Raw genomic sequence first — 57,671 nt, 5'->3', positions numbered from 1 at the left:
GACATGATAGCGGAAGCTGTTGTTGCCCGTAAATTGGAAACTACAGGTCATGAAATCCTAAAAGCGGTACATCCTCATCCTACTATGAGTGAAGCAGTAATGGAGGCGGTTGCTGATGCATATGATGAAGTAATTCACCTATAGTACATGCTAAACGCTTTTAGACTTACCGCCATATTGGAAGGCATCTCTTATCTATTGCTTTTTGGAATAACCATGCCACTAAAGTATTGGGCTCAAATTTTTGAACCCAATCAATACGTCGGTTATGCACATGGAGGCTTATTCATACTTTATATGGTATTGGCCTTGGTGATTTGTTGGGAAAAGAAATGGGGCATCAAGCGATTTATCATTCTTTTTGTTGCCTCTCTCCTACCCTTCGGCACTTTTTATGCGGATAAGAAGTATTTAAAGGGTAATGCGTAGTTTTTTATTTAAAGCTTAGCCTATAAAAAACTTTGGATGGCTAAATCATAACTCTGCAACCCAAAACCTAAGATAACACCTTTTGCTCCTGAGGAGATATAGGAAACATGTCTAAAATCCTCCCTTTGGTGCGTATTGGAAATGTGTACTTCAACAACTGGGGTGGTAACAGCTTTTACAGCATCCCCAATTCCTACAGAAGTATGGGTATATGATGCAGCATTCAAAACAATTCCATCGTAACTAAAGCCCACTTCTTGGATTTTACTAATCAATTCGCCTTCAATATTCGATTGGAAATAATCAAATTCAATATCGGGAAATCGTTTTTTTAGTTCAGAGAAATAGGTCTCGAAGGTCGTGTTTCCATAAACTTCCGGTTCTCTTTTACCAAGCAGATTTAAATTGGGCCCGTTGATGATCATTAGTTTCATGCCCCTAAAAGTACAATATCTCTTCAAAAGAAAAAGCAGGGAAATCCCTGCTTTCTATATCTAAACATAATTGGAATTAGGTCATAAGGTAAATTGAAGGCCAAATCCGAAGGCAGCAGCTTCCCCATCTCCGCTTTCGCTCAACACCAATGCGGGTCGCCAATCAAAATTTACGACAAATGGAACACCGCCAGGTTTAAAATCCAATCCTAAATGTGGACGTAAGGCAAAGACATTGTCTGTTCCATCAACCAAAACTATACTTGGGCCAGCACCAGCATACCATCGGAATTGGTTCCTGCTACCTACAATAGCTTTGTGATAAGAATATAAAACAGTAATAATAGTACCACCATCTTCAAACCCTAGATCGGCCTGTCCAACATGATGATCGGAAAAGAAATATTTACCTGTTGCACCAAAGAAGGTGGCTTGACCAAAGGCATCAACACCTAAACCTAAGGCTGCACGATAGTTAGTCTGGGCTAAAGCTACGGTTGCGAATAGAAAGCTTAAGGTGAAAACAAAACATACTTTTTTCATTTTGAATGTATTTACGGTTATTATTTATGGTTCTAATAAACCATTAGGTACGTTCAAACCGGATTTCCCGGAATCACCTACCCTAACCGCTTTCACCTAAGGTTGAAGGTTCCTGTCGCTATTAAAACAAGAACAAAATGCCAACGGTTGCAATGGAAAAAGTTCCATCATTGCTTACCGCGGTATACGAAACATTGAGCTCAGTATTCCCTGTAATATTGTAGCCAACAACAGGTCTGTAGAAAAGGCCTCCTTCATTACCATCATTGACACCAATGGCATACCCTACATCACCTCCAAATTTGAAATGATACGTTGGATAAATGCGCAATGAGCCAGCAACAGGAATAAACTGAACATCTTCAAACTCTGTTTGATCTGGCATTGTATCCCCAAACGCATTAATGAATCCAGTAACTACACCAACATCCAATAGCTCAGATACGCCCCAGTGATAGTTGACATCAAAACCGATACTAAAACTTGAAATATCGGCGGCATCACCAACCGGGATTCCTGCGCTAAAACCGGCTTTGAAATTACTTCGGTCTTGAGCATTCGCAGTAAACATCAATGTAAAAAAGGCAATTGCAACTAGTATTGTACTTCTCATGTTTGTTAAAGCTATGTGAATAGCTAAAACGCCGTTGAAACAATTCTAGTATGGGATTTCATAAAAAACAATACTAGAAACCAATTATAAATGCCAACTTTACTTTACAAGAACTTGACCACAAAATATCTCGAAAGCCCGTCTTTTGACCGACACAATTGACCAATGTACCTTTTGAGTTGACGAATAGAGGAAGTGCATCTATGGATTAGTCTTTATCTTTAATCCATGAATTGGAAACAGGCCATCAAAGATTACCAACACTATATGAAAATTGAGCGTGGTCTTTCAGACAATTCCATATTTGCCTACAGCAAGGATTTGACCAAATTGGCCGATTATCTTTCAGAGTTTGATAGTGCTATAACACCAATGTCAATTCAAAAGGAAAACTTGCAGCAGTTTATTTATGAACTAGCCAAAGTAGTGAATCCACGGTCCCAAGCACGGATTATTTCTGGATTGAAGGGTTTTTTTAACTACTTGATATTTGAAGATTACCGTAAGGACAACCCCATGGATTTGATTGAATCCCCTAAAATTGGCAGAAAACTACCAGACACACTTTCGTTTGATGAAATAGACAACCTTATTTCCAAAATCGATTTAAGCAAAGCTGAGGGAGAAAGAAATAGGGCTATTCTTGAGACACTTTACGGTTGCGGTTTACGCGTTTCAGAATTAATCAATCTCAAATTGTCCAATCTATACTTTGACGAAGGATTTATCCAAGTAACCGGAAAAGGAAACAAACAAAGATTTGTACCTATCGGCCCCATGACCATCAAATATGTGAACATTTATAAAAACCAGATGCGAACACATATGCCAATTGCTATTGGCCACGAAGATTTTCTTTTTTTAAATCGAAGAGGAAAGCAACTGACTCGAGCCATGATTTTCACCATTATCAAACGATTGGCCGAAAAAGCTGGACTCCAAAAAAACATTAGTCCGCATACCTTTCGACATTCATTTGCTACACATTTATTGGAGGGCGGAGCTGATTTAAGGGCCATACAACAAATGTTGGGTCACGAAAGCATTACAACAACGGAAGTCTATATGCATGTGAATAGGAAGTACCTCTCTGATGTTTTGGTTATGCATCATCCTAGGCAAAAAATCAATGACTGAAAACTAATCTGCGGCAATCGAATCTGCCACCTTGTTTTTGACACTTTGATACTGTTTCTTGAAAGGCCTTATAATCAGCCTGGCTTCACGGTCAAATCGGACATAATTATATACCCAATTGATAAAAACAACTACCCTATTACGAAATCCTATCAAGAAAAATAGGTGCACGAACATCCAGACAAACCATGCAAAAACTCCTTGAAATTTTATTCTTTTCAAGTCCGCCACGGCTTTGTTTCTACCAACGGTAGCCATACTTCCTTTATCCTTATAAGTAAAAGGCCTTAATGGCTTTCCATCTAGTAATCGAACTAAATTTTGCCCCAGATTCTGACCTTGCTGGATTGCTGGTTGGGCCATCATGGGATGTCCTTCAGGATACGCTTCAGTCTCCATTTGGGCTACGTCTCCAATAGCAAAAATTGCCTCGTGTCCAATAACCTGGTTGTACGCATTGACTTTTAAACGATTTCCTCTAGTCAGCAATTCATCGACGTCCAATCCTTCTATGCGCACAGCTTGAACTCCCGCTGCCCAAACTAAAGTTATTGCCTCAAAACTTATGTCTGTATCCGTAGTGATGTGCTTTCCATCATAATCCGTGACTCGAATATCCTTCCAAACGTTTACCCCAAGTTTTTCCAAAAACTTTTCGGCTTTGCTTGAGGCGATTTTACTCATTGCCGGTAGCAAACGATCCCCGCCTTGTACCAAATTGATTTGTGCACGTCTCGTATCCAAGTCTGGATAGTCTTTTGGTAAAATTCCTTTTTTGATTTCTGCCAACGCCCCTGCCAATTCAACACCCGTAGGACCACCGCCAACAATGACAAAATTCATTAGTGCATCCCGTTCATGCAAATCATCGGTCAACAACGCCTGTTCAAAATTTTCCAAAATCAAACTACGAAGATTCAATGATTGTGGAATGGTTTTCATTGCCATCGAGTTCTCTTCGATGTTTTTATTCCCAAAATAGTTGGTTTCTGAACCAGTAGCCACAACAAGGTAGTCATAACTTATATCGCCTATGGAGGAGGAAATAATTTTGTGCTTTGGATCAATCTGTACCACTTCAGCCAACCTAAAGTAAAAATTTGGATATCCTTGAAGTACCTTCCGAATAGGATAGGCTATGGAATCTGGTTCCAATCCCCCAGTAGAAACTTGATAAAGAAGTGGTTGGAAATTATGGTAATTGTGCTTGTCCAGCAATACAACCTGCACATCTTTATTGGCTAATTTTTTAGCTAAGGCAATACCGCCAAAACCACCACCTATAATAACAATTCTTGGAAAACTTGACTGAGGAATATTCATGCTAGACATATATGCAAATTTACGGAATCCACAAGGGTTAGCCCACGTTTCGATTGGTTTTTTACTATCTTTAAAACTTGACTAACAAAACAACGCTCCTCATGAAAAAATTTGTCCTTATGGGTCTGTTTTTGACCCTTTGCATGCCGTTTGCCACTGCACAAAATGATTATACACCTGTTTTGAAATCATTGGATTCCAAATCAAAAAAATACGGTGATATTGCATTGGAAATTTGGAACCTAGCCGAAATGGGCTATTTGGAATACAAGAGTTCCGAATTATTACAAAAAACACTTGCGGATGAAGGCTTTACCATCACTAAAGGAGTGGCTGGAATTCCAACTGCATTTATTGCTGAATATGGTAGTGGTTATCCTGTAATTGGCATATTGGGCGAATACGATGCGCTTCCAGGGCTATCGCAACAGGCGGTGCCCGAAAAAAAATCCGCTAATGCAGCAGCCGGACACGCTTGCGGCCATCATTTGTTTGGAACCGCTTCCGCAGCAGCGGCAATTGAAGCCAAAAACTGGCTAAAAAAATCCAAAACTCAAGGAACAATACGTTTTTATGGCTGTCCAGCGGAAGAAGGTGGATCTGGAAAAGTATATATGGTTAGGGAAGGATTATTCAATGACGTAGATGTTGCATTACATTGGCACCCCTCATCGCAAAACGCCGCTAGTGCAGGAGCAGCCTTGGCCAACAAATCTGCCAAATTCCGATATTATGGCACTTCAGCTCATGCGGCCGGAGCCCCAGAACGTGGTCGTTCAGCCTTGGACGGAGTTGAGGCGATGAACATGATGGTAAATATGATGCGCGAGCACATTCCCCAAGAAGCAAGAATCCATTACGTTATTACAGATGGTGGAAAAGCACCCAACGTAGTACCAAATTTTGCTGAAGTTTATTACTATGCCAGGCATAACAGTCGGGATGTGGTAATCGATATTTTTGATCGTATTGTAAAAGCTGCAGAAGGTGGCGCCCTAGGTACCGGAACTACCATGGATTATGAAATGATAGGAGGAACGCATGAATTATTACCCAACCTCACATTACAGAAAATGGTGCATACCAACCTTTCTACAGTAGGTGGATTTACCTATACAAATGAAGAAAAAGAATTTGCCGAGAAAATAGCCAAAAGCATGGGATATGATGCTTTGGACGAAAATAGAGTTCTTAACGTACAGCCCTACAAAGAGGTCGCAAGAGCTTATGGATCAACTGACGTTGGTGATGTAAGCTTTGCAGTACCTACTGCTGGTATGGGGGCCGCAACCTGGGTGCCAGGCACTCCAGCACATAGCTGGCAAGCTGTTGCTGCAGGTGGTACTTCCATTGGCACTAAAGGGATGATGGTTGCCGCTAAAACCCTGTCCTTAACTGCAATTCAACTTTTTGAAAATCCAGAAACAGTGGTGAAAGCCAAAGCAGAGTTGGAGGAGCGAAGAGGTAAAGATTTTAAATATATTCCTCTCTTGGGCGACCGAGCGCCAGCTCTGGACTATCGTGAATAATTTTTTTGAGGTAATAGTGTAACAAAAACTGTCCAATTCCTACCAATTAGCAAACAACCAACCTTTGTGAATAAAGAACTGGAACATCGTTTTGTGACGGAACTTGAGAACAATCAAAATATTGTTCATAAAGTATGTAGTCTCTATACCAATGATAGGGATTCACATAACGATCTCTTTCAGGAAATCACCATTCAGTTGTGGAAAGCGTATCCTAAATTTCGTGGTGATGCGAAGTTCAGTACATGGATGTACCGTGTAGCTCTGAACACAGCCATTACCTTGTATCGTAAGTCCAAGAAAAAGGTACGGACCCAGGACTATGATTCTGTCATCTTCAAGATTAAGGCAGATGAGTATGACGACACCCAGGAACAGCAACTGAAAATAATGTACAAGGCCATCAAGCAGCTAGGTGATATCGACAAAGCGCTGGTTTTCCTGTATCTGGAAGACAAAGACTATTCGGAAATCTCAGAAACGTTGGGTATTTCCGAAGTAAATGCCCGAGTCAAAATGAATCGGGTTAAGAACAAACTAAGAACCATATTAAATCCTTAGGTTATGATGGATGAACTGGAACTTTTGAAAAAGGATTGGCAGAAAAAGGAGGAACATCTTCCAAAACTGTCCTACGATGAAATCCATACCATGATTTGGAAAAAATCCTCATCAATTGTAAAATGGATTTTTTACATCAGCATTATAGAATTTATTATTCCACACTTGCTCTATTTGGTGCCATCCATGCGGAACAATTCCTTGGATATTTACACCGACCTTAAGTTGACGAACGCCATTTTAGTGGTTTCGATTTTGCAATATGTGGTGATATTTTATTTTATCTATCAATTTTACAAACGCTATAAGGAAATTTCGGTTTTGGACAGTGCCAAAAAATTGACTTCCAAGATCCTTCGCACCAGAAAAACGGTTAAACACTATGTGTTTTTCTCCCTTTCTATGGTCCTGTTAAGTTTTATGATACTTGTAATTGGCATTTACTTCAGTGACAATGTCATTGAAATCCTAGGATTGGAAGACAATTTTGAAGGCATGTCGGAAGAACGCATTAAGCTTATTATAATGGCAGTGTTTGCAATATTTGGGGTTGTGGTAACCGCTATATTTGGAGGTATCTACTTTTTACTTTACGGTTTACTGACGAGAAAACTTAGAAGAAATTATCAGGAATTACAAAAACTGGAAGTTTAATTTCCTTTATAACTGTATCGTCTTTTTTGATGGTCAGCTTCATAGGCTGCCAATTCCTCCTTGGAGATTACTTTTAGGAATGAAGGATGTTGCTCAATAGCGTATTCCAACTTTTCCAAAATAGAATCTATGGATTCATTCTCGTAATCGATTTCCAATGGAGCTTTTATCTGCATGGATTGAAGGATACCTTTTTTCTTCACGCGTAGCCCTTTCTTATCAAAAGAACGTCTAAACCCATCTATCACTACAGGGACTACTACTGGCTTATACCTCTTAATAATATGGGCTGTACCTTTCCGAAGCGGTTTCCATGGTGTAGTGGTACCTTGGGGAAACGTAATCACCCAACCATCATCCAAGGCTTTTGCGATATTACTAATGTCACTGAATTTAACCTGGCGATTTACATTTTGCCCATCTGCTCGCCATGTACGTTCAATACTTATGGAACCTGCATAAGCCAAAATTTTGGTCAACAAGCTTTTTTTCATCGTCTCCTTGGCAGCCACATAATAGATATTCAATTTGGGATTCCAGAGATATGCAAGGTTTTTAATGGAGTCGTCACGTCCTTTTAAACTGGCATTGAATACATGAAACATTGCCACTACATCCGCAAAGTATGTTTGGTGGTTACTTACGAAAAGTACATTAGTATCAGGCAAATCCCTGATAACTTGTGATCCCTCTATTTCTAAAGTATTAAACCCCTTATAGCGGGAATGGGTCATCATACCTGCAATACGAATAAGCCATCGTTTGAGAAATAGGATATGACCAAAAGGATTTTCTTTGAATAGCCCCATCTGTTCTGAATTGCGGCTAAAGTACAAAATCGGCACTAAAGCACTTGTTCCAAAAGGTCTTGAATCTCGCTCATCATCATAGCCGTGGCACCCCAAACGGTATAACCATTTAATTTATAAGCAGGTACATTGATGCTTTTTGCATAAGAAGTCGTCAAGGTTTCCTCAATTAAATTGTTCTTGTCTAAAAAATCCGACAAATTTACCTCAACCAATGCCTCAACTTCGGTTTCTTGAATTACAAATGGATTGGGATCTGCGTAAAAACCAACATAAGGTTTAACAACAAAATTGCTTGGTGGTATGTACAGCTCACTTAGTTCTTTTACCACTTCAACTGCAGATTGCGGCACACCAACCTCTTCATAGGTCTCCCTAAGTGCTGTTTCTTTTAAATCCTTATCCTGTTGTTCCACTTTACCACCTGGAAAACCAATTTGATTGGAATGAACACCTTGGTACGATTTACGGAGTATCAGTAGTAATTTAGTTTTAGCAATGGCATCTGGATAGAACAAGGCCATTACACCAGCATACTTGGGATTGTTTTTTCGGTAATCGTTGGCTTTTAGCCATTGGGTTCGCATTTCAGGCGACATTTTATGGTGCGATTCTTCACCGGGAAGAGGCAGATCTTTTATTTTTAAAGCTTGTTGGTAAAATTCTTTAAAATCCATGTTGACTAAACCATCGGCATTAGCTACAATTATACTACTATTTTTTATCGTCGCATGTGGTGACAGTCCGAAAAAAGAAAAGGAAACCTCCAATACCGATAAAGTGGTGCTCGATTCCATAAAAACTGACAGCACGGAGGTATTGGCCGAAGAACCGCCAGAAGAGGAGCCTTTTGTTTTAAACGAGGAAAATGCCATTGATTTCTTTTTCCAATATGCGCAGGAAGTAACGGAAACCAGGGTAAGACTAACTACTAGCATGGGCAGTTTCACCATACAGTTGTACGATAATGTCCCATACCATAAGGCCAATTTTATCTATCTCAGCAAAAAAGGATATTTCGACAACACCCAATTTCATCGCGTTGTAAAGGACTTTATTATCCAAGGAGGTAATTCTGATGATCGTGAAACGCCAAAAAAACGTCGGGAAATAGGCAGGTATTTATTACCGCCAGATACACGAAAAGGTCATAAACATCATAGAGGAACGATTTCAATGCCAAGCAGTGAACGGCACAATCCACATAAGCTGGCATCACCATATGAGTTTTTTATAGTGGTCACTAAGCCAGGTTCATATCATTTAGACGGTTCATATACGCCTTTTGGTCGTGTAATTGAAGGAATGGATGTTGTGGACGCCATTAATAACGTGGATGTTGGTGATGGTGATTGGCCTTGGCAAAGTGTTTACATTCTTAGTGCAGAGGCCTTCTAATTTCTTTCTTCGCGATAAATATTTGGCAAACTTATTCCGAATTTTACGGCAACAAGTCTAAGTCCTATGACCACAATGATAGCGGCTAAATAGGCATAATTTTCATTTAGTGGCAATTCACGGAACAAAAAATAACTAGCACCACCTATAATGCATGCAGTCGCATAAATTTCCTTTCTGAAAATCACAGGAATCTCATTACACAACATATCCCTAATAACACCACCAAAACTAGCCGTCATGGTTCCTAAGGCAATACACATAACCGGGGAGAGGTCAGCTTGCAGTCCTTTTTCAATACCAATCAACGTATAAAGTCCTATCCCAATGGTGTCGAATAAAAACAGAGATCGTCTAAGGTATTTGAGCTGATTTACAAATATGATACCCAATATCACGGTGATGAAAATAGTAGTAACATAAGTGAGGTCTCGCATCCAAATAACGGGCGTATTCCCAATCAATAAATCCCTCAAGGTGCCACCACCTATTGCCGTGACAAAGGCAATAATCAATACCCCGAATAGATCAAGTCGTTTTTCCATTGCCACCAATACGCCGGAAATTGCGAACGCTACGGTGCCTAATATGTCGATAGTCTGGTAAAACAAGTCTACATTTTTTGTGTGTAGTAGTTGTAGTCTTTAATGACTTCATCCACAAAATTAATGGGCTGCAAGTTAGTTTGTATTCCGGTAACTTCGCGGATTCTTTTATCCAAAAACACAATTACGTTATGGTCACCATTCAATTTGGATTTATCGTATAACTCCTTAATGGTTTGCATCTCAGAATCTTTGAAAACCGTGACTTGGGGAAATTGCGGAGTGTAATCATTAGGCAATTCACGAAGCAAGGTATCTTTCAATGAAACTCTCTTTTTTTCACTGATGACCGTGGTTCCCGCTGCAATATCACCTAATCGTTGTCCTTTTCCCCTAATCAATATGGTCAAAACAGCACAACCCCCTGAGGTAAATGCCACGTCAATAAGTCGTAACACCCATCGAACAAAATAATTTGCGAAACTTGGTTTGGATCCATCGAGTTTTACCACCCGTAAAGACATTAAACCCTTTCCAATGGTTTTTCCATCTGAAAAAGTCTCAAAAAGTAAGTAATACAAAAAAGCCGGAAGGCTAATGACCAAATAGTATGCCCACTGATCAAATGGATCCATATCCAAAGAGGACAACAGAATAACCATCAATATATAATAAACGCCAATCACAAAACTATCTATGATATACGCCAACATGCGCTCTCCAAGGTTGGAAGTGTTTTGTGTGATGCTTATATTTTGAGCAGTTTCTATTTGAAATTGATCCATATTTTAGTTTCTTTACTTACAAACCATATTTGATGCGAGAGGCTGCTTTTGTTAAGCAAAATAAGGATAAATGGGTCGCTTTTGAAAATGTCCTGAGTAATCAGGAACGCCTCCAACCTGACAAGTTATCCGACCTCTACATAGAAATCACCGACCATCTTAGCTACGCACAAACCTTTTACGCTGGAAGCAACACTGCAATGTATTTAAATGCGTTGGCTTCACAGGCACATCAAAAAATCTATAAAACCAAACGAGAATCCAAGAATCGTATTGTGAGTTTTTGGAAAACGGAATTTCCATCCATGTTCCATGGGCATCATCGGGAATTACTGATTTCGTTTTTGGTCTTTATGTTTTTCACATTTGTAGGCGCTTTTTCAGCCGCACATGAAGGGGATTTTGTCCGCGGGATACTTGGAGATGGCTATGTTAATATGACACTTGACAACATTGAAAAAGGAGACCCCATGGCGGTATATAAGGAACAAGGCGCCTTTGATATGTTCTTAGGCATTACCATTAACAACATACGAGTGGCCATCTATGCCTTTGGATTGGGAATTTTATTGGGTATTGGTACCTTATATATCATGCTGCAAAATGGAATCATGCTCGGTAGTTTTCAATATTTCTTTTACGACAAAGGACTGCTTTGGGAATCCGTAAGAACCATATGGATCCATGGCACAATTGAGATCAGCGTCATCATCATTGCTGGTTGTGCAGGTCTTGTTGTTGGCAACGGCATGCTGTTTCCTGGAACTTATTCGCGATTGGAATCCTTTAAAAGAGGTGTCAAAAATGGTTTGAAAATCATGATCAGCACTGTTCCCTTTTTTATCATCGCCGGTTTTTTGGAAGGTTACGTTACTAGGCACACTGAAATGCCGGATTGGCTGGCTATTTTTATCATCGGTTCATCGCTATTCCTAATCATTTACTATTATATAATTTACCCTAATCAATTCAAACGAAAAGCTAGAAATGCAACAATACATTGAATTCAAAAAGCAACGTGAACTAGGTGAGATTTTATCTGATACCTTCGGTTTTATGCGTAATCAATTTAAACCCTTTTTTGGAAGCATCTTAAAAATAGTTGGACCCTACATTTTGGTGATGCTTATTTCATTGGGCTTTTATTATTATTTCATGGGCGATATGTTTTCATTCGCTGTGGAAACCTCCAATGATTTTTTCAGTCCAATCATGATGTTACTTGTGGGATTCATTTTTTTCTTTAGCATTATCGCAGCCTATGTAATGGCCCAAGCCGCGGTTCTGTTTTATATTGAATCCTATGCCAACAATAAGGGTGTCATCAATTTTGACGAAATCAGGAAAAATGTCTACGCCAATTTTTGGAATTTTATTGGTCTAGGATTATTAGTAGGTATTTCACTAGTGGTTGGTTTTATATTCTGCTTTATTCCAGGAATATACCTCTACCCCATCCTAGCACTTTCTTTTAGCGTTATGGTTTTTAATAAGAAAGCAGTTAGTGAAGCATACGGTTATAGCTTTACGCTGATCAAGGACAACTGGTGGATTACTTTTGCAACCTTCCTGATCATTGGGATTATTGTTGGGGTGGCCAGTTATGCTTTTAGTATTCCAACTTATATCTATATGTTCGTTAAGATGGGAACCTTAGCTGGCGAAATGGACCCTGTGGCCGCCTCCAGTGGATTGTTTGACCCCATTTATATTCTTTTGAATGTGTTTTCGGTTGCGATGCAGTTTTTGTTGAATATCATTACGCTGGTTGCTGGTGTTTTCATCTACTTCAACTTAAACGAAAAGAAAAACTTTACAGGAACGTATGAACGAATTGAGAATCTAGGCAAATCCTGATTTCATTGAAAGGTAAGTTAATAATCTTAGCAGCTTTCCTCTTAAATTTGGGGCATCTATTGGGTCAAAATGATTCTTTGGTCAAGTATGATGATTCCCAATTATCCCCATTGGAAATTTCACAAGAGCAACTTCAAAAATACCTGGACGATGATGCTTTTGATTACGAAATCACCAAAACCGAAAATGGATGGTGGGACAGCTTTAAAAATTGGTTGTACGCCATATTTCTTTTGCTTTTTCAGTCCCTTTTTGGGAATGAGGCTGCAGTTGGTGCATTGGCCACATTTCTGAGAATTCTGCCTTATGTGCTGCTGGCCATACTCCTATTCCTGATTATCCGCTTTTTCATTAAAGCAAATACGCGTTCCCTCGTCTACACCCAAAACAACCCCAATGTTGTTTTACTTTCAGAAGAGGAGCGGATTATAAAAACGGCAAACATCCAACAGCTGATTGAAGAAGCACTAGCTCAGCAAAATTATAGATTGGCCGTTCGTTATTATTATTTGTTCATTCTTCAATTACTTACGGAAAGGGATATTATTGAATGGGAACTACAAAAAACAAACGATGACTACATTACCGAACTCAATGAAAGCAAATTCAAGTCGCCTTTTAGTACCGTAACCCTACTATATGATTACATCTGGTATGGCGAATTCAATATAGATAAGGAACACTACGGAAAGGCTGAAAAAGCATTTTCCGAATTAAAAAAATCTATACTTGATCATGTTTAAACAGGGTAAGGTATATATCATCATAAGTCTAATTACAGTGGGTATACTACTGTTGTTGGAATACAATAAGCCAAAGGAGGTCAATTGGTTTCCTTCTTATGTCTCGCATCATAAAATTCCCTATGGGACATATGTTTTAAATGATTTGATGAATGAATTTTTCCCAGATCAAATTGAACAAATAAATCGACCTCCATTTGATTTTTTGCAAACTGAAGAAGCTGCGGAAGGCACTTATTTTTTTGTAAATGAGAATGTTAGTTTTGGAGAAGCTGAATTACATGCATTACTAGATTGGGTTGATAAAGGCAACACCCTATTTGTAGCGTCCAAAGGTTTTGAAAATGCCTTATTGGACACCCTTAACTTGGAGGAGGAATACTTATACAGTGCCTCTGAATTACAACCTGTTTTTCAACATAAGTTGGTCAATTCTAATTTATCACCGCGCCAGGTTCCCTTTGAGAAAGATTACAATGCCGCGATTTTCTCCAAATTGGATACTGTAAATACTATAGTTCTTGGAAGTGTTAAAAAGGCCAAGGACACGTTAAAAACTGAACAGGGTGTCAATGTGATAAAAAGTCCATTTGGTCAAGGTGAAATCATATTATCGGAGTTCCCTCAGGCATTTACCAATTATGTGATTTTAAAGGAGGATTATCGTGATTACACGGCTGGTCTGTTGTCATACATCCCCAAAACAGGCACCATTTACGTGGACAATCACCATAAGTCAGGCAAATCCTTTTACACTTCACCAATGTACCTATTCCTAAATACCAAGGAATTTAAGTGGGCGTATTATCTGGTTCTGATTGGTGCCTTTGTATACGTTGTATTTGAAGGTAAGCGCAAGCAACGCGCTATTCCTGTAGTGAGCCCGTTGAAAAACCAAACACTTGCTTTTACAAGAACCATAGCCGATATGTATTTCGAAAATGGTGAACAAAAGCAAATAACAGAGCATAAAATCGCTTACTTTCTTGAGTACATTCGCTCTCGATTGCATATGTCAACGCAAAAATTGGACGAAGTGTTTCTAGCCAAATTGGCGGTGCGTTCAAACAATGATCGAAAATCGGTGGAAGATTTATTCCACAGTATTAAGTCACTTCAATCCAAAGCACAAGTAACCGATAAAGAACTAGAAGATTTAAACAAAAAAATAGAAGTATTTAAAGCAAAAGTTGATGGAAAATAACGATTTGAATTTTGATAGCCGAGTGCCCTTGGAAGAACTCAGGGATACGGTAGGCAAAATAAAACAAGAGTTGTCTACTGTAATAATCGGGCAAAAAAGCTTTATGGAATTGTTGATTGTTTCGCTTTTAGTGGATGGTCATGCATTGATAGAGGGGGTCCCTGGAATTGCAAAAACCATCATGGCCAAATTGTTTGCCAAAACCATTAAAACCGAATTCAGTAGGATTCAATTTACACCTGATTTGATGCCAAGTGATATTTTAGGTACCTCAGTCTTTAATGTAAAGAATTCCGAATTTGAATTTAAAAAAGGACCTATATTCTCTAATGTCATTCTTATCGATGAAATTAACCGTGCTCCAGCAAAGACACAGGCAGCACTTTTTGAGACTATGGAGGAGCGACAAGCAACCATAGACGGCACTACTTATAAAATGTCTGAACCTTTTATGGTTTTGGCTACTCAGAATCCTATAGAGCAAGAAGGCACCTATGCCCTTCCCGAGGCGCAATTGGATCGTTTTTTGTTCAAAATCAAAATTGATTATCCTACTTCGGATGAAGAATTCCAAATTATTCAAGGACATCATGACCGAAAAGGTAGTAAACCGCAGGACAACATAAAGGCAGTTCTTACACCCAAAAAGCTAGCGGAATTCAAAAAAAACATACACGATATCATAGTCGAGGAAAAAATCATTAACTACATCGCGAACATCATTACCAACACTCGAAATCATCCCCATCTATACCTTGGTGCATCACCGCGGGCATCCATCGCCACTTTATCCGCAGCAAAAGCGTTTGCGGCCATTTCAGGTCGGGATTTCGTAATCCCAGAGGATGTTAAAAAGGCTTTGGCACCTGTTCTGAACCATAGGGTAATATTGACGCCGGAAAGAGAAATGGAAGGAATGACGACCGAAGATGTAATCCACATGATCGTAGAATCGGTGGAAATACCCAGATAATATGAAATTCCTGAAGTCATTTTATATCCACAACCAATTTTTCAGGTATATCGCCGTACTTGCTGCGGTATTTATCCTTTCCTATTGGTTTGCTATTTTGTATCCAATAGCATGGCTTCTTGTTTTTATTTTGATCACTTTGTTCCTATTGGACACTTATGTATTGTACGCCTCATCAAATGGTATTTTTGGTGAGCGGGAATTACCCCAAAAACTTTCTAATGGCGACAATAATACTTTGGCAATCAAGCTGACCTGTAAATATCCATTTAGAACAGGTATTGTACTCATTGATGAACTGCCCGTACAATTCCAAAAACGGGATTTTTCACATCAGGTTTATTTGCGTAAGGGGGAAAACTACACCTTTGATTATGCCATTAGACCAGTGGAAAGAGGTGAATATGTGTTTGGAAATCTTAATGTTTATGCCTCCTCTCCATTACAAATCGTTAAGCGTCGATTTACTTTTCAACGGGATCAAATGGTACCTGTGTATCCTTCCATCATCCAGATGCAGCAATATGATTTCTTGGCAGTTCATAACAAGTTAAGTGAGTTTGGATTAAAAAAAATCAGAAGAATAGGACACACTCAGGAATTTGAGCAGATAAAAGAATACATCAAAGGTGATGACATTCGCACCATTAATTGGAAAGCCACTGCCAAGAAAAACCAATTGATGGTAAACCAATACCAGGATGAAAAATCGCAACCCATCTACTCATTAATTGATACTGGAAGGGTAATGAAAATGCCTTTCAATAACCTAAAGTTATTGGACTACGCAATCAATTCGGCCTTGGCTTTTTCCAACGTAACCCTAAAGCGAAATGACAAAACAGGGTTGGTTACCTTTTCCAAAAACATAGAAACCTTTGTCCCTGCAGTTCAAAAACTTACCCACCTCAACACCATTCTTGAGAAACTATACAATGTAAATACCGAATTCACCGACTCTGATTTTGGTTTGCTTTACGCCCATATCAAACGAAAAATAAACCAAAGAAGCCTTCTATTGCTCTATACCAATTTTGAGCATATTTCAGCACTTAGGCGTCAAATGCCCTATTTATTAGCCATTGCAAAAAAGCATGTTTTAGTTGTCGTTTTCTTTGAAAATACCGAATTGGAAAACCTAATTTCCACAGATGCAGAAGATCTCCAGACTATCTATCATAAGACTATTGCAGAAAAGTTCTCATTGGAAAAAAAGCTAATGCAAAAGGAACTTCAGCAGTATGGTATCCAAACCATATTGACCAAACCTGAGCGTTTGACCATTAACACCATAAACAAATATTTGGAAATCAAAGCAAGAGGTTTACTCTAGGGACTGTGAAGTATTTGTAAACCCAAATGCATTCAAGGTTGGTAGTTCCGAATCCGTTGCCAGCGTGAGCAGTGATTCCGACTCAACTTTAAATAGTTCAGGATCTATGTATTCCGTTGTCAACCCACCCATCGGTCGTTTCGTATTCTTTTTCTTTTTGGAAAAAAGTTCAATGGTCACCCCAACAGTGACTCCCCCTAGTACAGTAGCTGCCAAATCATCATTGTCCCATCCGTTATCCCGCTGACCAGCATCTACGGCTTCCTTGGCAACACCTATAAGAGCGCTACCTGCGACCGAACCAACAAATGTCCATAATCGATTACCATCCGAAGCTTGCTTGGCAATACCTGCTCCAGCTAAACCAAAAAGGTTTCCGCCTAAAAAATGAAGTGCTTTATCGCGTTCCACTTGTGCATGCGATTGCTGCACAAAGAGGAACACCATTAATGTGGGGATTAGTGTTCTCATTGCCCGCTAAATGTAGAAAAAAATATTGAATTGATTGGCTAAAACCTTGTTACCGATTCTTTAGCTTTTTCAAATCCGGTAATCATGTGCTGTATAATATCGCCTGCGGATTCAATGGAATGAATCAAGCCTGAGACTTGTCCAATTTCCAATTCCCCTTCTTCCAAATCTCCTTCAAACATGCCTCGCTTTGCCCTAGCCCTACCTAAAAGTGAAATCAAATCTTCTTTGGTCGCACCATTGGCATATGCGTTTTGAACATCTTCATAGAATTTATTCTTCAGCAATCGAACGGGTGCCAATTCTTTTAGGGTCAAATGCGTATCACCTTCCTTGGCTTCCACAATGCGCTGTTTGAATAAATTATGCGCAGAACCTTCATGACTCGCAGCAAACCTACTACCCACTTGAACACCATCAGCACCTAAAACCATTGCTGCCAACATTGACTTACCATTTGCAATACCTCCGGCAGCAATCAAAGGGATGTTAATATGTTCCTTTACTGAAGGAATCAATACCATTGTTGTGGTTTCATCCCTTCCATTATGGCCCCCTGCTTCAAAACCTTCAGCTACAATGGCATCAACCCCAGCGTCTTGTGCTTTTTTGGCAAATTTCACACTGCTTACAACGTGAACCACAGTAATTCCCTTGTCCTTTAAAAATGGAGTCCAAGTACGAGGGTTACCCGCAGAGGTGAAGACAATCTTTACTCCTGAATTTGCTATAATGTCCATGATTTCCTCAATATTGGGGTAAAGCATGGGAACATTTACACCAAAAGGTTTATCTGTAGCTTTTTGACATTTTGCAATGTGTTCTTTTAGTACTTCGGGATACATGCTACCAGCCCCCAAAAGTCCTAAACCACCTGCATTGGAAACCGCAGATACTAAACGCCATCCACTTGTCCAAATCATACCACCTTGAATAATTGGATAGGTAATGCCAAAAAGTTCGGTAATGCTATTCCGGTTTTCTTTCATGAGATTACACCAGAGCCAATAAGTTCATCATTTATATACCAAGCTACAAACTGCCCCTCAGTGATTGCAGCTTGCTTATCCTTGAAATCGACGTAGAGACCATTGTCTATCTTATATAAGGTAGCAGGTTGCAAGGGTTGTCTATATCGAATCCGTGCCATCACTTCCATGGTCTCATCAGTGGCCAAAGCCATATCTCTTCTTACCCAATGCACCTCTTCTTCTTTTACGAATAATGTACTTCTATACAAACCAGGATGCGCCTTGCCTTGACCTGTATAAATCACATTTTGGTCAACATCTGTATCTATGACAAAAAGAGGTTCTTTTGTACCTCCTACATTCAGTCCTTTCCGTTGACCAATGGTAAAGTAATGCGCTCCTTGATGCTCACCTACCACTTTTCCATCTTCCACATGGTAAACCGGTTTTTCAGCCCTAAAAGCCAATGCTTCCTGCTCATCTTGAAAATTTGGTGTTTGCACTTGAAACTGTTGAGCGGTATCCGGAACTTCAACAATAACTCCCTTTTTAGGCTTCAATTTTTGTTGTAAAAATTCTGGCAGATGTACCTTACCAATAAAACATAGGCCTTGTGAGTCTTTTTTATCTGCAGTGATCAAATTATTATCCGCCGCGATTTCACGTACTTCAGGTTTGGTTAATTCACCAATTGGGAAAAGTGTTTTAGCCAATTGTTCTTGTGACAATTGACAAAGGAAATACGATTGATCTTTATTAGGGTCTGCACCGGCAAGTAGCTGATAAGTTTCAGATCCATCAGCATTATGGACAATCCCTTTTCTGCAATAGTGTCCTGTAGCCACGTAATCCGCCCCTAGTTGCAATGCAATTTTCAAAAACACATCAAATTTTATTTCCCTGTTGCATAAAACATCAGGGTTGGGTGTTCTTCCTTGCTCATACTCATTGAACATATAATCTACTATACGCTCCTTGTATTCAACACTTAAATCGACGGTTTGAAATGGGATACCAAGACGCTCTGCAACTATAAGGGCGTCATTGCTATCCTCCAACCATGGACATTCCTCAGATATGGTCACGGAATCATCGTGCCAGTTCTTCATGAACAACCCAATTACATCATAACCCTGTTGTTTAAGAAGATAGGCCGTTACACTCGAATCAACACCTCCCGAAAGTCCAACTACTACTTTTTTCATCATCTCAAATTCCTTTTGCAAAAGTACAAATAGTACCGCTAAGTCGCTATTAAAGCAAAAAGGTTACACTAGGTGGTTCTATTGTTATCACATCCTTAAAACTTATCAATGGCGCTAATTATTTTAGAATTTTGTTGAATTTTTATTCTTTATAAATAAACAAATAATTGTATTTAACAATTGTATGTCAATTAAACAAAATGGACCGGTAAAGTATCAACCGCTATAAAAACCAAATCATTCAAATCAGGTAAAAACCATCATATTTTAGCACTATTTCTTACATATTTATCCAATATTACTTCGATATAGATACTTTTTTAAAAATAATTTTGATTTTGAGTATGTTGAATTCATTGGGTCATTCAAGATTTTTGTTAAACTTTTTATAAAAAACAATAAACAATACGCAACTATTTTTGTTTACCTTCATCTTTGTTTTGTTAAACAAAATAAATTAATCTAAAAATCCACCCTATGAAAGCACTAAGGAACTTATCGAAATTGACAGTCCTGATTTTCGTACTGACCTTTACTTCCTGTTCGGAAGATGACAACGGACCTGCCGACGACATGTCTCCAGACCCTACACCTATTAATATAGTTGAAACAGCATTAGCGACTGCAGACTTAAGCAGCTTGGTAAGTGCGCTGCAAAAAGCCGATGAAAGTGCCAATAATGATCTGATTAGTGCTTTAAGTGGTGATGGGCCTTTCACGGTCTTTGCACCTACCAATGCTGCCTTTGCAGATTTATTAGCGCAATTGGATGGTTTTGATTCTTTGGACGACTTCAACACAGAACAACTCCAAGATTTATTGGCAACCATTCTTACGTATCATGTAATTTCTGGAACAGCAGCCTTATCTACCGATTTAAGTGATGGACAATCTTTGACGACCTTACAAGGTTCCGCTCTCACCGTATCCACCCAAGGCGGTGTCTTCTTTGGAGACGATACCGACACGGATGCGCAAGTTTCTCTTGCTGATGTTGAAGCTTCAAATGGAGTTGTGCATGTTGTAAACAAGGTATTGCTTCCTCAAGCAGTTTTAGATGAATTGGCGGATATACTTCTTGTTTCTATAACTGATTTAGCCCTAGGTAATGAAAATTTGGAAAATCTTGTTGCTGCATTGACTGCCGCAAACGGAGACCTTCCTTCAGTATTACAAGGTGATGGTCCTTTTACAGTATTGGCTCCAACAGATGAAGCTTTTGAAACCTTTTTGGATGGAGCGGCATTAGGCGATATTCCTGTTGAAGTATTGACCAATGTTTTGCTTAACCATGTATTGACCGGCGAACTTTATAGCCAAGATTTAATTGGACTAGGTTCTGGATACAGCAATACACTCGCTACTGGAGCTGGTGGTGAAAACATGAGTATCTTCTTTGATACTTCAGATGGTGTAACTTTTAATGGCATTTCCACTGTAGATACTCCAGATGTAAAAGCACTTAACGGTGTAGTACATGTTGTGGATGCCGTAATTGGATTGCCAAACATTGTTGATCATGCTGTTGCCAACCCTAATTTGACCTCCTTGGTTGGCGCACTTACAGATGGTGGCAATACAACTTTTACAGATTTATTGTCTGATGAAGAAGAATTATTCACGGTTTTTGCTCCGGTGAACAGCGGATTCGCGGCGTTCACCAATCCTAATGGCAATGATATCAATGCAATACTTTCAAATCATGTTGTAGTAGGTGCAGCTGCGTTCGCCTCCGGATTGAGCAACTCTTATGTCAACACTGCCGCAACTTTTGATGCGGACGAGCCTTTGAGCTTATATATCAACACGGATGATGGCGTATCCTTGAATGGTATGAGTAATGTCGCCATAGCTGATATCGTGGCAACTAATGGCGTAATCCATGCTGTGGATATGGTAATCGATCTTCCGACAGTAGTAACTTTTGCAACTGCAGATCCAAACTTTTCTACGCTGGTTACAGCCTTGACTACACTAACACCAAGTACAGATTTTGTAGCGGTATTATCTGCTCAAGAAGGTAATGGAAGTGACCCTTTCACGGTTTTCGCTCCTACAAATGCCGCATTTGATGCCCTACCAGCTATCCCAGCGGAAGCTGATTTGATTCCAATTCTTCAGCACCATGTGATTGCAGGTGCCAATATTCGTTCAGGTGACCTAACTCCAGATGGAACAACAGTTACCCCTGCAACATTGGAAGGCGATACATTCTCCATCACATTACCCGGTACCAATGGGAACATTGCCGATGTTACTGACGGTGCTGGTAATATGGGAATCGGAATTGATGCTGTGGACGTCCAAGCAATTAATGGTGTCATCCATGTATTGGACGCGGTTATCCTTCCAGATACCATGAATTAAGAACAAAATTGATAAGGGTCAGTGGCCACTGACCCTTATTTACCCCACCAATTTAGAGAACATTTAAACACTATATTAAAATGAGAACATTATTTACACCCAGGAATTTATTCCTCTGGCTAACCCTTGCACTATTCACAATCGTAGCTTGTGAAGTAGAAGACGACCAATCCTTTGCGGAAGGAATTATCAACACCAGCACTATTGTTGAAACCGCTCAAGCAACAGATGCTCTGAGCTCTTTGGTTGCTGCTTTGTCAAAAGCTGATGAAAGCGAAGGAACCGATCTTATCGGAACCTTGAGTGGTACTGGACCATTTACCGTATTTGCGCCAACCAATGAAGCTTTTACAGCATTATTGAACAGTTTGGATGGATTTAACTCGTTAGATGATTTTGATACTGATGAGAAACGTGCCATTCTTACCACCATTTTACAATATCATGTGGTAGCAGGTGTTGCCGCAACTTCTGACACCTTATCTGATGGACAGGCGATAACCACAGTACAAGGAGAAGATGTTACTATTGTGCTTAATGAAGATGTCTTCATTGATGATGCTACAGAAATCAACGCCCAAGTTTCGCTTCCAGATGTGAGCGCATCCAATGGTGTAGTACACGTAATCAACAAAGTCTTATTACCTCAGGCCATCATCGATGCGTTAAATGCCGATGAGGAAGAAGAAGGTATGGATGAAACCTTGGTTGATATTGTAGTTGCCACTGACCCATTATCGCTTTTAGAGGCTGCAGTCATCAAGGCGGAATTGGTAGATACCTTAAACAGTGAAGGTCCCTTTACCGTATTCGCTCCTACCAACGATGCCTTTGAGGCACTATTGATGGTCTTGGGAGATGACTACTTGAGCTTGGATGATTTTGACACTCCAGAAGAAATTGAACTATTAAAAAGCATTTTACTTTATCATGTAATTCCAGCAAAAGTCCTTGAAGCCGATTTAGCAGCTGGAGATGTGCCTACAGCTTTAGCTGACAATTCTTTGAGCATCATCAACAATGATGGAACATTTGTAATTGATGATGCCTCTGAAACCAATGCCAATATCACTGGTACAGATATTATGGCTTCCAACGGAGTAGCACATACCATTGATAAAGTATTGTTACCTCAAGCTGCATTGGAATTTGTTGCTTCCCTTCAATTAAAGACTATCGTTGAACTCGCTATTGAAACAGATGACTTAAGCATCTTGGTCGATGCATTGATCAAGGCTAATGCCGGACTTGTTGAAACCTTGAGTGGTGATGGACCATTCACGGTATTTGCACCGACAAATGAAGCTTTCGTGGCGCTTCTTGATCTTTTAGGCGATGACTACAACTCTTTGGAAGATTTTGATACTCAAGAAGAAATCGATTTATTGATTGATATTTTGACATACCACGTTGTAGCAGGTACTGCAGCATTCTCAACGGATTTAATTGATGGACAAATGATACCTACTGTTTCTGAAGATGAGGTTACCATCAAATTGAATGATGGCATGGTATACATTAAAGATGCTTCCGATGATAAAGCGAAGGTAGTAATACCTAATGTTGAAGCAAGCAATGGTGTGGTACATGTAATTAACAAAGTACTATTGCCACAGGCAGCCATCGATTTTGTAACCGCCATGCAATTAAAGTCCATTGTTGAAATTGCGGTTGAAACTGATGATTTAAGTCTATTGGTAGATGCTTTAGTTCAAGCCAATGCAGGTCTTGTTGAAACTTTAAGTGGCGATGGACCATTCACGGTATTTGCGCCAACTAATGCTGCTTTTGAAGATTTATTTGATGCTTTAGGATTCCACGGTATCGGCGATTTCGATACAGAAGATGAAATTGCGATATTGGTTAAAGTACTTACCTACCATGTGGTTGCGGGAACTGCTGCATTCTCTGTGGATCTAAGCGATGGTCAGCACATTGCAACATTCCAAGGTGAAAACGTGGGAATCAATATTAAGAACAATACGGTACATATTGAAGATGCCACGGATAGCAATGCCACAGTTGTTTTACCAGATGTTGCGGCAAGCAATGGTGTAGTGCATGTTATCAATAAGGTATTGTTGCCACAGGCGGTATTGGACCTACTAAACCCACCAACACCAAACATCGTTGAATTGGCACAATCGGTTGATGATCTCAGCTTGTTGGTTGACGCATTGGTTCAGGCCGATGCAGGTTTGGTAGGTGTACTATCTGGTGATGGTCCCTTTACAGTTTTCGCTCCTACAAATGAAGCTTTTGCTGAGCTATTGGATGCCCTTGGCGACGATTACAACAGTTTAGAGGATTTTGACGAAGACGAAGAAAAAGAACTTTTGGCCAAAATACTTACTTACCATGTTGTGGCTGGAGCTGCGGTTGAAAGTTCAGACCTGTACAACCATCAACGATTGCATACCGTTCAAGGTGAATCTTTGTTCGCAATTATAAATCATGGTGTTTTTATTCGTGATAAAACCCATGTTGATGCCGAAGTCATTGGAGCAGACAATGTGGCAAGCAACGGTATAGTTCACGTGATCGACAAAGTGTTATTACCAAGAGAAGTCTTGGATGCCTTACACTAAAAGACACACATAAAATAGATCTATTTTGTAGGTCAAATATTACAAAACAACTCCTCTGATACATATCAGGGGAGTTCCTTTATCTATAAGGGTTTACCGTTCGTCGATGACACATCAAAAGTGGTCTCTTTTACCATACAAAAAACCGCCTTTGACAACTATTAATTTTTTGAAGCGGCATAATGTGTCATCTTTGGAGTCCCAAATCTTTCCAAACTATACCTATCAATGGTGAGAGCTCCCCCAAGTACCTGGGGGAGTTTTTGTTTTTTAAGGAAGGTTATCTTTTACCGGACTTTTTTTGTTCCTCAGCTTGCTCCATCATTTCACGCATTTTCTTCTGGAACTTGTTTTCCTTTTTTGGTTTTTTCTTGTTCTCTTGAATCTGGGCGTGGATCTTGTCTTCATTCAAGATATACTTCTTGATGGCCAACATGATGAAAATGGTAATCAAATTGGAAATGAAATAATACAAACTCAAACCACTTGCGTAATTATTGAAGAAGATCAACATGATCAATGGCGACAAGTACATGATAAACTTCATGTTTGGCATACCTGGCTGCTGTTGCATTTGCATGGTCTGCCCAGTAGTCAAGGTCATGTAAAAGAAAATGGCAATGGATGCCAATATTGGAAACAAACTTACGTGGTTTCCATAAAAACTTGATATTACAGGAATGTTGGTAGTCCATTCAAATATAGAATCGTAGGAAGCCAAATCCTCTGCCCATAAGAACGATTTCTGTCGCAACTCAAAAGAGGTTGGGAAAAACATAAACAAGGCATAGAAAATAGGTAACTGCAAAAGGGCAGGAATACAACCACTCATAGGACTCACCCCAGCTTTATTGTAAAGCTTCATGGTCTCCTGCTGCTTCTTCATTGCATTATCCTTGAATTTCTCGTTGATCTCCGTTATCTCCGGTTTCAATACCTTCATTTTGGCTTGGGATAAGTAGGACTTATACGTGACTGGGGACAATGCCAATCGAACCAAAATGGTCATCACAATAATTGCAATTCCGTAAGGCAAGAAGGAACTCAAGAAGTTATAGAAAGGTGTAAAAACATACCTATTGATCCATCCAAAAATTCCCCATCCATAAGGAATGGTGTCTGCTAGACCAAGGTCTTCATAGTTGTCCAATACCTTAACATCGGTTGGACCAAAATACCAATGCATATTTTGTGATAGTTCACCACCTTGAAGTGCCAATGGCGCTTTAGTCTTATAGATTTTGGTAAACTGTGTTTCCTTGCTTTCTTCTTCAACAAGATTTTGGGAACTTAATTCCGCGGTTTTGAAATGCGTGTCGGATGCCAAGATGGAACTAAAGAAATGTTGACGATAAGACAACCACTTTATATCTTCCTCAGTTTCCTCATCCGATTCGCTTGCTTCTGACAATTTACTTATTTTACCTCCGTCGTGATTATAGGTCAACCGTGTATATCTATTTTCATACTTGACACTCTTGCCATGACGAATACCTTTTAAATCCCATTCTAAATCAATAGGTCTCCCGGAATTGATAACCCCGTTTAATCCTTGGGATCTTATGGTAAAGCCCAATAAATAATCATTGGGTTTCATTTCATATCGGAATTCCAAAAACTGCGTATTGGACACCTTGGCCTTCATGGACAATACTTGATTATCCCCGTTTTTTGATAAACTAGGCTCAAAATAGAGATCCGAAGTGTTTAACACACGGCTATCTGAAGTGGTAAAATTCAAACCGAATTTGGCATTGCCATCTTTTACCATATATACAGGTACCGAATCATAGGTGACATAGTTTTTCATTCTTGCCTCTATGATCTGCCCCCCTTTGTTTGCCACTTCCAAGTAAAGCACCTCATTTTCCAATTTGGTGGTACCTTCCCTAGTTGGGGTAAAACCAAATGCGCCAACAGTCGTCTTGTACGTTTCAACTGCTGTGGAGTCTTGAGAATTTATGGGTTGTGGCGTTTCAATTTTAGGTTCATTGGCTACAGCCTCCTCAGTGGCGGCGGCTTCAATTTTTTCCTGTTCGGCCTTTTGGGCTTCCAATTCTTCAGACGTGGGTTGATTTTGATAGAACATGAAAATCAGTATTCCAAAAATCAACACAAATCCAATAATGGAATTGAGGTCCAGTTTCTTTTCTTCCATGAAAATTATTTAGTGAAATCTTTATCTGCGATATTTCGGTCGCAAATATATGTCCAAAAGCGCAGTTTATGCCAAACTGGCATTAGTTTGTTCTTGTTTTTGCGCTAAAACCGCTTTAACGAATCCAACAAATAAAGGATGTGGATTGGCTACTGTACTTCTGTACTCTGGATGGTATTGTACACCAACGAACCAAGGATGGGCTGGTATTTCTATAACTTCTACCAATCCAGTTTTCGGATTTAAACCAGTAGCTTTCAAACCAGCATCTTCCATTCGTTTTTTGTAATCATTGTTGAATTCAAAACGGTGCCTGTGACGCTCAGCTATATCCAAAGCGCCATACACATCGTGTACCAAGCTTCCTTCCTCTAAAACACAGTCCCATGCACCCAGTCTCATGGTACCTCCCATATCCGTAACCAACTTTTGTTCTTCCATTAAGCTGATTACGGGGTCAGGTGTGTTTTCATCCATTTCTGTGGAATTGGCACCTGCGAGTCCCAGTACATTTCGGGCAATCTCGATAACCGCCATTTGCATTCCTAAGCAAATCCCAAGAAATGGAACATCGTTTTCACGTGCATACTGAACTGCCTTAATCTTACCCTCTATTCCACGTTCTCCAAAACCTGGGGCAACCAAGATACCATCCAGCCCCATCAATTTTTTGTCCACATCATCTGCAGAGATATGTTCCGAGTGGATGGATCTTACCTCCACTTTGACTTCATTGGCAGCTCCCGCATGTATAAAGGATTCCAAAATGGATTTGTAGGAATCCTGTAATTCTACATATTTTCCTATGAGTCCAATGGTCACTTTGTTCTTTGGGTTTTTATGTTTGGTCAAGAATTGTTTCCAAAGGTCAAGATTTGGTGCTACATCATTGGGAAGATCCAGTTTTTCCAAGGCTACCTTATCCAAGCCTTCTTCTTGCATTAAAACTGGCACATCATAAATGGTAGAAGCATCAATCGATTGGATTACCGCCTCGTGTTTAACATTACAGAACAACGCTAGCTTTCTTTTGATATCATCGGAAATTTGATGCTCAGTCCTACACACCAAGATATCCGCTTTGATTCCACTTTCCATCAATGTCTTCACCGAGTGTTGGGTAGGTTTGGTCTTCAACTCACCAGCAGCGGAAAGAAAAGGAACTAAAGTTAAATGAACAACAATGCCATTGTTTTCACCAAGTTCCCAAAGCAACTGACGAACCGCTTCTATATAGGGTAAGGACTCAATATCACCAACTGTACCCCCTATTTCGGTAATAACAATGTCATAATCCCCACTTTTACCAAGGATTTGTATCCGTTCCTTTATTTCATTGGTAATATGAGGAACAACTTGAACGGTCTTACCTAAAAACTCACCCTTACGCTCTTTTTCAATAACGCTTTGGTAAATCCTTCCTGTGGTTACATTGTTGGCTTGTGATGTACGTACATTCAAAAAACGCTCGTAGTGACCCAAATCCAAATCGGTCTCCGCACCATCATGGGTAACATAACATTCGCCATGTTCATAAGGATTGAGTGTTCCGGGATCTACGTTGATATAGGGATCTAACTTCTGAATGGTTGTTCGGTAACCTCTAGCTTGAAGTAATTTGGCTAAAGATGCGGCTATAATTCCCTTTCCCAAGGATGAAGTAACCCCTCCCGTAACAAATATGTACTTGGTTTGTGCCATATTGAATGTTCTATTACGGGGTGTAAAGGTACAAATTGCCGAAAGAATAGTGGCTTATTCCAGAGGAAATTCTTTTTGAATTTTTCGAATGATGGGTTCCAAGCCATTATCCTTAATATCCAGTGTGGTTCTTAGGTACTCGCCTAATTTACCATTTGGAAAACCTTTCTGCCTGAACCAGACCAAGTAAGCCAAAGGTAAATCCACCAAAAAGCGACCTTTATATTTTCCAAAAGGCATCTTGTAGTGTGCTAATTCCAATAACTTTTGCTTGTCCGGTACCATTTCCATATCAAACCCTAAAGTACTATCTTCATCGCAATAAGCAACCTATCATGAAAAGAAGAAATTTCATTGCAACTGCGGCGGTTGGTGCTGCTGGTATTGCATCTTCCCAAGTTAACGCCCAAAAAATGGAAACAAGCAAAGATTTCAAACTAAAAAACAATATCAATCATAGCGTGTGCCAATGGTGCTTTAATGACATTCCTCTTGAGGATTTTCTAAAAACATTAAAGGATTTGGGCATAAAAGCAATTGATTTGATAGGACCCAAGGATTGGCCGTTGCTCAAACAGTATGACATACATTGTTCTATGTGCAATGGGGCAGAAATAAGCCTTGAAGAAGGTTGGAATGACCCAAAAAATCATGATGTTCTTATTAAAAACTATACAGAAATGATTCCGAAGGTTGCTGAAGCTGGATACACCAATTTAATTTGCTTTAGCGGCAATCGCAATGGCATGAATGATTATGTCGGTCTTCAAAATTGTGTCGATGGGCTCTCTAAGATCATTCCTTTGGCAGAAGAACACGGAGTTGTTATTCAAATGGAACTTTTCAATCAGGTGAACCATCCGGACTATATGTGTGATAGCTCTTTATGGGGAGTGGAATTGTGCAAACATCTAGGAAGTGACAATTTTAAATTACTTTATGACATCTACCACATGCAAATCCAAGAAGGGGATATTATCAGGAGCATACAAAACTATCACCCCTATTTTGGTCATTACCATACCGCTGGTGTACCGGGAAGAAATGAAATAGATGAAAGCCAGGAACTGTACTATCCTGCCATTATGAAAGCCATTTTGGATACAGGTTATAAAGGCTATGTTGCGCAAGAATTCCTTCCTACTTGGGATGATAAAATTGAAGCGTTAAAAGACGGCTTTACGCGATGCGATATATAATTTTCCAACAACCAAACTCAACTATGAAAAATCAAATTTTATTATTAGTCGTAGCTACTTTCAGCTTCGTATCATGTACCAACTCAGAAAAGCTTTTTGAAGAATCCCCCCAAGATTGGGTACAAGGGGGTGAAGCCGCTACCTGGAGTTTTGAAAATGGCGAACTCATTGGTACTGGTAACGGTGGGAATGGATTCATCATGACCAACAAGTCCTACAACGATTTTGAATTAACCCTGGAATTCCATCCAGATAGAACTGTAAACTCAGGAGTGTTCATAAGATGCAAAGAACAAAAGCTAGATGCCTTGGACTGCCATGAAATCAATATATGGGACTTACATCCCAATCAAGATTTCCGTACCGGTTCCATCGTTACCAAAGCACTTCCTTTGGCCAAGGTCAACACCTTGAATAAATGGAACAATTACAAAATCAAAATGGTAAATGACAGTGTTCATGTGTGGGTTAATGACACACTAACCTCCGCACTTAAAAACAACCATTTAAAGGAAGGATTTGTGGGTCTTCAAGCCGCAGAAGAAGGCATCATCAAATTCCGAAATGTACGACTAAAGCAATTATAATAAGCCATTTAACTTATTTTGCAAATCGGAATTCCAAGTTAAAATCATTACATTTAGTGTAGCCAAGTCATTGTGCATTCAGCACAATGGTTCCTTTTGAAATTAAAACTACACTACTATGAAAAAGTGCTTTTCGGCCATGTTCTTGGCCGTAACCGTCCTGTGCATTTCTTGCGAAGAAAAAAATGCAACATATACTGTTAATTCCCCTGCTAATAACAACACCATTGGATTTCAGCTAACAGCAGAAGGTCAACCCGCCTACTGGGTGATTCATGGAACCCGAAAGGCCATTGATACCTCACGGATGAGCTTTGAGTTTAAGAACCAAGAAGCTATGAAAAATGGCTTCACTGTCCTAAAACATACAACAAGTTCCTTCAACGAAACTTGGGAAATGCCGTGGGGTGAACAACGTGAAGTGGAAAACAATTACAATGAAATGTTGCTGGAATTGGAGGAAACAACGTCTCCAAAAAGAAAATTGAATATCCGGTTTCGTGCTTATGATGATGGTATTGGCTTTAGGTATGAATTCCCTTCGCAACAAGGAATTGATTCCATTACCATAATGGATGAGCATACCGAATTCCAACTCCTAGGTGATCATACAACGTGGTGGATTCCTGGGGATTGGGATATCTACGAACACCTTTACAATACTAGTAAGGTCTCGGAAATTGACGCTTTGTCCAAGCAGAACCATCCTGATTTGGCCCAAACCACAATTCCCGAAAATGCTGTAAATACACCAGTCACCATGCGCTCGGACAGTGGACTTCATTTGAGTTTTCATGAAGCTGACCTTACCAATTATTCCGGAATGACACTAAAAGTGGATACCGAAAACTTGAAGTTAACCAGTGAATTAGTCGGTTCAGCGCGACAAGGGCATAAGGTAAAAACTAGCTTACCGGCCAAAACGCCTTGGCGGACCATTCAAATTGCAGATAAGGCAACGGACTTGATTACGTCCCGATTGATAGAAAATTTGAATGAGCCTAGTGTAATTGAGGATATTTCATGGTTTACCCCCATGAAGTATGTAGGCATTTGGTGGGAAATGCACCTTGGCGTTTCCACTTGGGATTTGGAGGCAACCCAGGATATGAACACTTTCTCTACCTTGGATAGGGAGCAAACCAGCTCTAAACATGGGGCAACCACTGAAAACACAAAACGCTACATTGATTTTGCAGCTGCCAATGGATTCGGTGGCGTTTTGGTTGAAGGTTGGAATACAGGATGGGATCATTGGATAGGTTTTGAAGATCGTGAAGGAGTTTTTGATTTTGTTACACCCTACGAAGATTATGATATTGCAGAAGTGAATCGTTACGCTAAGGAAAAAGGCGTTGAGATGATCATGCACCACGAAACCAGTGCCGCACCCAGAACTTATGACCAACAACTGGAAGCTGCTTATGAGTTAATGCAAAAACACGGGATGCACTCCGTAAAAACAGGTTATGTCGGCAAAATCATTCCGGCAGGAGAATATCATCATGGACAATGGATGGTCGATCATTATCGTAAAGTATTGGAAACCGCCGCGGACTATAAAGTGGCCATAAATGCCCATGAACCTATCAAAGCCACTGGTTTAAGAAGAACGTATCCCAATGCAATAGCCAGGGAGGGACTTCGAGGTCAAGAATTTAATGCCTGGGCTTCAGATGGTGGTAACCCGCCAGAACATTTGCCCGTTGTTGCATTCACCCGGATGTTGGCTGGCCCTATCGACTTTACCCCTGGTGCATTTGAAATGACACTGCCAACCAAACCGAACAATCAAATCAATACTACGCTAGCACAGCAGTTGGCCTTGTACGTGGTTATTTACAGTCCCATTCAAATGGCATGTGATTTACCGGAAAACTACGAAGGACAAGCTGCACTTCAATTTATTCGAGATGTTGGCGTAGATTGGGAACAATCCATAGTATTAAATGGAGAAGTTGGAGATTTTGTGTCGATTGCTAGGGAGGAAAAAGATTCAGGCAATTGGTTTGTTGGTGGAATCACGGATGAGCATGCCCGTGAATTGACCATAGACTTTTCATTCCTTGATTCCGAGGCAAGCTATGATGCAATTTTGTATTCGGACACCCAGGAAAGTCATTTTAAAGATAATCCAATGTCAATTTCCATTGAAAGTATTGCGGTAGACTCATCAACAACAAAAACAATCCGTCTAGCTGAAGGGGGTGGGTTTGCAATCAGTTTGATTAAAAAGGATTAACCCTTCAAACAGTAAACACTTAAAAATAAAAGCTATGTCCACTCAACTCAACGAAAAAATCGAAAAGCACTGTGCAAATCCACCTGCTAAATATGATGATTTAAAAGCGCTGTTCCTTAATTGCACCTTAAACCGGACACCTGTGCTGTCCCATACGGAAGGATTAATAAAGGTGGCCCAACGCATTTTTGAGGCTAATGGCGTATCCACCAAAATCATTCGACCCGTGGATTACGAGATTCCAGCAGGATTGGGATTGGATATGTCCAAAACGCCGGAATGGGACAAAGATGATTGGCCAATGATCCAAAAGGAAATTGATGCCAGTGATATCGTAATTGTATGCACCTCTGTATGGCTGGGAGAAAAATCCTCGGTATGCAACAGAACATTGGAACGTATGTATGGCTACACTCATCAATTCAATGAAAAAGGGCAATACAGAGATTATGGAAAAGTAGGTGCAACTTTGATAACTGGAAATGAAGATGGCGTTAAGCACTGTGCCATGAACATCTTATTTTCATTGTCTCATATTGGCTATACCGTTCCTCCACAAGCAGATGCAGGTTGGATGGGAGAAGCAGGTCCTGGTCCATCTTACAGGGACGAAGGTTCTGGTGGCCCAGAAAATGATTTCACCAACAGAAATACAACATTTTTGGTTTGGAACTGTCTCCATTTAGCTCGAATGCTGAAAGATCAAGGTGGGGTTCCAGCCTACGGAAATCTTCCGGATGAATGGGAGGCAGGCTGTAAGGCAGGTTTTGACAGCCCTGAACATCAGCGTTAATTTGGGTTTTATAATTGTGGGATATTGATTAATATCGTGCTATATTAAATTCTAACAATGCTACACCTATGAGCAAAACAAATCTTCTGATTGTTTTTTGTACTGTCTTTTTCTTTAGTCAATGTTCGACCGATTCAAAAAAAACAGTTGTAAGTGAAGCTGAACATCAAGAATTACTCACCACTATTGAAAGCTTCAATACGGCGTTCCGCAATGGAGATGCAAGGACATTGAACACCATGATTACCGATGAATACTTGCACACCAATGGTAATTCCAAGGCAATTGACAAGAAATCCTGGATTACCTATATGGAGCACCGCAGTGGAAGTCTAGCACGTGGAAACTTTGAGGTTTCTGACTATGCCATGGACGAAATTGAGATAGCTTTCTACGGTGACGCTGCGCTGGTGACCGGAAGAGTTAGTGCAACAAGAAAGGATGCAACTGGTATCAAAACCAACAATTATAGGGTAACCCATTTATGGGTAAAGGAAGCTGGCAAGTGGAAACGTGCTGGTTTCCATGATGGTAAAATAAAATAGTTTACTGCTCCTCGGCCAAGGCTTTTGCTATTTTTTCATTCCACTCCAATTGCTTTTTGGCGTTTCTGGAATAAGCGGTTTCCCAATCGTACTGATCCTGAAAATCCTGAAGTTCCCTGAGTATATCCTGATAAATCTCTCGGATTTCCTGTTTTACATTATCGGAAAAAGAAGTGCGTCTGAGTTTGTCTCGCATTTTGCGTGCAAAAAGTTCGGCAATATCAAAATGCAATTGTTCATGGCTCAAAATCAAGTCATCACAAACTAAAGGTTTGTACCATGATTCATTAGGGTAGAAATATGCATTGACCTCAAAATCCAATTTTACCTCATGATGGATGAGATTAGCCGAGTATCTATAACTGATTCCACTTGCCGTGGTAGCAGCGGGTTCAGCTGCTGGAGGCACCTTGCCTTTAAAATCAGCCCAGGTAAGCCTATAATCGGGATCCCATAAGATTTCTTCATCGATTTCCTGGGCCAGTCCCAAAAAGCCAATCATAAGAAATCCTAATATGCTCCCTATTCTCCCCAATTAAATTCGATTACCTTTTCTATATCTGGGTGAAGACTATAATGTACTGGGCAAGTGTTGGCAGTGTTTTCTAGAATTTTCTTGTGCTTATCCGACACAGCTATAGGGAAAGTCATTTTGACTTCAATTTTTGAAATTCGGCGCGGATTGGCCGCCATATGCTTGGTAACCTCTGCTGTAGATCCAGCTAGGTCCACCTCTAAATCCCTAGCTTTAATGCCCATCATGGTTAGCATACAACTCGCCAATCCGGTGGCTACGGTATCCGTTGGTGAAAACGCTTGACCAAGACCATTGTTATCCACTGGTGCATCCGTGACAAATTCATTGTTGGACCTGAGATGAAGACAGGTCGTACGTAATTCTCCTTGATAAGTAACTTTAGAGGTCATCCAATTGTATTTCCTTGATTTGTAAACTATCGTATTCCATAAGATATGCAGCCCTGTTGTAAAAACCTGATGCATATTCGTTATAATAATTAAAGCTATTTCCCGTGTATTCTGTCAGCCCAACAATCTTTGAAGTCTCAAAAAGATTGTTTTTGTGTGCCAATTTCAATAACACATCAAAAGTAACGTCAAAGCCCCTTACCGCATACCGATCTGGCGCCAATCCCCTGTATTTAGCCCTGTATGCCCTAGTAAAAGCGTCTGAACCAACTTCCCGGTAAAAACTTGGGTAGGCAAATCTTAAATTGGACAGATGGGTACTGGAGACTGCATCGTGCTCAAAGGCCGTGTTATAATTTGTAGTGAACATGCGAACTGGTATCTCCTCGGTATTTGCCGAATTCAGAATTGAACTCACACTTGAGACCATATTAGCTTGATCTGTTTCCAAGAATACCCAATTTTCCTTTTCCTCAGACAACATGATCAAGAACTCATCCAAATGCAAAGATTTGTTATCAATTACTTTCGCAATTTGAGCTGCCGGAAATTTTGAAAGAATGGAATCATGTGCAACATGATGCGTTGAATCTGCAATGATGACCACATTTTGATCGGTGTGGATTTTGGCCAAGTAGTCCAACATCTTTTTCCTCAGAATTCCATCTTTAGGTTTGGAATAAAATACATTGCAATGACTTAATTGACTATCCGCCGCAGTTGGAGAAATCACGGGAATTCCCTTAGTGGCAGCTTGCACGGCTACTTCATCCAAAGCACTGGAAGCAACAGGTCCAATAACCGCATTTACACCCAAAAGATTTTCGCGGAACAATATTTCCTTCACCTTGGCCTGGCTCAATTGGGTATCATAAGTAGCAACATCTACAGAAATTCCCATTTTTCGAATGGAATCCAATGCTACCATAGCACCGGAATAAAACCCTAGACTGAGTTTTAAATCCCTTCTTGTCTTTAGTTGACTTTCTGTTTTCTTTCGATCATTGAGGTTGATACGATCCAATCTAAACGGCAGCATAAAGACCAACTTGGGTTTGTTGGTTATGCTAATGCTATCCAAGAGATTTATTTTATCAATGATCAAGGCATTTTTCACCTCAAGATCAGATTCTTTGGTTTTAGGAAGCTTCAGCACCATACCAGCCTTTAGACCGTTTTCCAATTCTGGGTTTAGGGCAAACAATTCTTCTCTACTTAAATTCAGGTTTTGGGTTAAGCGGAATAGGTTCTGTTTTGGTTTAACCTCATAAAAAATAAAGTTATCTGTGTTTACTTCACCTGAAGTGTCACGTTTTTTTGGTAAACGTAAAACCATACCTTCTTTTAATCCACCCTGCTCCATAATTTCAGGGTTCAACCTGATAATGGAATCTGAAGGAATGCCATATTCCACACCTAAACTGTACAACGTTTGTTTAGCAGGTACCGTAAAAGAGGTAAATAGATCTATCTCCTGTTCCAAGCTATCGCCCTTTGGACGTGGAAGTTGCAACTCTTGGCCTATTGCCAAATAATCCGAAGTTTTATCCAATTCTGGATTCAAACCCAATAAACTGTCCACGGTGATATTGTATTTATTGGCAATACTCCATCTGGTTTCTTTGGGCTGGACGGTGTAGGTTTCAAAATCCAAGGCTCGTTCTTCTTCTTCCGTTAATTCTGGGTATATCGGAATCTGAAGTATCATTCCTTTTTTTAACGGTTCAGCATACAACTGCGAATTATGCTTTTTTAACTGATCTTCCGTAATGTCATAACGCTGTGCTAAACCAAACAATGTCTCACGTTTACGCACCCTATGTCGTGTGAAACCCATGGGTTCCACTTTTTCAACCTTTTCAGCTTCTTGTATCTCGGTTTTTTGCTGAACAACACTTCCGTTTAAAGGTATAATCAAGATGGTGTTCGGTTTTATATCCGAAGCTGTTTTGATTTCTTTATTGGATTGCAATATCGTATAAGGCGTTACCCGGTATTGTTGGGAAATACTTTGTAAGGTTTCGCCCTCCTTAACAGCATGAGTGGTGTAATTCTGTGCTGAAATGCTTGCCGTGGCTAAGAAAAACACCACGAATCCAAATATTAAAAACTGCTTTTTCATTCCCATTCTATAGTTGCTGGCGGCTTAGAACTAATGTCATACACTACTCTATTAACGCCTTTGACCTTATTTATTATATCATTAGAGGTCTTTTGCAAGAATTCGTAGGGTAAATTCACCCAATCAGCTGTCATCCCGTCCGTACTTTCAACGGCTCTTAATGCCACACATTTTTCATAAGTGCGTTCATCTCCCATGACCCCTACACTATTTACGGGTAAAAGCATGGCTCCGGCCTGCCACACCTTATCATAAAGTCCCCATTTTTTCAATCCATCAATAAAAATGGCATCTACTTCCTGTAATATAGACACTTTTTCCGCGGTAATGTCACCCAGTATTCTAATACCAAGACCTGGCCCAGGAAATGGGTGCCTTCCAAGTATGGCTGGATCCATTTCCAAATTTCGGCCCACCCGTCTTACTTCATCCTTGAACAATAAATGCAAAGGTTCTACAATCTTCAATTTCATATAATCTGGTAAACCACCTACATTATGATGGCTCTTAATAGTAGCCGATGGTCCTCCACTTGCAGAAACCGATTCAATTCGGTCTGGATAAATGGTCCCTTGTGCCAACCACTTTGCATTTTCTACTTTATGTGCCTCGTCATCAAAAACCTCAATAAATACCCTTCCAATAATCTTACGCTTGGTTTCTGGGTCCGACTCACCTTTCAAAGCTTCCAAAAAACGTGCCGAAGCATCCACACCCTTCACATTCAGCCCCATATGTTTGTATTGATCTAGAACACTCTCAAATTCATTCTTCCTCAACAATCCATTATTCACAAAAATGCAGTGAAGGTGCTTTCCAATAGCTTTATGAAGTAGCATTGCAGCAACGCTGGAATCCACACCACCTGACAATCCCAATATCACCCTTTCATCACCAATCTTTTCCTTTAACTCTGCAACGGTTGTCTCCACAAAAGCATCTGGTGTCCAATCCTGTTTTAAGCCAGCGATGTTCACCAAGAAATTCTCCAATAGCTTTTTCCCATCTTTTGTATGGTATACCTCCGGATGAAATTGGATACCATAGGTATCCTCCCCTTCAATTCGGTAGGCGGCGTTCTCAACATCATGTGTGCTAGCCAGTCGCACAGCATTTTCCGGTAATTCCTTAATTGTATCGCTATGACTCATCCATACCTGGCTACCCTCAGAAATTCCGCTTAGGAATTGTTCTTCTTCCTTTACATAAGACAAGTTGGCGCGACCGTATTCACGAGTCGCCGAAGGGGCTACATTACCTCCATTAAAATGGGATAAATACTGGGCACCATAGCAGATACCCAATAGTGGCTTTTTTCCTTTAATTTGACTTAAATCCGGTTGGGGTGCATCTTCGGCCCTTACAGAAAACGGAGAGCCTGATAATATTACCGCCTGATAAATGGATAAGTCCTTAGGAGGATTGTTATACGGTTTAATTTCTGAGTAAATGTTAAGCTCGCGAACCCTTCGTGCAATCAACTGGGTGTACTGGGAGCCAAAGTCTAGGATAAGTACGTTGTTATGCATGGGCAAAAATAGCAATTTGCCCGACTAGAAAAAGTATCTTTTAAGGTATATTTAATAGAAGTTTTCAAAAGGTTTTCCACGTCTGGAAATACCAATGGATTTTGGTTCAATAACCTAGATTTTCTTAAAAAATCCACCGCTGGCTTTTTAGTTATCCTCCTAATTTTCAGTGAATCAAATGGATGCTATAAACAGCAATATAACCTAATGTGGTTTTTTTCTTAACAATTTTCGCCATTTCTTTGCCGTCCAAAACGAACTAGACTATGATAAAAGGATTTATTTTCGACTTGGATGGTGTAATAACCGACACTGCGGAATTGCATTACGAAGCATGGAAGGCCTTAGCTGATGAAATGGGTTGGGACTTTGATTACCAAGTGAATGACAAACTCAGAGGAATCTCTCGAATGGATTCCATAAAAGTTATTCTTGAGCATAACAATACAAGTTTAGAAGAAGACAGACTAGCTGAACTTGCCACGAAAAAGAATGATATTTACGTTGCAAGTCTGGAAAATATGACGCCTGATGACTACCTCCCAGGCGCGCGGGAATTATTGACACATCTAAGAACAGAAGGTTATAATGTAGCTTTGGGTAGTGCTAGCAAAAATGCAATCAAAGTTCTTGCGCAGTTAAATGCCAATATTTATTTCGATGTGATTGGAGACGGGAATAGCGTTTCTAAGAGTAAACCTGCTCCAGATATCTTCCTATATGGTGCCGACAAACTAAAATTACAACCCGAAGAGTGTATCGTCTTTGAAGATGCAGAAAGTGGTGTTGACGCTGCCAAGGCCGGTGGTTTCCATAGTGTTGGAATTGGACCTGAAGAACGATTGGGACATGCCGACTTACGATTTGATAGCATGTCAGAAGCCACATTATTCGAAATCAAATCCCATTTCAAGGATTTGTTTTGATCTCCGGTAATTACTTCAAACCAAAATAGAAAAAAGCCCCGGGAACCACTCCGGGGCTTTAAAATAAAATCAAAACCAACCTAAACATATGAGTTTACCAACTCAAATTGTTAAAAAAATTCATAGCAATTTTCAGTAGTAAAACAACTAGTTGGTCATTTACCCTACCTCATTTTTGGTTTTTTTTTGAAAAAAAGCGGTTTCTACATCTAAATCACTGAATAACAGCTAACTGTACTCGATAAAATAATAGATCTAAACTGTTAAAACTGAGAAGTTTTCAGAAAGTGGATCCAAGCTTTGTATTAAAACCTCAACCAATTCATCACCTATTTCCAAGTATAACTCTGAAAAATTGAGTTGTCTTTCTTGAAGTGATTGATTGGGAAATAGTACATTTTGAATATCGGTCATACGAACTACATGATCGCGAAGCTTTTTCTTCTGAGCCTTTAAGAGACGTTTTTCCAATGCATCAAGACCTTGTTTTTGTTTTACTTCCTGTGCTTTTACTGCACCAACGAAGGACTTGTCTGTTTGTTCCGCTAATTCATACATATGTTGGAATTGCTCCTCCAACAGTTTCTTTTGAGGCGAAAAGTCGATATCTATATTAGAAATTTCTCTAATCTTCTTATTGATTAAACTAGTTTGTTTTAAAAACAAGTCAGCGACATTAAGACCGAGATTGTCAATTTTGTTTTTCTGTTTTTCGGTGATTACCAATGCGGAGTTACGTAGCAGTAACATTGGGAATGTAACTCCAAACGCTTCGAAGTAATCCTTTAACTCCAACCAATATGCCAATTCTCCACCACCTCCGATATAACACAGATTAGGTAAAATGACTTCTTGATATAGGGGCCGGGCTATTACATTAGGCGAAAAACGCTCTGGAAATTCCTCTAGCTCGCTTTCCAATTCGGAAGCGCTAAAACGAATTTGCGTGTTCACCACTTCAAAACCATCATTTTTATTTACCAGTCGTTCCCGAATGCCTTCCTTATGATAGAAGTAATTTATTTCTCGTGGATTTACTTGGATTTTATACCCAGGATTGATTTCACTTAAGCTCTTTATTGATTTTTCAACCGTGGTGTACGCTTCATTTTTAAAAATATCCCGTTTGGCGTATGGCACTAATAGCTCCTTCAATCTCTTGTCATCACCATCAACAATCACTAATCCATATGCTCCAAACAGCTCATTCGCTAAGTAACGTGTAGCTGCGGTCAAACTAGAATGTTCCAAGTACGCTTTCTGAAACAATGCTTTTATCGCTTCAGCCCGTTTGGTTGAACCTAGTCTTGAAGAAAAACTATCCATTATAGCTTCCAAGCCTTCTGTATCCAAAGTACCTACCGCTCCAGAAGCATCTCGATTCCATTGTACTTTTTGGCCTTGAAAATTGAAATAATTGATTTCGTCGAAATCATGATCCTCTGTGGCCATCCAATAAACAGGTACAAACTCACGCTCTGGATACCTTTCCTTCAATTGCACCGTCAAATTTATGGTGGATACAATTTTATATAAGAAATATAGAGGGCCGGTAAACAAATTCAATTGATGGCCTGTTACTACGGTGAATGTGTTAGCATTCCCTAATAAATCTATGTTTTCGATAGTGCATTCCGTAGCTGTAACCTCGGTATATTGATTTTTTAACGCATTAACCAGTATGGCCCTGTTTTGCAATGGAAAGTTCTTTTCCTTTTCCTTTAGTTGTGCTTCAAAATTTTCGAGTTTGGGAAATCGGTTATAGAAGGGTTTTAAATTTTCGTCTTGATCCAAATAGTCACAAATCAGTTTTGAAAAATAACCTGTTTCCTTAAAGGGTATACACTCTACTTCCATCAATTTTTAAAATGAAGTGCTAAAGATAGCTCTCTTCTTTTTTTCTCTTCCTAAAAATAAGTTAATTACCGTCTTCCAACCTATCCTCCACCCTGCCATATCTGGATTTTATTGTTAGATTTGGATTCCGCTAAAAACGCACATATGACAAGATTTTTATTTTCATTGTTTCTTCTAACCGCTTCATTTTTAACAGCCCAAAGTTTAAAATCCCCTTCGGAATTCTTGGGTTATGAGCTTGGTACTGAATTTACGCGACATCATGAAGTGGTTGATTATTTTGAGTATCTGGCTGAACAAGCGCCGGACATGATGAAGTTGACTACCTACGGACAGACCAATGAAAGAAGACCGCTACTGTTGGCTTACCTTTCTTCGGCAGAAAATATGTCCAACTTAGAACAAATAAGAGAGGAACACTTAAAAGATTTGGACGAAAACGGTAATGGGTCTAAAGCAATAGTTTGGTTGAGCTATAACGTGCATGGCAACGAAAGTGTGGGCACTGAATCTTCCATGCAAACCATTTACGAATTACTTACAACCAAAAAATCGTATTTGGAAAATACAGTTGTAATTATGGATCCTTGTATTAATCCAGATGGACGTGATCGCTATAGCAATTGGTACAATCAATACAAAAATGCGCCATACCAAGTAGATCCCAATAGCAAAGAACATAATGAAGGTTGGTGGAGTGGAAGAAGCAATCATTATATGTTCGATTTAAATCGGGACTGGGCTTGGCTGACACAAGTGGAAAGTCAGCAACGTCTTAAAGTATACAACAAATGGTTGCCGCATGTACATGTGGATTTTCACGAGCAAGGGGTGGACAACCCTTACTATTTCGCCCCTGCTGCAGAACCTTATCACGAGGTTATTACAGATTTTCAGCGGGATTTTCAGGTTACCTTGGGTAAAAACCACGCCAAATATTTTGATGCAAATGGATGGTTTTATTTTACCAAAGAGTTTTTTGATTTACTCTATCCAAGTTATGGCGACACCTACCCTACGTATAATGGGGCTATTGGGATGACCTACGAACAAGGCGGTAGCGGTCGTGGTGGACTCGGTGTAATCACAAGCATTGGTGATACGCTTACCTTAAAGGACAGAATAGCACATCATCATACGACTGGTTTATCAACGGTAGAGGTTTCTCATTTGAATGCGGATAAATTGAATACCGAATTCCGGAAGTTTTACCAGAATAAAAATTTCAAATACAAAAGTTATGTGATGAGCGGTAATGCGGACCATATTGAGTCTTTGAAGCAATTGCTCCAAAAACACCAGATAAGATATGGAGTACCAACTTCCAGTACCGTTAAAGGTTATAATTACCAAAATGGAACCAACGGTAGCATGTCTGTGTCGAATAACAGTTTGGTAGTTTCCACCAATCAAGCGAAAGGCACCTTGGTAAAAGTATTGTTTGAGCCTGACGCCAAACTTAGTGATTCAGTTACTTATGATATTACGGCATGGTCATTACCTTATGCTTATGGACTAAATAGTATAGCTTCCACTTCCTTGATTCCAGAAAGTACACCGACATCTAAAACAATCACCAATACCATCAATAATCAGGTATATGCGTATATCGCTGATTGGAATAGTATGAATGATGCTAAATTTTTAGCGGCCTTGTTAAAAAGTGGAATTAGAGTTCGTAAAGCCCATCATCCATTTTCGTTAGAGGGAAGATCCTTCAGAAGAGGGAGTTTGATAATTACAAAAGGGGACAATCAAAACAATGCGGATTTTGAATCCAATCTTACCGCTATTAGTAAAGCATTTAAGCAAGAGTTGGTTCCTGCCAGCACTGGTTTTGTAGATTCAGGTAAAGATTTTGGGTCACCTTATGTAGCAATGATCAATGATCCTAAAATCGCTGTACTTTCAGGCGAACCTACGTCTACTTTAAGGTTTGGAGAAATCTGGCATTTTTTCGAACAACAATTGAAATATCCAATTACGGTTCTTGACAGTGAATATGTAAATAGAGTTGATTTAGATACGTACGATATTCTTATTCTTCCTGGTGGACGTTATGGAGCACATTTTAATGAAGGGCAATTATCAAAACTCAAGGAATGGGTTTCCAGTGGTGGTAAGCTAATTGCCATGGGTGGCGCCATAGACGGTATTGATGGCGACAAGGGCTTTGGTATCAAAAAGAAGGAAACTGACGAAGAAAAAACCAACAACCAACCTCAACCGCATAGCAATGGTCAGCGTGAACGCATCAAAAATGCAATCACCGGAGCTATTTTCAAGGCAAAAGTAGATAACACACACCCCTTAGCATACGGTTATGGTTCAGATTACTTTACCTTGAAACTGGGGAATGCCAGTTACGATTATTTAAATTCCGGGAACGCTGCCTATTTGGTTGGCGAAAATCCAAAACAAGTATCAGGTTTCGCTGGTAGTGAAGCTTTAAAGAAAATTGGAAATACCCTGGTATATGGCGTCGAAAATGTTGGTCAAGGCCAAGTAGTGTACATGGTAGACAATCCGTTGTTCAGAGGATTCTGGGAGAATGGAAAACTGTTTTTTGCCAACGCACTTTTCATGGTGGATTAACTAATTTTAGTATTGATTTCGAATACGTTGCGTGCGCATTTATATGCCAGATGAATTTCAAAAATTTGTATCTTTATAGATAGTTCATCAATAAAATACAAGGTTATGAGTTCATATTTTCTATCAATATTAAGACGTATTGGGGTTCTTCCTTTCAGCATTGCACTATTTGCTCTTTTGACATTTCCAACTGGTCTAATGGCCCAATCTGAAGAGTCAACTGAAGGAGCAGCTAAGCAATACCGCGGTGAAGTCTTTGACGAATCTTCAAAAAAACCGTTGGTTTTCGCAACGCTATCGGTTGAAGGTACCAACATAAGTACAATAACCAACACCGAAGGAAACTTTCTTCTAAAGGTTCCTGAAGATATAACGGATGGTACGGTAGTCGTTTCTTTTTTGGGTTACCAAAGCAAAAACATTCCCCTATCGAGTTTAAAAAACAATAAGAATAAAATTTCCCTTTTGGTTTCTGTGACAGCATTAGGTGAGGTAGACATCAATGCACCCAAAGATGCCGCCGCATTGGTGAAGGAAGCACTGGCGCGCCGCGGGGACAACTATTTTGATGACCCCACTTTAATGACGGCATTTTATCGGGAAACCATAAAAAAGAGACGTAAGAATGTATCGCTTTCCGAGGCCGTTGTGAACATTTATAAAACACCTTACAGTTCTTTGCGCAAGGATGCTGTTGAGCTCTACAAAGCAAGAAAAAGTACGGATTACAGTAAATTGGATACTGTTGCCTTGAAATTGCAAGGTGGACCTTTCAATACACTATATGTGGATATCATGAAATATCCAGAGTATATTTTTGCTGATGGATCCATAGAGGACTATAGATTTAAATTCAGCAGATCAACACGTATTAATGATAAACTCGTATTTGTCATCAAATTTGAACAGTACGAAAGCATCAAAGACCCACTTTACAAGGGGGAGCTCTTCATTGATGTTGCCAATAAAACCCTTACAAGTGCGATCTATACTTTGAATATTACCGATAAAAACTTAGCTGCACGTTTGTTTGTACGAAAAAAACCTGCAAAAGTGGATGTGTGGCCCACAGAGGTTGCATACAGGGTTGATTACAGGGAAAAGGGAGGAAGATGGTATTATGGTTACAGCAATGTACTTTTGGAATTCAAAGTGGACTGGGAAGACAAACTTTTCAATTCCGTATATAGTATGACCGCAGAAATGGCTGTTACTGATTGGGAGAAAAACTTGGATGGTCAGTTACCTAAAGTGAGAGAGCGTCTAAAGAAATCAATCATTTTAAGTGAAGAAGCTGTTGGTTTTTCAGACCCTGATTTCTGGGGACAGTATAACATCATAGAACCAGAGAAGTCAATTGAATCTGCAATTCGAAAAATCCAACGACAATTAAGACGGGCAAGGGCTAAAAACGGTTCCGCAGCTCCTTAAAAAGAACTAATTGTGATAAAAAAAAAGCCCCTTTTTGGGGCTTTTCTATTTTTCAAACTCTTGTAATGTTTTTATGATTATTGAAACACAATCCATGAGTTGCTCTTGATTCATAACCAAAGGTGGTGCAAATCGTATAATATTGCCATGAGTTGGTTTTGCCAACAATCCGTTATCTCTAAGTGCCAAACAGATGTTCCAAGCAGTGTCACTATCTTCGGTATCATTGATCAATATAGCATTCAACAATCCCTTACCTCTAACTTTGGTCACCAAATCACAGGTTGGAATAAATTTATTTAGCTCTTCCCTAAATAAAATTCCCAGTTCCATGGCATTTTCTGCCAATTGCTCCTCTTGAACCACCTCTAAAGCTGCTATACCAACAGCGGCTGCAACTGGATTTCCTCCAAAGGTACTTCCATGACTACCAGGTGTAATCACATCCATGATTTCATCATTGGCCAAAACTGCCGAAACTGGATAAGCACCTCCTGAAAGTGCCTTACCTAAAACCAAGACATCAGGTTTTACATTTTCATGGTCTACAGCAAGCATTCTTCCTGTTCTCGCAATACCAGTTTGAACTTCATCCGCAATAAACAATACATTGTGTTTTGCACAAAGCTCACGTGCGGCTCTCAAATATCCTTCTGTCGGAACGTATACTCCAGCTTCTCCCTGTATCGGTTCTACCAAGAATCCTGCAATATCCTTGTTGGTTTCCAGTACTTGCTCCAAAGCTTGTAAGTTGTCATACTCGATTTTAATGAATCCATCGGTGAATGGACCATAGTCATTTCTGGCAACAGGGTCATTGGAGAAGGAGATAATCGTAGTCGTACGTCCGTGAAAATTGTTTTCGCATACCACTATTTTAGCCTGATTCTCTGGAATACCCTTTTTTTGGTAAGCCCAGCGTCTACAAATTTTAACTGCGGTTTCCACGGCTTCCGCACCCGTATTCATGGGTAACAATTTGTCAAAACCGAACAATGAGGTCACATATTCCTCATATGCCCCAAGTTTATCATTGTAAAATGCCCTTGACGTAAGTGTCAAGGTTTTTGATTGGTCCACCATAGCCCCTACAATTTTAGGGTGACAGTGTCCTTGGTTTACAGCCGAGTAGGCCGATAAAAAGTCATAGTACTTTTTTCCTTCAACGTCCCATACATAAACACCTTCCCCCCTGCTCAAAACAACAGGTAGTGGGTGATAATTGTGGGCTCCGTGCTTGTTCTCAAGATCTATCGCTTGCTGCGATGTTAGATGTTCTAAAACAGCCATTTTAGTAATTTTTAAATTTATAAAACAACCATTCCTTCTGTACCTTTATTCTTTCGAGGATTCGAAAAAGCAGCGTGGGAGAGAAATCATCCCTAGTAGAGTCGCAAAAATATCAATTATTTGTCCAATTCCAAGGAATTCTATGTTCACTTCTCGTGCGAAAGTGCGGAAATCTGCAACTCCAAACGCTTTAGCTCACGCAGTACATCATTTTTATCCATTTGCATCCACACATACAACTTAATCATACTCATACATGCCAAACTGGCCATTATCCCAAGTCCCCATTTTATTAGTTCTTGGGTAACATCTGTATTGAAAAAACCAATTAAACAGTAAATAAGGAATCCTAAAACACCTAAATTTGCAATGTTCATGACAATGGCTAACCATGCCATCTTTCCTTTGAAAACACCACCTAATTTGCCCATCATGTTTTGTTCCCCAAGTTCATCATAGAATTTAGCTTCCTCCTGTGTCAAGGCTTCTTTAATCATTTCATCAATTTCTTCCATCTTATTTTTCATGGTCTTCGTTTTTTAAGATTTTCTTCAATTTTTCTCTAGCATGAAACAACCTCGATTTTGCCGTACCGACCGAAATATCAAGTATTTCCGAGATTTCATTCAAACGGTAGTCCTGTGTATAGAACAGTTTTAAGATTTGCTGCTGGTTTTCCGGTAATGATTTGATCGCCTTTGCTACTTCCTGCAATTTCGATTCTTGAACATTTCCATCAAACTTTGGCTGTTGTTCCTCAGCTTTAATATTATTAAGAATTCTATGTTTCCGTTTTTCTCGATTCAGATGGTCCAAACATTTTCTGGATACTATTTTGGTCGCCCAACAACTAAAACTATTTGGATCCTTCAGAACGTTCAATTTAAGGATGATAACCCTCCAGGAGTCCTGAACAATGTCTTTGGAAACTTCAATGTTCTTGGTAAAACCAAAGGCGTGATTACAAAGTCTCTTATGATGCCTTTTCACCAAAAGTTCCAAAGATTTTTGGCTCCCTTTTTGGAATTCCAAAACCAATAATCCGTCAAAAACAAATTGCGTTTTTTTCATACTTCTAATACAAGGACGTGCCGGTATGGAAAAGGTTCAAATTTTGTATCAAATATTATGAAGCACATTTTTACAAGTTAGTTGTTCCGAATGGAAACCTATGGTTATTTTTGCCCCATGCGTAGAAAAAAGAGGCGACAGACCTTTGAACATGTTGATGTTGTAGATGCCGGAGCAAAAGGCAAATCTGTTGGAAAAGCACCAGACGGAAGGGTTATTTTACTTACCAATGCCGTACCCGGGGATGTTGTGGATGTAATGACCACAAAAAAGCGTAAGGCCTATTTTGAAGGTGTTGCTACACATTTCCATAAGCTTTCGGAAAAACGTACAGCACCAAAATGCGAGCATTTTGGCGTCTGTGGGGGATGCAAGTGGCAATATATGGCTTATGAACACCAGCTGGACTACAAGCAAAAGGAAGTTGAAAATAACTTAAAACGAATTGGAGGAATCGAATTGCCCCAAACCAATTCAATTTTAGGATCAGACAAACAATATCTCTATCGCAACAAAATGGAATTTTCATTTTCCAGTAGTAGATGGCTTACACAAGAGGAAATTGATTCCAATACCGATATTGAAGATAAGAACGCGCTAGGTTTCCATATTCCAGGCATGTGGGATAAAATCCTTGACATAAAAAAATGTCACTTACAAGCTGATCCTAGTAATGAAGTTCGTCTGGCAACCAAAACTTTCGCAATCAACCATGGTTTGGAATTTTTCAATCCTAGAAGTCAACAGGGCTTATTACGGACCTTGATGATAAGAACCACGAGTATAGGGGAAGTCATGGTATTGATTCAATTTTTCAAGGAGAACAAGGAACTGCGCGAACGCTTGCTCAATCATTTAAAAGATACATTTCCGCAAATCACTTCCCTACTTTATGTCATCAACGAAAAACAAAATGATACCATTTATGATCAAGAGGTGGTATGTTTTTCAGGAAGAGATCACATTTTTGAGGAAATGGAGGGATTGAAATTTAAAATTAATGCCAAATCTTTTTACCAAACCAATTCTGAACAAGCCTATGAGCTATATAAGGTAACACGGGATTTTGCCGGACTGACTGGTGATGAAATCGTGTATGATTTATACACTGGAACCGGGACTATAGCACAATTTGTGGCTAAAAATGCCAAAAAAGTAATAGGTGTGGAATCCGTACCCGAAGCAATTGAAGATGCAAAAGCCAACGCATCCATGAATAAAGTTTCCAATGCGGAATTCCATGTTGGAGACATGAAAAATGTTTTTAACTCTGAATTTGTACAAACCCACGGTAAGCCAGATGTCGTTATTACGGACCCTCCAAGGGATGGTATGCACAAACTAGTGGTGGAACAGCTAATAAATGCTGCTCCAAAGAAAATTGTCTATGTGAGTTGCAATAGCGCAACCCAAGCGAGGGATTTGGCACTACTAGATGAACAATATCGCGTTGTTAAAGTGCAGCCAGTGGATATGTTTCCACAAACTTTTCACGTTGAAAATGTTGTACTTTTGGAAAAACGGGTATAATCTTTGATAACCTTGGTTTTAAAATTTTCATGAAAAAAATACTCCCCAGCCTACTATTTATTATGTTGCTTTTGCAAGCAATTTCCTGCGAGAAAGACGATATCTGTGTAGATGGCGACACCCCGCTTTTGGTAATAGGTTTTTTTGATGCTACAGACGAGACTATGGCGAAGGAAGTACCATCATTACGCATCAAGGAGGTCATACTCGACAGTAACATCAATACGATAGCAGACCGCAGTAGCGCATTGGATTCCATTGGTGTTCCATTGCGAATCAATGAGGTTAGTACACAATTTGCATTTATAATGGATTCTGCTGATGATGCGGATACTGGGGAAGAAACTGGAAACATCGATACCTTAACGATAAATTATGAGGTTCGGGAAAACTTTGTTTCAAAGGCTTGTGGCTTTGTGGCCAACTTTGATAATATATCGGTGACACTTCCTGCCAATGCAGCCAATTGGATTCAGAATATAACTGTGGAACAAGAAACGGTTGAAAACTCGCAAAATATCCATGTCAAAATATTTCATTAGCCTTTTTTTCTTGTGCTTCCCGTTAATGGGAATTTCACAAAGCGAACCTATTGATCTTCAGCAAAAAGATACAGTAGCCTATAAAGAACAATACGGTTTGCGCATAGGTGCAGACCTTAATAGATTGGTGTTTTCATTTATTGATGAGGATTATACAGGGTTTGAAGTCGTGGGCGATTTTCGTTTAACGGAAAAACTCTATTTGGCCGGAGAACTTGGTAACGAAGAAAAAACAATCTTTGAAGACTTGGGCAACACGCCGCTTTATAATTACACTTCCAAAGGAAGCTATTTAAAGCTAGGGGTTGACCTTAATACCTATGAAAACTGGTTCGGAATGCGCAATGCCATCATTATTGGCGGTAGATATTCGTATGCAACTTTTAGTCAAACACTTAACGATTATAAAGTTTTTGATAGCAACCGATTCTTTAATCCAGATGATTTCTTCCCTGGGGTGAATGCACCGGAAGAATTCAGTGGATTGAGTGCTTCTTGGTTGGAAATGGTGATAGGAATCAAGGCAGAGCTTTTTGCCAATATTTATGTGGGAATGAGCGCGCGTTTGGGCTTTTTGGTAACGAATTCCGAAAGTGAAAGGTTCCCAAACCTATGGATACCTGGATTCAACCGAGTGACCGATGGCAGTAATTTTGGAGTTAGCTACAATTACACCTTATCGTACATGATTCCGTTCTACAAAAAATCCAGAAAGAAGAAAGAAACTCCTCCTACACCAGATAACCAATAATTTAGACAATGCAAAATTCACACATTGATTACGTTGAATTCAAAGCTCATGATCTTCAAAAGATCAAGGCGTTTTATTCCAAGATATTTGGATGGGACTTTACAGACTATGGCCCAACATATACTGCATTTTCCAATAGTGGTCTACAAGGTGGATTTGAACTTACCGAAGCACAAATTAGCCAAGGTGCTTTGGTGGTACTTTATCATGAAGATCTGGAACACATTCAACAAGAGATAGAAAACGCAGGTGGTGCAATTGTAAAAGAGATTTTTTCATTCCCTGGTGGTCGCAGGTTTCATTTTAAAGATCCTTCCGGAAATGAACTTGCAATTTGGTCAGATAAATAAATTTTAAAAACAGAAAAAAAGGAGCTTCAGTGCCCCATTTCTTTTAAGTAGCTTTACTAGGCCACTTTCTTCAATGCCTTCTTAGCCAGATTTGCCTTTTTCTCTGCCTTTTTCACTTCCTTTTTTTGAAGCTTAGCTAATTTGGCAGCTTTTTGAATGGCTTTTTTCTTCACGTTTTGTTTTTTATAAGCCTTCACAAGTTTCAGAGCTTTTTTAGCCTTCTTCTTCTGTTTAGAAACTTCTTTTTTGGCTTTCTTCAATTCCTTTTTCAACTTGCTTTTTTTGGACATATCGCTTCAAATTTGAGACTTATAAAGTTAATTGATTTCACATCAATAAAAAATTAATGTAATTAAGCCCCTGTGTTTCCTTTCTTACTTCCTGCATACATCTCATACATCACCAATCTGGATTCCAACTTTCCGTTAAATACCTTAATGCGTCTTGAAGTTTTTAAGCCCACATGCTTCAAGGCGTCCAAATTTGAACTTATCAACCAAGCATCCGTACCTGGATACGCCTGCTTTAAAGTGTCTCCTATTTTGCCATAAAATACCTCCGGGTCTATTTGGAGTCGCTCTCCGTAAGGTGGATTGAAAACCATGTGCAATTTGGAATCCACAGGTTTTTCTGTTCTGAAAAAATCTTTTCGCTCTATGGAAATGTAATCTTCAAGATTGGCAATCTCCACATTTTCTTGGGCTTTACGTACAGCAGAGGGAGCCTTGTCATAGCCAATGATTTTATGATGGAACTCTCTTGTTTTGTTCAAACTGGCATTTACGATTTTTTCGTGTAGCTCCGCATCATAATCGTTCCAACGCATAAAAGCATAAGATTCTCGATTGATATTCGCCGGAATATTGCAAGCAATCATCCCAGCTTCAATCAAAATAGTTCCACTACCACACATAGGGTCTAAAAAGTCGGTCTGACCATCCCACCCACTGTGCATGATCAAACCAGCGGCCAGCACCTCATTGATTGGAGCAATATTTGTAGTAATTCTATACCCCCTTTGATGCAATGATGTACCTGAACTATCCAAGGAAACTGTACAATTGTTTCGGTATAAATGGATATTGATACGTACATCCGGGTCATGCGAGTCTACATTGGGACGTTCACGGGTGACCTCCCTAAACTTATCCACAATGGCATCCTTGGCACGCTGGGAAACAAACATGGAGTTTCGGAAAACATCTGAACTCATTGTGGTATCAATGGCAAAAGTCTTGTCCTTGCCAAAAAGCTGCGGCCAATCAATGGCATATACATTCCGATACAACTCCTTTTCATGTGAAACCTTAAAACGTGAGATTGGCTTCATGATTTTCAGTGCTGTTCGTAAACAGAGGTTCGCCTTGTACATAAAACCTAAATCCCCGTCAAAAGATACATTTCTCACGCCCTCTTGGACGTTTCCTGCACCTAAATTTCGTAATTCTTTGGCCAACAAGGGTTCAAATCCAAATAAGGTCTTGGCCAACATCCTATAATTTCCTGCCATATCGGAAAATGTGTTTCGGCAAAAATAGGCTATTTTTACGCCCTTAAAATTTACCATGCAAATCCCAGTGTATTTTGTGTATCTCATTCCCATTCTAGCTGTTTGGGCAGGATTCTTATTTGTATGGTTGGCCAAGCCCAAGAATAAAAACCATGTTCGATTATTATTGGCTTTTAGTGGAGCGTTCTTATTGGCACTAACATTTTTTGAACTGTTACCTGAGGTTTACGAGCACCATGATTCGCGCACCATTGCCGTATTTATTTTAGCTGGAATATTGTTACAGATTTTCTTGGAATTTTTCTCCAAAGGAGCAGAGCATGGGCATTTACATTTGGATTTGGCAGACAGGAAATTTCCAATACTCTTGTTTTTGAGCTTATCCATCCATGCTTTGATTGAAGGTACACCAATACATGGCAACGAACCTATTTTATATGGTATAGTAATCCATAAGTTACCTGTGGCCATAGTTTTGGGCATATTTGTGCTGAACTCAAACATGGTCTATGGGCTTAAGTTGTTCTTTATGATTGCTTTCTCCCTAATGACACCTTTAGGCAGCTTGTTAGCGAACAACTCCCAGTGGTTAAGTGAACATGGCCAATATTTGACTGCACTTGCCATCGGCGTATTTCTTCATATTTCGACGATCATCCTTTTTGAAAGTTCGCAAGGACATTCCTTTAACCTTCGAAAATTGATTGTCATTATTTTGGGCGTTGGTTTGGCCTATTTTCTCTGATAGCTAAACATCTTCCGTCAACTCAAAAGGCGCATTCATCAATTCATATCGGGGTTCTATCCATTAGGGTAAAATGAGTACGGATTGTGCATCTACTTTCGCTGCATAACCCGTAAACCTTAATACAATGAAAATTCAAAGAATTGCCCTTCACACACTGGTTATCGGACTTGGTCTATCCCTATTGAATTGCGGTAAAGACGAATCCCCAACTCCTACAGATGATGATACACCTACCGAAACATTTTACAACATTGCCTCAGCCACTATCAATGATAATGAATATACTGCGCCTGAGGCCTTGAGTTTAATGTATTCAATTGACAATGGTGAATCTTACTCTTCCGAGCAACCCCAAGACATGTCCACGGGTGACGAACTCTGGATTAAAATCAATAATGGATCTAAAGATATTGGCGAAGATGATTTTTATTTTGATTGGTCCAATTCAACTCCAGTACCAGCAGATGCCGAAAATGCCCTAGCCAAATTTGTGGTGAAACAAGCCAATCCTGTAATTAATGTTGCCGTGGAAGACAAGGTGGAGCTATTGGTCGTGAACCGCCATTCAGGGCAATTTTCAATCGTAGATCTAACTGATGGCGGAATGACACCTTCATTCACAATATTGGAAGGTGAGGTTGGTCTTGAGAGAATTCGGGGTGTAGTATACAACTATAATGACCATCAAATCTATATTTCTACCTCAAAATTTTCCCAAACCAAGTCGAAATTGCACATTGTGAATCCTAAAACTAAACAAGCAACGGTTATCAATGCAAACGCAGAAGATGATTGGGCAGGCATTGCAGACCTTATAGTTACACCTGAAAACACCATATTGGCCACTATTTCCCAAGGCCAAGGAAATGGGCAAGCGCTTCTAGAATTTGATACTTCGGGAACATATTCTGAACCGAAACTGTTTTCAGGCGATAATACCATTTGTTGTGGCCTAGGTTTGGTCTATGGGAATACAAATAATGAACTAATTGTTGGAAATGGCGCGGTTAATCCGGCAAATCTTTTTAAAGCAAATTTAAATGCAGAGATAACTGAAGCGATCGAATTGACTCTCGTTGATTTTACCGGTGTTGAGAGTAATTCAGATATCTATATTAGAAACTTGGTGAAAGATAGAACAGGTAAAATTTATGCTACCTGTTTTAATGATGCCGATGGTGACATTCATCTATCAGAAATAGATTTGGAGACCAACGAAATGACAGAAATTGTAAAGTTTGAATCCTCATCGGAAGTACAATACAATGGCCTGGTTTTCATTCCAGCTTACGCCTTTTAGGCAGATTTTTTTTATTACTTTATTAGAACATTTTAAAAGGGGCAAGCTTAATAGCTTGCCTCTCTTTTGTTCTAGAATCCTAAGACTTGATTATAAGATATATCATAAACCAATGACTAATTGCTCCGCCTAGTACAAATAGGTGCCAAATAAAATGATTAAAATGAATTCGTTTCATGGCATAAAAGAATATACCCATCGTATAAAACGCTCCCCCTAATCCCATCAAGAGCAGTCCATCATCGGAAAGATTTTTAGATAAGTAAACATAATCCAAAACCACCAAATAGCCCATAACGGCATAAAGCAGTAATGAAAGCTTCTCAAATCTACCGGTGAAGAAAAACTTTAAGAAGGTTCCAAATATAGCGATACCCCAAACCAGATATATCAGCAACCAGCCTTTTGAAGGTTCCAATACCAGTAAACAAACAGGTGTGTAGGTACCTGCAATTAAGTAGTAGATACTGATATGGTCCAATATCCTGAATCTGGATTTCAATTCAGGTCCGTGCACGGCATGATAAACAGTAGAGGCAGAAAACAAGAGTAACACGGAAATACTGTAAACCAAAATACTGGTAAGACCATAATTGAATTTTAGGTCTTGATTAAGGAAAACAATCAGGCCAATAACACCTAATAGTACTCCAAGACCATGCGAATACGCATTCCATTTTTCCTCTAAGACCAACAATCGTTCTTCTGAATCCAAAGATTACTTGTATTGCTTACCGTGCTTAAAGATCATGTCCACATCCTGCAACAAACTGATGTATCGAAGAACATCACCATCCACCGCAATAATATCTGCATATTTCCCCGGGGTTATGGTTCCAACATCATCTGCAACACCCATCCACAATGCCGGCCAATAGGTAGCACCTCGAATTGCATACATTGGATCTATTCCAAATTCATTTACCCAGACATCAAGTTCATTCCAAGTGGATTGACTATGAAACTTCATGGGTATTCCGCTATCAGTCCCTACCAACAATACTACACCAGCATCCAAAAGTTGCTGGATTTTCGTTTTTAACGTCGGTTTTCGCGAAGGTGTCAATTGGAAATAGGGTAAGCGATCTGGATGTTTAATACTGTTTTTGATATCTGTGATCACACTATCCGGTAGACCCAAATGCCATGAATCGTTGTCCAACTTCTCACGATTATCCCTTACATATTCATAATTGTATAAGCCCTCCACAGTAGGACACCAGAATAATGGGCCTTTGTTCATTTGGGCAGTTCGCTCTTTGATCATTTCCATAACATCATCCGGATACCTTGGGGCAGAGGATAATCCTGTATGTTCAAAGCAATCCACACCTACTTCAATTCCTCTTCGGATCTCCTCAGGCCTGTGGCCATGAGCCACTACCTTCAAATTATGCTTATGCGCTTCATCTACTATGGCCCTAAGCTCATCCATAGTCATTTGATCATGATCAATAAGCTTGATCACATCTACTCCTGCGTTCGCTAATTTTCTAATTTTCCGACGTCCATCCTCAGGACTATCAACACCCCATCTAAAATCCTCGGTCCCAGGATATGGCTCATGTTGGACAAAAGGGCCCGAGACATATAAAGTAGCGCCAGGTATCTCGCCATTATTTATGCGATCCCGAACAGAAATACTCTCTTTTAACGGTGCACCAAGGTCCCTAGCGCTGGTAACCCCAGCCATTAGTAGCTGATGTGCGGATGATGGCATTATCACATCTTCAAATAAAGGTGGATACGTTTTATCCCAATAGGCATAATCAGCATGTCCATTAATCATGGTATGCACATGCATATCCCACAAACCTGGCAAGACACTCATTCCTTCTGTACTAATCACTTCAGCGTTTTTAGGCACTGGAAGGGTCTCCACGGTACCTACAGCTTTTATACGCTCGCCTTCTATAAGAATCACACTGTTTTTAATTGGATCAGAACCAAATCCATCAATTAAAGTACCGCCGACTAAAGCTTTTATCTGACCTTGTTGTGCATTGACCATCAATGTCATGCAAACAAATAGAAAGGTTAATTTAGATTTCATAGGTTTAGGTTTACTCGAAGTTAATCATAAAGAATAAGCTGGATTGTATTTACTAAATACTATTCTGGATAATACCAAAATGGGATTTGTATGATACGTCTATAGTAGACTTCATCATTGGAGTGATCCTTTCTGGACACTTCCAAGACATGTTTGCCATTATTTAGGTTACTAATATCCAAGTAGGTTTCAAAGCCTTCCTGTTCTCTTTTATTTAAAGAATACACAAATTCAAAATCATATTGGGTGGTATCAATTTTTAGTCGATACATTTCTTGTAAAGTAGACATGTATGTCCTTAAAAGCGAATCTCGATTTTTTATTTGCACCTTTCCGGTCTCAAAAGTGGAATACAGGCCTCGATTATCTATATCAGGCTTTAAATCTTTGTTGAAATAAAATACATCATCTTCAACGGTACTCCCATATAAAACAAAGACATTCAAAAAGTTATCAGAAATTACTTTAGACGGAATCGAAGCCAGTCGGACATAATTGGTGTTTTTTAGTACAGCATCATCATAATTCTCCTTGTTGGCGATTATAGTGTTCGAATTTAAATCCTTATGCCAGTAGTTAGAGGTACTAAAACCAGTTCCCGCGATAATTGCAACTCCTATATATAGTGGCACCAACACTAGGCTTAGTCTGCGCCCAAATTTGGTATCCAAGAAATTATAGACAATTGGCCTATACAAAAAGGACAAAGTCAAATATTTGAATACCCAATAGATTGGATAATAAAACCACGTTGTCCATTTCTTCTTTTTCAACCAACCTTGAGTAACAAAATCGATGAACGTGAGTGAAGAACCAATACCCAAAAACACAATCAAAGGAATCAGAATCCAGTAGCGTATTAAATCTGATGATCGTTCACCATCAACAGATATACCTAGCACTGTAAACAAAGATGCCAATGCCAATAAGCCAAGTAAATAAAAGAGCAATAAAAAAGTAACGGCAAAAATGACGCTACAATACTTTTCCAACTTTGCAACATAATTGTCGAAAGAACCAACTCTCTTCGTAAGATGTTCCCTAAATTTTGAGCTATAGTTTAATTCATCATAGTCTATATCGCCAGAAACATAGCGCAAGCCCACCGCTCCAATCCACAAGCCTCTTAATATAACGTGGATTAGAAGGTTAATGGTCAATATATACCATGATATCTCGAGTCCCTGCATAATAAAAACGCGGGACATATTGTTGTCATACTGGGCCTCTACATTCGCAATTTCAATGGGTTCGATAATCATGAACAGTCCATAAATTGCAAAACCTGAAATTATCAGTTCCAATTGCCAACTTTCCTGTTGAAGAATATCAAGCCATTGCTTGAATTTTTTGGTTTTAGGATCGTTGCTCATTCGCTTGAATTGGATATTTGCTTAAAGATATCCAATAAAGAAGACAATTAATAGGAGAAAATATTAGCG

56 protein-coding genes (1 of these 56 running past the window's edge) are annotated in these 57,671 nt (G+C 39.5%); 29 read left to right on the top strand and 27 right to left on the bottom strand.

Translation table 11 applies throughout. The features are described from left to right. Positions 1-144: the 3' end of a dihydrolipoyl dehydrogenase gene (gene lpdA / locus M3P19_RS15105; RefSeq protein ID WP_249658530.1), read on the top strand. The gene continues 1,248 nt to the left of window position 1, outside the view; the window shows 144 of its 1,392 coding nt (coding positions 1,249-1,392); its start codon lies beyond the left edge, outside the window; its stop codon occupies positions 142-144. A gap of 3 nt (positions 145-147) precedes the next feature. Beyond that, positions 148-429, top strand: coding sequence for a DUF3817 domain-containing protein (locus M3P19_RS15100; protein ID WP_249658529.1), 282 nt, complete (start codon positions 148-150; stop codon positions 427-429). Between the two features lie 20 nt (positions 430-449). Here the strand turns inward: M3P19_RS15100 and aroQ are convergent, their stop codons facing one another. From aroQ to M3P19_RS15085, 3 genes are all read right to left on the bottom strand, one after another. Beyond that, the gene (gene aroQ / locus M3P19_RS15095) at positions 450-863 is read right to left on the bottom strand and encodes a type II 3-dehydroquinate dehydratase (RefSeq protein ID WP_249658528.1); all 414 of its coding nucleotides are present in this window, start codon (positions 861-863) and stop codon (positions 450-452) included. A gap of 81 nt (positions 864-944) precedes the next feature. Further along, a complete protein-coding gene (locus tag M3P19_RS15090) occupies positions 945-1,406 on the bottom strand; it encodes a hypothetical protein (RefSeq protein ID WP_249658527.1) in 462 nt (153 codons plus the stop codon). 121 nt (positions 1,407-1,527) lie between these two features. After that, complete coding sequence (locus M3P19_RS15085; RefSeq protein ID WP_249658526.1) at positions 1,528-2,019, bottom strand: hypothetical protein; 492 nt, start codon at positions 2,017-2,019, stop codon at positions 1,528-1,530. A gap of 228 nt (positions 2,020-2,247) precedes the next feature. On the opposite strand from M3P19_RS15085, the gene xerD reads away from it, so the two are divergent. Further along, positions 2,248-3,156, top strand: coding sequence for a site-specific tyrosine recombinase XerD (xerD, locus tag M3P19_RS15080; protein ID WP_249658525.1), 909 nt, complete (start codon positions 2,248-2,250; stop codon positions 3,154-3,156). Between the two features lie 3 nt (positions 3,157-3,159). Here xerD and M3P19_RS15075 read toward each other — a convergent pair whose 3' ends face one another. Continuing rightward, positions 3,160-4,479, bottom strand: a complete 1,320-nt coding sequence (locus tag M3P19_RS15075) for an NAD(P)/FAD-dependent oxidoreductase (protein WP_249658746.1) — start codon at positions 4,477-4,479, stop codon at positions 3,160-3,162. Between the two features lie 101 nt (positions 4,480-4,580). Here M3P19_RS15075 and M3P19_RS15070 point away from each other — a divergent pair, with 101 nt between their 5' ends. The 3 genes from M3P19_RS15070 to M3P19_RS15060 all read left to right on the top strand — a co-directional run bounded on the left by M3P19_RS15070 (position 4,581) and on the right by M3P19_RS15060 (position 7,223). Continuing rightward, positions 4,581-6,008, top strand: a complete 1,428-nt coding sequence (locus M3P19_RS15070) for an amidohydrolase (protein ID WP_249658524.1) — start codon at positions 4,581-4,583, stop codon at positions 6,006-6,008. Positions 6,009-6,074: 66 nt separating this feature from the next. Further along, complete coding sequence (locus tag M3P19_RS15065) at positions 6,075-6,569, top strand: RNA polymerase sigma factor (RefSeq protein ID WP_249658523.1); 495 nt, start codon at positions 6,075-6,077, stop codon at positions 6,567-6,569. A gap of 3 nt (positions 6,570-6,572) precedes the next feature. Continuing rightward, the gene (locus tag M3P19_RS15060) at positions 6,573-7,223 is read left to right on the top strand and encodes a hypothetical protein (RefSeq protein ID WP_249658522.1); all 651 of its coding nucleotides are present in this window, start codon (positions 6,573-6,575) and stop codon (positions 7,221-7,223) included. Here the strand turns inward: M3P19_RS15060 and M3P19_RS15055 are convergent. Together M3P19_RS15055 and M3P19_RS15050 are read right to left on the bottom strand one after the other, a co-directional pair. Beyond that, positions 7,220-8,032 (bottom strand): lysophospholipid acyltransferase family protein, encoded by an 813-nt coding sequence (locus M3P19_RS15055; protein WP_249658521.1) that lies wholly within the window; start codon positions 8,030-8,032, stop codon positions 7,220-7,222. The two genes, M3P19_RS15060 and M3P19_RS15055, sit on opposite strands and share 4 nt — an antisense overlap. A 35-nt stretch (positions 8,033-8,067) precedes the next feature. Beyond that, entirely contained in the window at positions 8,068-8,709 is a 642-nt protein-coding gene (locus tag M3P19_RS15050) for an NUDIX hydrolase (RefSeq protein WP_249658520.1), read from the bottom strand. Here M3P19_RS15050 and M3P19_RS15045 point away from each other — a divergent pair. After that, a complete protein-coding gene (locus tag M3P19_RS15045; protein WP_249658519.1) occupies positions 8,708-9,430 on the top strand; it encodes a peptidylprolyl isomerase in 723 nt (240 codons plus the stop codon). The two genes, M3P19_RS15050 and M3P19_RS15045, sit on opposite strands and share 2 nt — an antisense overlap. Here M3P19_RS15045 and M3P19_RS15040 read toward each other — a convergent pair. After that, complete coding sequence (locus M3P19_RS15040; RefSeq protein WP_249658518.1) at positions 9,427-10,041, bottom strand: trimeric intracellular cation channel family protein; 615 nt, start codon at positions 10,039-10,041, stop codon at positions 9,427-9,429. The genes M3P19_RS15045 and M3P19_RS15040 overlap by 4 nt on opposite strands. A gap of 2 nt (positions 10,042-10,043) precedes the next feature. Further along, entirely contained in the window at positions 10,044-10,760 is a 717-nt protein-coding gene (locus M3P19_RS15035; RefSeq protein ID WP_249658517.1) for an RDD family protein, read from the bottom strand. Positions 10,761-10,792: 32 nt separating this feature from the next. On the opposite strand from M3P19_RS15035, the gene M3P19_RS15030 reads away from it, so the two are divergent. From M3P19_RS15030 to M3P19_RS15005, 6 genes are read left to right on the top strand one after another with little or no spacing between them, the layout of a single operon-like run. After that, positions 10,793-11,764 carry a stage II sporulation protein M gene (locus M3P19_RS15030; RefSeq protein WP_249658516.1) on the top strand — a complete coding sequence of 324 codons (972 nt, stop codon included), beginning with the start codon at positions 10,793-10,795 and terminating at the stop codon, positions 11,762-11,764. After that, positions 11,748-12,617, top strand: a complete 870-nt coding sequence (locus M3P19_RS15025; RefSeq protein WP_249658515.1) for a hypothetical protein — start codon at positions 11,748-11,750, stop codon at positions 12,615-12,617. Before M3P19_RS15030 ends, M3P19_RS15025 begins: the two co-directional genes overlap by 17 nt. 5 nt (positions 12,618-12,622) lie before the next feature. Continuing rightward, complete coding sequence (locus M3P19_RS15020) at positions 12,623-13,360, top strand: DUF4129 domain-containing protein (protein WP_249658514.1); 738 nt, start codon at positions 12,623-12,625, stop codon at positions 13,358-13,360. Continuing rightward, on the top strand, positions 13,353-14,564 hold the full coding sequence (locus tag M3P19_RS15015) for a DUF4350 domain-containing protein (protein ID WP_249658513.1): 1,212 nt from the start codon (positions 13,353-13,355) through the stop codon (positions 14,562-14,564). Before M3P19_RS15020 ends, M3P19_RS15015 begins: the two co-directional genes overlap by 8 nt. Further along, a complete protein-coding gene (locus tag M3P19_RS15010; protein ID WP_249658512.1) occupies positions 14,554-15,537 on the top strand; it encodes an AAA family ATPase in 984 nt (327 codons plus the stop codon). Before M3P19_RS15015 ends, M3P19_RS15010 begins: the two co-directional genes overlap by 11 nt. 1 nt (position 15,538) lies before the next feature. Continuing rightward, the gene (locus tag M3P19_RS15005) at positions 15,539-16,870 is read left to right on the top strand and encodes a DUF58 domain-containing protein (RefSeq protein WP_249658511.1); all 1,332 of its coding nucleotides are present in this window, start codon (positions 15,539-15,541) and stop codon (positions 16,868-16,870) included. Here M3P19_RS15005 and M3P19_RS15000 read toward each other — a convergent pair. The 3 genes from M3P19_RS15000 to mnmA are packed head-to-tail and all read right to left on the bottom strand — an operon-like array spanning position 16,862 to position 19,517. After that, a complete protein-coding gene (locus M3P19_RS15000; protein WP_249658510.1) occupies positions 16,862-17,341 on the bottom strand; it encodes a YfiM family lipoprotein in 480 nt (159 codons plus the stop codon). The genes M3P19_RS15005 and M3P19_RS15000 overlap by 9 nt on opposite strands. A gap of 38 nt (positions 17,342-17,379) precedes the next feature. Further along, positions 17,380-18,330: an NAD(P)H-dependent flavin oxidoreductase gene (locus tag M3P19_RS14995; RefSeq protein WP_249658509.1), complete on the bottom strand. Its 951-nt coding sequence runs from the start codon at positions 18,328-18,330 to the stop codon at positions 17,380-17,382. Next, complete coding sequence (gene mnmA / locus M3P19_RS14990; protein ID WP_249658745.1) at positions 18,327-19,517, bottom strand: tRNA 2-thiouridine(34) synthase MnmA; 1,191 nt, start codon at positions 19,515-19,517, stop codon at positions 18,327-18,329. Before mnmA ends, M3P19_RS14995 begins: the two co-directional genes overlap by 4 nt. A gap of 477 nt (positions 19,518-19,994) precedes the next feature. Here mnmA and M3P19_RS14985 point away from each other — a divergent pair, with 477 nt between their 5' ends. Together M3P19_RS14985 and M3P19_RS14980 are read left to right on the top strand one after the other, a co-directional pair. Continuing rightward, entirely contained in the window at positions 19,995-21,884 is a 1,890-nt protein-coding gene (locus tag M3P19_RS14985; protein ID WP_249658508.1) for a fasciclin domain-containing protein, read from the top strand. An 80-nt stretch (positions 21,885-21,964) separates the two neighbouring features. Further along, positions 21,965-24,472 carry a fasciclin domain-containing protein gene (locus tag M3P19_RS14980; RefSeq protein WP_249658507.1) on the top strand — a complete coding sequence of 836 codons (2,508 nt, stop codon included), beginning with the start codon at positions 21,965-21,967 and terminating at the stop codon, positions 24,470-24,472. Between the two features lie 280 nt (positions 24,473-24,752). Here M3P19_RS14980 and yidC read toward each other — a convergent pair whose 3' ends face one another. The 3 genes from yidC to M3P19_RS14965 form a co-directional block, all read right to left on the bottom strand. Beyond that, positions 24,753-26,630 (bottom strand): membrane protein insertase YidC, encoded by a 1,878-nt coding sequence (yidC, locus tag M3P19_RS14975; protein WP_249658506.1) that lies wholly within the window; start codon positions 26,628-26,630, stop codon positions 24,753-24,755. A 66-nt stretch (positions 26,631-26,696) separates the two neighbouring features. Next, complete coding sequence (locus tag M3P19_RS14970; protein WP_249658505.1) at positions 26,697-28,331, bottom strand: CTP synthase; 1,635 nt, start codon at positions 28,329-28,331, stop codon at positions 26,697-26,699. 54 nt (positions 28,332-28,385) lie between these two features. Then, positions 28,386-28,622, bottom strand: coding sequence for a DUF3820 family protein (locus M3P19_RS14965; protein ID WP_249658504.1), 237 nt, complete (start codon positions 28,620-28,622; stop codon positions 28,386-28,388). A 44-nt stretch (positions 28,623-28,666) separates the two neighbouring features. Between M3P19_RS14965 and M3P19_RS14960 the strand changes: the two genes are divergently transcribed. The 5 genes from M3P19_RS14960 to M3P19_RS14940 all read left to right on the top strand — a co-directional run bounded on the left by M3P19_RS14960 (position 28,667) and on the right by M3P19_RS14940 (position 33,697). After that, a complete protein-coding gene (locus M3P19_RS14960) occupies positions 28,667-29,530 on the top strand; it encodes a hydroxypyruvate isomerase family protein (protein WP_249658503.1) in 864 nt (287 codons plus the stop codon). 23 nt (positions 29,531-29,553) lie between these two features. Further along, positions 29,554-30,117 carry a 3-keto-disaccharide hydrolase gene (locus M3P19_RS14955; RefSeq protein WP_249658502.1) on the top strand — a complete coding sequence of 188 codons (564 nt, stop codon included), beginning with the start codon at positions 29,554-29,556 and terminating at the stop codon, positions 30,115-30,117. A gap of 118 nt (positions 30,118-30,235) precedes the next feature. After that, positions 30,236-32,359, top strand: a complete 2,124-nt coding sequence (locus M3P19_RS14950) for a glycoside hydrolase family 97 protein (protein ID WP_249658501.1) — start codon at positions 30,236-30,238, stop codon at positions 32,357-32,359. 34 nt (positions 32,360-32,393) lie between these two features. After that, complete coding sequence (locus tag M3P19_RS14945) at positions 32,394-33,152, top strand: flavodoxin family protein (RefSeq protein ID WP_249658500.1); 759 nt, start codon at positions 32,394-32,396, stop codon at positions 33,150-33,152. Between the two features lie 68 nt (positions 33,153-33,220). Then, entirely contained in the window at positions 33,221-33,697 is a 477-nt protein-coding gene (locus tag M3P19_RS14940) for a nuclear transport factor 2 family protein (protein WP_249658499.1), read from the top strand. A 1-nt stretch (position 33,698) separates the two neighbouring features. Here M3P19_RS14940 and M3P19_RS14935 read toward each other — a convergent pair whose 3' ends face one another. From M3P19_RS14935 to guaA, 4 genes are read right to left on the bottom strand one after another with little or no spacing between them, the layout of a single operon-like run. Then, positions 33,699-34,199 carry a DUF922 domain-containing protein gene (locus M3P19_RS14935; RefSeq protein WP_249658498.1) on the bottom strand — a complete coding sequence of 167 codons (501 nt, stop codon included), beginning with the start codon at positions 34,197-34,199 and terminating at the stop codon, positions 33,699-33,701. 20 nt (positions 34,200-34,219) lie between these two features. Further along, the gene (locus tag M3P19_RS14930; protein ID WP_249658497.1) at positions 34,220-34,624 is read right to left on the bottom strand and encodes an OsmC family protein; all 405 of its coding nucleotides are present in this window, start codon (positions 34,622-34,624) and stop codon (positions 34,220-34,222) included. Then, the gene (locus tag M3P19_RS14925) at positions 34,614-36,746 is read right to left on the bottom strand and encodes a LysM peptidoglycan-binding domain-containing protein (RefSeq protein WP_249658496.1); all 2,133 of its coding nucleotides are present in this window, start codon (positions 36,744-36,746) and stop codon (positions 34,614-34,616) included. Before M3P19_RS14925 ends, M3P19_RS14930 begins: the two co-directional genes overlap by 11 nt. Continuing rightward, positions 36,743-38,275: a glutamine-hydrolyzing GMP synthase gene (gene guaA, locus M3P19_RS14920; RefSeq protein ID WP_249658495.1), complete on the bottom strand. Its 1,533-nt coding sequence runs from the start codon at positions 38,273-38,275 to the stop codon at positions 36,743-36,745. Before guaA ends, M3P19_RS14925 begins: the two co-directional genes overlap by 4 nt. Positions 38,276-38,541: 266 nt before the next feature. Between guaA and pgmB the strand changes: the two genes are divergently transcribed. Then, positions 38,542-39,201: a beta-phosphoglucomutase gene (gene pgmB / locus M3P19_RS14915; protein ID WP_249658494.1), complete on the top strand. Its 660-nt coding sequence runs from the start codon at positions 38,542-38,544 to the stop codon at positions 39,199-39,201. Between the two features lie 255 nt (positions 39,202-39,456). Here pgmB and bshC read toward each other — a convergent pair whose 3' ends face one another. Beyond that, a complete protein-coding gene (gene bshC, locus M3P19_RS14910; protein ID WP_249658493.1) occupies positions 39,457-41,058 on the bottom strand; it encodes a bacillithiol biosynthesis cysteine-adding enzyme BshC in 1,602 nt (533 codons plus the stop codon). 144 nt (positions 41,059-41,202) lie between these two features. On the opposite strand from bshC, the gene M3P19_RS14905 reads away from it, so the two are divergent. Together M3P19_RS14905 and M3P19_RS14900 are read left to right on the top strand one after the other, a co-directional pair. After that, complete coding sequence (locus M3P19_RS14905) at positions 41,203-43,653, top strand: M14 family metallopeptidase (RefSeq protein ID WP_249658492.1); 2,451 nt, start codon at positions 41,203-41,205, stop codon at positions 43,651-43,653. 105 nt (positions 43,654-43,758) lie between these two features. Then, positions 43,759-45,084 (top strand): carboxypeptidase-like regulatory domain-containing protein, encoded by a 1,326-nt coding sequence (locus tag M3P19_RS14900; protein ID WP_417953933.1) that lies wholly within the window; start codon positions 43,759-43,761, stop codon positions 45,082-45,084. A gap of 45 nt (positions 45,085-45,129) precedes the next feature. Here the strand turns inward: M3P19_RS14900 and rocD are convergent, their stop codons facing one another. The 3 genes from rocD to M3P19_RS14885 form a co-directional block, all read right to left on the bottom strand. Beyond that, on the bottom strand, positions 45,130-46,374 hold the full coding sequence (rocD, locus tag M3P19_RS14895) for an ornithine--oxo-acid transaminase (RefSeq protein WP_249658491.1): 1,245 nt from the start codon (positions 46,372-46,374) through the stop codon (positions 45,130-45,132). Positions 46,375-46,520: 146 nt separating this feature from the next. Next, the gene (locus tag M3P19_RS14890) at positions 46,521-46,901 is read right to left on the bottom strand and encodes a DUF6768 family protein (RefSeq protein WP_249658490.1); all 381 of its coding nucleotides are present in this window, start codon (positions 46,899-46,901) and stop codon (positions 46,521-46,523) included. Next, positions 46,891-47,445 (bottom strand): RNA polymerase sigma factor, encoded by a 555-nt coding sequence (locus tag M3P19_RS14885; RefSeq protein ID WP_249658489.1) that lies wholly within the window; start codon positions 47,443-47,445, stop codon positions 46,891-46,893. Before M3P19_RS14885 ends, M3P19_RS14890 begins: the two co-directional genes overlap by 11 nt. Positions 47,446-47,562: 117 nt before the next feature. On the opposite strand from M3P19_RS14885, the gene rlmD reads away from it, so the two are divergent. Genes rlmD through M3P19_RS14865 form a run of 4 tightly spaced genes read left to right on the top strand, consistent with a single transcriptional unit; the run spans position 47,563 to position 50,618 of the window. Further along, on the top strand, positions 47,563-48,975 hold the full coding sequence (gene rlmD / locus M3P19_RS14880) for a 23S rRNA (uracil(1939)-C(5))-methyltransferase RlmD (protein WP_249658488.1): 1,413 nt from the start codon (positions 47,563-47,565) through the stop codon (positions 48,973-48,975). Between the two features lie 29 nt (positions 48,976-49,004). Beyond that, complete coding sequence (locus M3P19_RS14875) at positions 49,005-49,517, top strand: DUF6452 family protein (protein ID WP_249658487.1); 513 nt, start codon at positions 49,005-49,007, stop codon at positions 49,515-49,517. Further along, on the top strand, positions 49,498-50,268 hold the full coding sequence (locus M3P19_RS14870; RefSeq protein ID WP_249658486.1) for a DUF6048 family protein: 771 nt from the start codon (positions 49,498-49,500) through the stop codon (positions 50,266-50,268). The genes M3P19_RS14875 and M3P19_RS14870 overlap by 20 nt, the downstream gene beginning before the upstream one ends. Before the next feature lie 8 nt (positions 50,269-50,276). Next, entirely contained in the window at positions 50,277-50,618 is a 342-nt protein-coding gene (locus M3P19_RS14865) for a VOC family protein (RefSeq protein WP_249658485.1), read from the top strand. A gap of 56 nt (positions 50,619-50,674) precedes the next feature. On the opposite strand, the gene M3P19_RS14860 is transcribed toward M3P19_RS14865, so the two are convergent. Together M3P19_RS14860 and M3P19_RS14855 are read right to left on the bottom strand one after the other, a co-directional pair. Continuing rightward, the gene (locus M3P19_RS14860; RefSeq protein WP_249658484.1) at positions 50,675-50,908 is read right to left on the bottom strand and encodes a hypothetical protein; all 234 of its coding nucleotides are present in this window, start codon (positions 50,906-50,908) and stop codon (positions 50,675-50,677) included. 62 nt (positions 50,909-50,970) lie between these two features. Next, positions 50,971-52,128, bottom strand: a complete 1,158-nt coding sequence (locus tag M3P19_RS14855; RefSeq protein ID WP_249658743.1) for a THUMP domain-containing class I SAM-dependent RNA methyltransferase — start codon at positions 52,126-52,128, stop codon at positions 50,971-50,973. A 55-nt stretch (positions 52,129-52,183) separates the two neighbouring features. Between M3P19_RS14855 and M3P19_RS14850 the strand changes: the two genes are divergently transcribed. Both M3P19_RS14850 and M3P19_RS14845 read left to right on the top strand, forming a co-directional pair. After that, a complete protein-coding gene (locus M3P19_RS14850) occupies positions 52,184-52,873 on the top strand; it encodes a ZIP family metal transporter (RefSeq protein WP_249658483.1) in 690 nt (229 codons plus the stop codon). 127 nt (positions 52,874-53,000) lie between these two features. After that, the gene (locus tag M3P19_RS14845; protein WP_249658482.1) at positions 53,001-54,176 is read left to right on the top strand and encodes a hypothetical protein; all 1,176 of its coding nucleotides are present in this window, start codon (positions 53,001-53,003) and stop codon (positions 54,174-54,176) included. Between the two features lie 79 nt (positions 54,177-54,255). Here the strand turns inward: M3P19_RS14845 and trhA are convergent, their stop codons facing one another. Genes trhA through M3P19_RS14830 form a run of 3 tightly spaced genes read right to left on the bottom strand, consistent with a single transcriptional unit; the run spans position 54,256 to position 57,602 of the window. Next, complete coding sequence (gene trhA, locus M3P19_RS14840; protein WP_249658481.1) at positions 54,256-54,891, bottom strand: PAQR family membrane homeostasis protein TrhA; 636 nt, start codon at positions 54,889-54,891, stop codon at positions 54,256-54,258. Positions 54,892-54,894: 3 nt separating this feature from the next. Continuing rightward, entirely contained in the window at positions 54,895-56,229 is a 1,335-nt protein-coding gene (locus M3P19_RS14835) for an amidohydrolase family protein (protein ID WP_249658480.1), read from the bottom strand. 59 nt (positions 56,230-56,288) lie between these two features. Further along, positions 56,289-57,602 (bottom strand): hypothetical protein, encoded by a 1,314-nt coding sequence (locus tag M3P19_RS14830; RefSeq protein ID WP_249658479.1) that lies wholly within the window; start codon positions 57,600-57,602, stop codon positions 56,289-56,291. Positions 57,603-57,671 lie beyond the last annotated feature (69 nt).

Source organism: Flagellimonas spongiicola, from assembly GCF_023502425.1.
Taxonomy (GTDB): Bacteria; Bacteroidota; Bacteroidia; order Flavobacteriales; family Flavobacteriaceae; genus Flagellimonas; species Flagellimonas spongiicola.
Note: the sequence above shows the minus strand (reverse complement) of the source record. Positions and strands in the feature narration are given on the sequence as shown.

Coding starts and splice junctions, on each gene's coding strand:
- M3P19_RS15100 (WP_249658529.1), top strand. CDS start 148: ATGCTAAACGCTTTTAGACTTACCGCCATATTGGAAGGCATCTCTTAT.
- aroQ (WP_249658528.1), bottom strand. CDS start 863: ATGAAACTAATGATCATCAACGGGCCCAATTTAAATCTGCTTGGTAAA.
- M3P19_RS15090 (WP_249658527.1), bottom strand. CDS start 1,406: ATGAAAAAAGTATGTTTTGTTTTCACCTTAAGCTTTCTATTCGCAACC.
- M3P19_RS15085 (WP_249658526.1), bottom strand. CDS start 2,019: ATGAGAAGTACAATACTAGTTGCAATTGCCTTTTTTACATTGATGTTT.
- xerD (WP_249658525.1), top strand. CDS start 2,248: ATGAATTGGAAACAGGCCATCAAAGATTACCAACACTATATGAAAATT.
- M3P19_RS15075 (WP_249658746.1), bottom strand. CDS start 4,479: ATGAATATTCCTCAGTCAAGTTTTCCAAGAATTGTTATTATAGGTGGT.
- M3P19_RS15070 (WP_249658524.1), top strand. CDS start 4,581: ATGAAAAAATTTGTCCTTATGGGTCTGTTTTTGACCCTTTGCATGCCG.
- M3P19_RS15060 (WP_249658522.1), top strand. CDS start 6,573: ATGATGGATGAACTGGAACTTTTGAAAAAGGATTGGCAGAAAAAGGAG.
- M3P19_RS15055 (WP_249658521.1), bottom strand. CDS start 8,032: ATGGGGCTATTCAAAGAAAATCCTTTTGGTCATATCCTATTTCTCAAA.
- M3P19_RS15045 (WP_249658519.1), top strand. CDS start 8,708: ATGTTGACTAAACCATCGGCATTAGCTACAATTATACTACTATTTTTT.
- M3P19_RS15050 (WP_249658520.1), bottom strand. CDS start 8,709: ATGGATTTTAAAGAATTTTACCAACAAGCTTTAAAAATAAAAGATCTG.
- M3P19_RS15035 (WP_249658517.1), bottom strand. CDS start 10,760: ATGGATCAATTTCAAATAGAAACTGCTCAAAATATAAGCATCACACAA.
- M3P19_RS15030 (WP_249658516.1), top strand. CDS start 10,793: ATGCGAGAGGCTGCTTTTGTTAAGCAAAATAAGGATAAATGGGTCGCT.
- M3P19_RS15025 (WP_249658515.1), top strand. CDS start 11,748: ATGCAACAATACATTGAATTCAAAAAGCAACGTGAACTAGGTGAGATT.
- M3P19_RS15015 (WP_249658513.1), top strand. CDS start 13,353: ATGTTTAAACAGGGTAAGGTATATATCATCATAAGTCTAATTACAGTG.
- M3P19_RS15010 (WP_249658512.1), top strand. CDS start 14,554: ATGGAAAATAACGATTTGAATTTTGATAGCCGAGTGCCCTTGGAAGAA.
- M3P19_RS15005 (WP_249658511.1), top strand. CDS start 15,539: ATGAAATTCCTGAAGTCATTTTATATCCACAACCAATTTTTCAGGTAT.
- M3P19_RS15000 (WP_249658510.1), bottom strand. CDS start 17,341: ATGAGAACACTAATCCCCACATTAATGGTGTTCCTCTTTGTGCAGCAA.
- M3P19_RS14995 (WP_249658509.1), bottom strand. CDS start 18,330: ATGAAAGAAAACCGGAATAGCATTACCGAACTTTTTGGCATTACCTAT.
- mnmA (WP_249658745.1), bottom strand. CDS start 19,517: ATGAAAAAAGTAGTAGTTGGACTTTCGGGAGGTGTTGATTCGAGTGTA.
- M3P19_RS14985 (WP_249658508.1), top strand. CDS start 19,995: ATGAAAGCACTAAGGAACTTATCGAAATTGACAGTCCTGATTTTCGTA.
- M3P19_RS14980 (WP_249658507.1), top strand. CDS start 21,965: ATGAGAACATTATTTACACCCAGGAATTTATTCCTCTGGCTAACCCTT.
- yidC (WP_249658506.1), bottom strand. CDS start 26,630: ATGGAAGAAAAGAAACTGGACCTCAATTCCATTATTGGATTTGTGTTG.
- M3P19_RS14970 (WP_249658505.1), bottom strand. CDS start 28,331: ATGGCACAAACCAAGTACATATTTGTTACGGGAGGGGTTACTTCATCC.
- M3P19_RS14965 (WP_249658504.1), bottom strand. CDS start 28,622: ATGGAAATGGTACCGGACAAGCAAAAGTTATTGGAATTAGCACACTAC.
- M3P19_RS14960 (WP_249658503.1), top strand. CDS start 28,667: ATGAAAAGAAGAAATTTCATTGCAACTGCGGCGGTTGGTGCTGCTGGT.
- M3P19_RS14955 (WP_249658502.1), top strand. CDS start 29,554: ATGAAAAATCAAATTTTATTATTAGTCGTAGCTACTTTCAGCTTCGTA.
- M3P19_RS14950 (WP_249658501.1), top strand. CDS start 30,236: ATGAAAAAGTGCTTTTCGGCCATGTTCTTGGCCGTAACCGTCCTGTGC.
- M3P19_RS14945 (WP_249658500.1), top strand. CDS start 32,394: ATGTCCACTCAACTCAACGAAAAAATCGAAAAGCACTGTGCAAATCCA.
- M3P19_RS14940 (WP_249658499.1), top strand. CDS start 33,221: ATGAGCAAAACAAATCTTCTGATTGTTTTTTGTACTGTCTTTTTCTTT.
- M3P19_RS14935 (WP_249658498.1), bottom strand. CDS start 34,199: ATGATTGGCTTTTTGGGACTGGCCCAGGAAATCGATGAAGAAATCTTA.
- M3P19_RS14930 (WP_249658497.1), bottom strand. CDS start 34,624: ATGACCTCTAAAGTTACTTATCAAGGAGAATTACGTACGACCTGTCTT.
- M3P19_RS14925 (WP_249658496.1), bottom strand. CDS start 36,746: ATGAAAAAGCAGTTTTTAATATTTGGATTCGTGGTGTTTTTCTTAGCC.
- guaA (WP_249658495.1), bottom strand. CDS start 38,275: ATGCATAACAACGTACTTATCCTAGACTTTGGCTCCCAGTACACCCAG.
- pgmB (WP_249658494.1), top strand. CDS start 38,542: ATGATAAAAGGATTTATTTTCGACTTGGATGGTGTAATAACCGACACT.
- bshC (WP_249658493.1), bottom strand. CDS start 41,058: ATGGAAGTAGAGTGTATACCCTTTAAGGAAACAGGTTATTTTTCAAAA.
- M3P19_RS14905 (WP_249658492.1), top strand. CDS start 41,203: ATGACAAGATTTTTATTTTCATTGTTTCTTCTAACCGCTTCATTTTTA.
- M3P19_RS14900 (WP_417953933.1), top strand. CDS start 43,759: ATGAGTTCATATTTTCTATCAATATTAAGACGTATTGGGGTTCTTCCT.
- rocD (WP_249658491.1), bottom strand. CDS start 46,374: ATGGCTGTTTTAGAACATCTAACATCGCAGCAAGCGATAGATCTTGAG.
- M3P19_RS14890 (WP_249658490.1), bottom strand. CDS start 46,901: ATGAAAAATAAGATGGAAGAAATTGATGAAATGATTAAAGAAGCCTTG.
- M3P19_RS14885 (WP_249658489.1), bottom strand. CDS start 47,445: ATGAAAAAAACGCAATTTGTTTTTGACGGATTATTGGTTTTGGAATTC.
- rlmD (WP_249658488.1), top strand. CDS start 47,563: ATGCGTAGAAAAAAGAGGCGACAGACCTTTGAACATGTTGATGTTGTA.
- M3P19_RS14875 (WP_249658487.1), top strand. CDS start 49,005: ATGAAAAAAATACTCCCCAGCCTACTATTTATTATGTTGCTTTTGCAA.
- M3P19_RS14870 (WP_249658486.1), top strand. CDS start 49,498: ATGTCAAAATATTTCATTAGCCTTTTTTTCTTGTGCTTCCCGTTAATG.
- M3P19_RS14865 (WP_249658485.1), top strand. CDS start 50,277: ATGCAAAATTCACACATTGATTACGTTGAATTCAAAGCTCATGATCTT.
- M3P19_RS14860 (WP_249658484.1), bottom strand. CDS start 50,908: ATGTCCAAAAAAAGCAAGTTGAAAAAGGAATTGAAGAAAGCCAAAAAA.
- M3P19_RS14855 (WP_249658743.1), bottom strand. CDS start 52,128: ATGGCAGGAAATTATAGGATGTTGGCCAAGACCTTATTTGGATTTGAA.
- M3P19_RS14850 (WP_249658483.1), top strand. CDS start 52,184: ATGCAAATCCCAGTGTATTTTGTGTATCTCATTCCCATTCTAGCTGTT.
- M3P19_RS14845 (WP_249658482.1), top strand. CDS start 53,001: ATGAAAATTCAAAGAATTGCCCTTCACACACTGGTTATCGGACTTGGT.
- M3P19_RS14835 (WP_249658480.1), bottom strand. CDS start 56,229: ATGAAATCTAAATTAACCTTTCTATTTGTTTGCATGACATTGATGGTC.
- M3P19_RS14830 (WP_249658479.1), bottom strand. CDS start 57,602: ATGAGCAACGATCCTAAAACCAAAAAATTCAAGCAATGGCTTGATATT.